Here is a 53322-nt window from a genome sequence, read left to right as displayed (position 1 = left end):
GTCAAAGCCCTGACCGATATCGATGCGATAGATCATCACCAAACCCAGCCCGTTGAGCAGGGTGGCGATCGGCAAGAGGAGCGGGTCGGCATACTTGGCGACGTGCCTGATGACCAGGTGCAGCCCCAGCGAAATGATGAGCAGGCCACTGCCTTGCACGACGATGCCGGCTGGGATGCTGCCGGTGGTGGCCAGGCCGACGTTGGCGTAAGCGACCAACACGATGGCGATGGCAAACAGCAGCAGCAACAACTCTGTGAAGCGGCCGGTCGGTGGGCGAACGTCGGTCACAGTGCTCACGGGGCGCAACCTTCGGGGAAGGTGTAAGACTCGGGGACCTGCTCGGCCTCAACAGAGTCGGGCAAAGGCAAGAAGAGGTCGTCCTCAGTGTTGGGATAGACCGGCACCGGTGTGCAGTCCACGGAGATCAGTGCGCGCAACTCGGCGACCCTCATCTGGGCATCTGCGCGGTCATCGGCTGAGAGCGTGCCCTCGACCTGCGATTGGTAGTAGGTCGGCAGGTCAGACACGGCAAGGTCGGTGACTTCGTCGGTCTTGGAAAGGGAAATCGGCCCTAAATCCTGCGAGATGCCATTGAAAATCGCGACATTGCCATCTTCGACTCCGACGAAGTACTGCTGCTGCGTCCACACGTAGGAGCCATAAGCACCCGCGGCAACCACGGCGGCGATAGCAATGGTGACGAGGCTGCGACGGAGAAAGGTAAAGAAGCCGTGGGGGCTGTTTTCTTCGGCCAGTGCTGGGGCTTCGGGCTCATCCTGGGTATGCCGGGTGAGCGCGGCGGCCTTTTCGGCGGGAGTTTGGGTGTGGGTTGCCGCCACCGGGGCCGTGCCCAGCTCGCTGACAGCCCCAACTACCTGCGGTTGAGTGGTGCCGTCGCCAGCCTCAACGACGTCAACTACAACGACGGTGATGTTGTCGCGAGTGGAAGCGCGGAGACCGATCGCGACCAGTTGGTCGGCAATGTCTCCGGCCTTGCCCTCGCTGCACAGAATCTCGGTGATCGTTGACTCGGCAACATAATCCGAGAGGCCATCGGAGCAGATCAGGATGCGGTCCCCGGCGCGGACCTCGCGCATCGACAGGTCAGGGTGGTCCTCGGTGCGACCGGTCAGGACCCGGGTGACCAAGGATCGTTGCGGGTGGTGCAGGGCTTCTTCAGGCGAAATGCGGCCCTCGTCGAGCAACTGCTGGACGAAAGAGTGGTCGCGAGTGATTTGGGTGACCCGGCTGCCGCGGCGCAGATAGGCACGGGAGTCGCCGACGTTTGCGACGGCCAACTTGTTGCCCGAGCGCAGCATGGCGATGCAGGTTGTGCCCATGCCGCCGGTCTCAGCGCTCTCGTGGCCGACCTCAGCGAGGCGGTCATTGGCATCCATGACGGCGGTCTCAAGAATGTCGAGCATGTCGTCGGCGCCGTGCGACTCACCATCAAGGTGGACTAACTCCCCGACCACCAGTGAACTAGCGACGTCCCCGGCGGCGTGCCCACCCATACCGTCACAGAGCACCAATAACTCGGGCCCGGCATAGGCCGAATCCTCATTGCGTGACTTGCTGCCGAGGCCGATGTGAGATCGGGCGGCGTAGGTAAGGGCGACTGACACTGTTATCGCCGCAACTCGATGACGGTCTGACCGATCCGAATCTGAGAGCCCAAGACGAGACGAGCCCCCGTGTCAATGCGTTGCTGATTAACGAATGTGCCGTTGGTCGACTCCAGATCGTCGGCAAACCAAGCATCCTGACCTGGATAAACACGCAGATGTCGGCCCGAGGCAAAGTCATCGGTGAGCACGAGCGTGCACTCAGGGTTGCGGCCGATCAGGATGCCCTTTTCGCTCAACGGCACAGTGGTGCCGCGCAGCGAACCGGCGATCACGGCCAAATGCGTCGGGCCATTTTGGCGCTGTGCGCGCGACTGCTTGGGGGCCTTGGCGGCAGCGCGGGGCTCGGGTCGACGGTTGCTGCCTCGTGTTAACACCCGAGTGCCGTAGAGGTCGGCGCGCAGGGCACCGACAATTGAGAAGACAAAGGCCCAGAGCAAAGCCAGCAGGCCCAGGCGGATGACGTTGAGGGTGAGCTCGCTCATCGTGCCTGCTCCAGGTGGAAGGTCATGGTGGTCCGGCCCAGGGTGATGCGGTCACCTTCTTGCAACTCTTCGGTGCCGATCTGGTCACCATTGAGATAGGTGCCGTTCGTGGACCCAGCATCGCGGATCAGGACGAGCAGGTTGGGGCCGTCGTGGGTGATGCGGATCTCGGCGTGCCGGCGGCTGATGCCCGGTCGTCGACCATGACCATGGCGGATTCGTCACGGCCAATCGTGGTGACGGCTGTGCCCAAAGGCTGCTTCTTGCCGTCGATATCAAGGTATGCGCGGGTGCCGCGGGTCTGGGCCGCTGACTTGCGAGGGGCCGCGGTTGCCGCGGAAAGGCGCGAGTGGCGCCGTCGTCATCGCCGGGCGCCGGGGGCGGTGCCTGACTGCTAGCGGGGCGGGCCTGACCGCTCGCGTCTTGGCTAGGCTGCCGAGCGCTGGTTTGGCGACCCGGCTGGTTGCGGCCGTCCTTGAGGCAGGGAGGACACGGAAGATGCCGGTCTCTAGCTGCTCCGACTTCACCAGGCGGACTTCGAATTGACCGGGAGCGGTGTAACGCTGCGCGTCGGCGTGGTCTTCGGCGGCCGCGATCAACTCATCAGTGAGGGCCTTGTCGTAAGAGGCCAGACGCTCAAAGTCATCGCTGGCTAACTCGATCGTGAAGACATTCGGCACCATTGTGCGGCCTGGCCCGAGCACGGCTGCCCGATCGTCCATCGACCCACGGATGTGCGAAGCAATCTCAACTGGTTGTACTTCGGCCTTGAACACCTTAGCGAAGGGCCCCTTGACGGCCTTTTCTAGGCCGCGCTCCAGATTGTCGAACAATCCCACGTCGCCACTCCTCTCGGTCTCAGGCTCTTTCGTCTCTCCCAAACCCCGCTTGTTGCCGGGTTCGAGGGCGGCGATGGCGCCACCACTGCCCACTTGATCCTACTGTCCGAAGGCAATCTACTCCGCATTCAGGGCCGTCAATAGTGGGATCGTGATGCTGTCACGCGTGCCTGGGGATATCGACTTTTTGGCTGAAGGCTAGATGTGAGTTTGCCGATGGTGAGTCCCCCCTTTGTGCGTGATATTGTCCTCTAGCACTCGCGCGAGTGGCGGAACGGCAGACGCGCTGGCTTCAGGTGCCAGTGTCCGAAAGGGCGTGGGGGTTCAAATCCCCCTCGCGCACGTATACCTGAAGAGTCCCGATCAGCTTTCTGGTCGGGACTTCTTCGTTGTCTGGAGGTTTCTGCCCGCTGGCACTCATGCCCCAGCCGCACTGCGTCCACTCCTCAGTGATGAGGCCTTTTGAGACACATGTGCATGTTTTGCAGGGCTCATGTGTCCCATTTCGCCTCATCGCTGCGCACACCGGCTAAATGAGCTGGCATTGGGCCTAGCTTCACGGCCGGCCGTTGGGTAGCTTCCAAGAGTGAGCATCATCGAGGGGCAACTTCGGCAGGCAGCCATGGCCTACCTCAACACCAGGCCCACCCCGCATGTCGACTACCACTGGTTGCGCGAGTTCATGTTCAACGGCGAGCAGATTCCACTGATGGACATGCAGAGGGGGATTCGCAAGCCAGCGAAACTCAGTGGTGCGCTGTCGATTCGCACCACCTACACCAAGCCGGGCGCTGCCCCTCCATATATGGACAACACTGGTTCTGACGGTTTCCAGCGTTATAAATACCGTGGAACCGACCCAAGTCACCCCGAGAACAAGGCGCTCCGCAGGGCTTTTGAAGATGCCTTGCCCATCATCTGGTTTGTCGGCGTCGCGCCGGGGCGCTATGAACCGATCTACCCCGTGTATGTCGTGGGCGATGACCCCAGCCAGCTCGAGTTCACGTTGGCCCTGGACGAAACGCAGCGACTGTTAATGGCCCCTGGGTTCGTGATGGATGAGGCGCAGCGGGCCTATGCCATGCGAGAGACAAAGCAGCGCCTCCATCAAAGAGTTTTCCGGAGCCAGGTCTTATTGGCGTATACGACGAAATGCGCCATCTGTCGGCTCAAGCACCCTGAGTTGTTGGACGCAGCGCACATACTTCCCGACTCGCATCCGAACGGGTTGCCAATCGTCCCGAACGGGTTGACGCTCTGCAAGATCCACCACGCGGCTTTCGACAACAAGATCATTGGCGTTCGCCCCGACTACTCATTGCACGTCCGCCCCGACGTCCTAGAGGAAGTGGATGGCTGGATGCTGAAAGGTGGAATTCAGGGGGTCCACAACACTTCACTTGCGGTCATCCCAACAGTGCGCAAGGCCCGCCCAAGTGTTGATCGGCTCGAAGAGCGTTATGCGGAGTTCCTCGCCTACTAAGGAAGCTCCAGCAGCTGGCGGTCTCCCCAAACGAGACTGGCTAGTTCGGCGATGGGGCCTTTTGAGACACATGTGCATGTTTTGCAGGGCTCATGTGCCCCATTTCGACTCATCGCGAAGCGGATAGGAGCCCTGAGTGGTGAAGCCGTGGCGTGAGCAGGTACAACAGAGGTGTGTTGTATCTCCTCTCGCCCGCCAAGTCCCTTGACTACGACTCGCCCCTGGCGACCAAAAGCACACGCAACCTCGGATGCTTGAAGAGGCCAGTGACTTGGTCGAGGTCATGCTGAGAAAACTCCTGCCGACCTCTCGGAGATGATGTCGATCAGCGAGGACCTGGCGTTGACCAACGTGCAGCGCTTTCAGGACTTCACGACTCCATTCACGCGCAAAAATGCCCGCCCAGCGGTGTTGGCCTTCGCGGGAGACACCTACATCGGGATGCAACCCAAGGAGTTCGGCGAGCGCGATTTCACCGAAGCCCAAAAGACGGTGCGGATCCTCAGCGGCCTCTATGGAGTGCTGCGGCCGCTTGACCTGATGATGCCGTACCGGCTCGAGATGAGCTCCAGCGTCACTACTGAGCGGGGTTCCAGCCTCTATGACTATTGGGGCGACCAAATCACCAATCAGTTGCGATCAGATCTGGCGGAGTCACCGGGTCCTGATGCGGTCATCAACCTTGCCTCCAATGAGTACTTCAAGTCCGTCCGACCAGGTCAACTCGATACCCAACTGATCACTCCGCGCTTCATGGACTACTCAAGCGGCGAATACAAGGTCATCAGCTTCTTCGCCAAGCGAGCCCGAGGCGCCATGGCTGCGTGGGGTGTGCGCAATCGGGTGCGTTCGGTGCGGGGGCTGCGTGACTTCGGTGGACTCGGCTACCGCTATGACCCAGCCCGATCGACGACAGCCGAGCCCACGTTTATCCGCGAGTCCAGCGCGTAGTTTGGTTTTGTGATGCGGCCTTTTGGGACACATGTGCATGTTTTGCGGGCCTCATGTGGCTCATTTCGCCTCATCGCCAGCAGTCGCTGGCCTCGATCCAGGGTCACAGCGGAAGCCATACAGTGAGCACGTGAGTTTTCTTGAGCCGTCCACGCTGACGGGCGACATCGTCACCCTTGAGCCGTTGTCGCACGACCATCACGACGGGCTGGTCGAAGCAGTGAAAGACGGCGACCTCTGGGACCTTTGGTACACCTCGATCCCCAGGCCAGAGGGCATGCGAGCCGAGATTGACCGGCGCCTTGGCCTCCAAACGGCGGGCAACATGCTGCCCTATACCGCGCGGCTGACGCAGACAGGTCAGATCATCGGGATGACGACATTCATGAATGCCGACCCGGACAACCTGCGGGTGGAGATCGGCTCAACCTGGAACGCGGCCTCGGCTCAGCGCACCGGCGCTAACGCCGAAAGCAAACTCCTGTTGTTAACTTTGGCCTTTGAGCAGTGGGGTTGCATCGCTGTCGAGTTTCGGACGGCCTGGATGAACCAGCAGTCCCGAACAGCGATCAGCCGTCTCGGCGCCAAGCAAGACGGCATCCTGCGCAATCACCAGCGCTTGGCTGACGGGTCACTGCGCGACACCGTGGTGTTTTCCATCCTCGACTCCGAGTGGCCCACGGTGCGCAACGAGTTGCAACGCCGCATTGGTCTAGCCGTGAAGCGGACCCACCCCTAGGCTCAAGTCATGCCGCACGAGCAGATGTTCGACGATGACGATCCGGTCTACCTGCGCGTCCGTGAGATTGCGCTCAAGCTCCCCGGGGCCGATCAAAGGTGAGTCATGGCCGGCCGGCCTTCTTCACCAAGAACATCTTCACGATGTATGGCGCCTCCCAAAAGATCGACGGTGAATGGATCCAGCACCCCCAATCGGTGATCATCAAACCCGACCCTCAAGAGCGCCTTGCTCTAGAGGGCGACGATCGGTTTTGGGTGCCGGCCTATTGGGGGCCTTATGGCTGGCTCGCGCTCGACATCAGCGACGCCACGGACTGGCAAGAGATCGCTGAACTCCTCGAAGACTCCTATCGGCAGACTGCCCCAAAAGGGCTGGTGACAAAGTTGGAGGGCTCGTAGACCTGTTACGCAGGTGCACCTCTAAAGTGTTGCCATGACTAGCCGCGTTGATCAGCCAGGATGGCGCCGCGCCTTCGATTGGCTCTTCCGCTCACGCGAAACCGGCAATCTCACCATCGCTCAGTTCCCCAACTGGCCGATCCTGGTCTGGGCGGGTGGAACCGTCTTGACGCGATTCATTGATGGAATGCCCGGGGTGATCTTTCAGAGCATCGCCACAGCAGCGCTGATCTATTGGGCCTTGCTTGAGCTTTTCCGTGGTGAAGCGCCCTTCCGTCGGGCCCTTGGAGCCGGTGCGTTGATCTGGGTCGTGACCGGCCTGATCAGTATGAGGTAGGCCAAATCCTCATTTCTTGAAACAATGGGCAGATGACTGACCAGCAGAGGCCCGGCACCCACCCCGCTCTAGAGTGGCTAGAGAGCCACCTGTCCGAGCGTTCCGAGCGCTGGACTGCTCTGGGTTTGAAGGTCGACCGCGAAGAAACCACCGAAGGTGACACCACTGGCGTCATCATCGACCTGGAGCGCTCCGGCAAAGAGGCAGCCATTACGGTCTGGTCTAACGGTGAAGCCGAGACCGTCGCTGGCGATGTTTCCGGTGCGATGGAGCAGCGCCGGCTCGATCTCAGCGCCGAGCAGGAGGTGGGCGTCGCGCTAGACCAGCTAGAGGCATACCTGATCTCTGCGGTCTGATCTCAGACCCGAGTATGGGGTGAGCCAGCTGGTGCCCATATCGTCGCGCAGCCACAATCACCAGCACTAACAGGACTTGCACCCCACCGAGCCCAGCCCCGAGCAACATCATCGGCTCGATGTAGTCGACACCCATGAGGCCTGCGGAGTGATCCATCCCGGCCATCGTGCCGCCCGGCGCCCCGACCGATCCGCTGCCGCCCATCTGCAGGTGCACCACCACCATCGTGGTCCCCACGGCGGCCATCATGGCCAAACCCATCCGCGATTGCTGGCCGCGTAAAAAATGCCATCCGCAACTAGAGCAGATCAGCGCTAGCGCAAGCATGGGCAGCGACATCGCAAACATCGCGCTGCCACCCATCGGCACGAGCGCCACATGCAGCCCAGCGCAGATCAGACTGGCCATCCCCGCTGCTCCGCCAGCAAGCATTGCCAGATCGCCGGGGCTCAGCACGAACCGGGCAACAGTCGTTGTTGCCGAGGGGCTAACCATGAGCGCAGATTATCCCGACCCTGGTGCCGGGTGCTAGAGCCTGGCCATACTGGAGGGCAAGACCCACCCCTCTCGCGAGGAGTAGTTATGTCCAACTTGGTGACGCACTTCGAAATTCACGCTGGCAACCCGACCGAGGTGATGGCGTTCTACGAAAAAGTGCTCGGCTGGACCTTCACGCAGGTGGGCGACATGGAGTACTGGTTGATCGATACCGGAGACGGCGCTGCCACTGACGATCAACCTGGCCAGGGAATCAACGGCGCGCTGCTGAAGCGAATGGGCGAATCGCCCGCGGTTGGCGGCCCGGTGACTGGCTGCAACTTTGTGGTGGGCACAGATGAGGTCGATGAGGTCTTCGCCCGCGGCTTGAAGCACGGCGGGGTCGAGGCATTACCACTCGAGGACATGCCAGGTGTGGGGCGCTTTGGTTACCTGTTGGACCCGGACAACAACATCTTTGGCGTGCTGAGCCCGATCCTGTCCGACGGCACGAATGCGATGGAAGGCTAAAGGCTTGGGCCCTGCTCGACCGTGAGGATAAAGTCCGCTCGCTCGCGCCCCCGCTCAACGATGGCGGCATTGGCCTCATCGACCTGATGTACCCAATCCAGGGTGGAGGCGCGATCGTGGCCGTGCGCGAGTCGGCGATCGATTAACCGCTGGACTCGGATATCGGTCGGGGTGTCGAGGAACCACACCTCATCAAGCCGACTCTGCACGGACCCCCACCCGTATGCGTCGTGCAGCAAATAGTTGCCCTCAGTCATCACCAGGTCGAGTTCAGTCAAGACCGGCGTTGCCCCCGCGACAGCAGCTTCAAGCGAGCGGTCAAACCGCGGCGCATAGACAACCTGGCGGCGCTCGCGGATGCGGTCAAGCATGGCGGCATATCCCGCCACATCAAAGGTGTCAGGTGCCCCTTTGCGATCCCTGGACCCCTGCTGGTCGAGCACTTCGTTGGCTAGGTGGAACCCATCCATACCGACAATCACGGTGTCGTTCCCCAGCGCGGCAACGATCTGATCGCAGACGGTTGACTTGCCGCTTCCTGGAGCACCGACGATGCCGAGCACAGAGCGGCCTGGCCGAGCGAGGAGTTTGTGGGCGCGAGCAAAGCGGCATCCATGCCATGAAGAGCCGGTAGCCCTTCGTTCGCTGCGGACAGATCCACTGACGCTCCTCTTTTTGCGGGCTCGCTTTTAGACAAAGGCTAAGGCCAAGGCGGGCGGGACGCGGACAGCGCATCAGCCTAGACAAAACATAGACATGCCTGACATCGTTGTCAATAAGTGCCATGACACCGATGACATAAACCCAGAAATGTGCCACTATCCACTGAACAAGGTTGCTACTCGCCAGTCTGGACGGGTGGGCACTCACTGCATTCGAGGAGCGAAAAATGCACGGTCTAGAGGGCAAAAAGGTGCTGGTCACGGGAGCATCGGGGGGTATTGGTGCGGCCATCGTGCGGGATCTTGTTGCCGCGGGCGCGGATGTCGTAGCCCACGGTCGGACGGCTGAGTCGCTGCAGGCTTTGGTGGACGAGACAGGTGCGACCCCAGTGCATTTTGATGTGTCGGTCGAAGACGAAGTGAAGGGTGCTCTCCAGGGACTGGATGTCTGGGGTGTCGTCAACTGTGCTGGCTTCGGTGGCGAGATTGCCTCGCCCATGGACACCGATATGGCGATCTTCGATCAGGTGATGGCCGTCAACGCTCGCGGCACCATGCTGGTCACGAAGTATGCATCCCAATCAATGGTTCGTCTGGGCCAAGGTGGCTCGATCGTCAACGTCTCCAGCCAGGCTTCTCTGGTCGCGCTGCCCAGCCACATCTCCTACGGCGCGTCCAAGCGGCCGTCGACTCCATCACTCGCGTGAGCGCACTCGAGTTAGGGCCGCACGGCATTCGAGTGAATAGCGTGCACCCCACCGTCGTGATGACCGAGATGTCCGCCTTCTACTGGGGCCGACCCGAGATTGCTGGTCCGTTCCTGGACCAGATGCCCCTTGGTCGGTGGGCCACACAAGAGGAAGTCTCGGCTCCCGTCATCTTCCTGCTCGGCGCTGGCGCATCGATGATCACCGGCGCTCACCTGCCCATTGATGGTGGTTATACCTGCCGGTAGACCTTCCATGGGAGGCGCTGCCTCGCATGTAATGTGGTCGCTATGGCGGCCAGTATGAGTGACATTGCGCGTGCCGCAGGCGTCTCAGTCAAGACAGTCTCGCGGGTGCACAACGGTGAAGAGAATGTGTCGCCGGAGACTCGAGACCGGGTAATGCAAGCCATCGCGGAGTTGGGGTATGTCCGCAACGACCTGGCGCGAGCCTTCCGGATGGGTGACTCCTCAGTCCTTGGCATCGTGGTGCCGGACATCGAGGATCCGTTCTTTGCCTCCATCGTGTGTCAAGTCGACCAAAGCGCAGCCGAGCATGGCATGCTGACCTTTGTCGCCGGCACGGGTGATGATCCTGAGCAAGAGCGCCGCCGCGTAGAGGCACTCATGGGGCGCCAACTCAGCGGATTGCTCCTCGCTTCCGTCTCCCATGACCACGGGTATCTCCAGCGCTGGGCCAACTCGACTCCCATCGTGTTTATCGACCGCCGACCAGAGGGCATTGAGGGTGATTCGCTGGCCAGTGATGACGCTGCCGGTGCCATCACCGTGACCCAACACCTACTTGACCACGGGCACCACAAAATCGCTTTTCTGGGTGATTCGCTGGAAGTGTCGACAACGGCCGCACGGCTGGCCAGCTATCGCGAAGTGCTTGGTGCTGCCGGGATCGAGGCCAATCCGGAGTATGCGGTGATGTCCGGTTTCACTCCCGGAGGCGTCACCCGGGCGATCGATTCACTACGTGCTTTGCCGGACCAGCCGACCGCGTTGATCAGTTCTAACGGACGAGCAAACCAGATCATCGCGGCGCAGGTGTCGGACCTTCAGTTGGCGCTCGTGGCATTCAGCGATTTTCCCCTGGCCGATGCGCTGAGCCCCACCATCACCGCACTCGATCAGCAGCCGCGCCTGCTTGCCCAGCAAGCCGTCGCTCGACTGCTCGAACGTCAGCGGCATACCGGCGGCACCACCTCTGCCCTTTGAGGCTCAGACCGTGCCGTCGGTGTTGGTTGAACGCCAGTCGTGTCAGCGGCCGATCGTGGATCAGCCGCTGACACGTCACTGAGCTATCCAGTCGCGTAGGTCAACGGGCTCAGCGCCCGAGGACAGCCTCACGCAACTCAGCCAAGCGCGGCTGAGACTTGCCGGTCAGACCAGCCTCGCGGCCTTCGTTAGTCATCGCCAGGCTGTCCTTCCAGAGCGACCGGCCGGCCATGGCACCGGCTGCACCATTGGCCACTGCGATGCGCACCTGCTCGATGAATGTCGAGTGGTCAACGCCAGCCGACAACACAGCCCACGGCACACCAGCGGCTGCCTTCGTGACTGCTGCGCACCCTCGGCGCTGCCCGGGTAAGGCAGCTTCAAGACCTTGCGCCGAGTTCGACGGCCATCGCGGCAGAGTCAGCAATTAACTGCGGGAACTTTGCGGCGTACTCCTCGGCTGTTTCACTCTCAAGTTGATAGGTCAAGATCTCGACGATGAGCAGCAGACCTTCGTCGGTGCAGGCCTGGACCAGTTCGCGGATCTCATCGGCCAGCCGTGAGTTGATGTCTTGTTGGTCGGGGCGTGCATACCAAAGCATTTTGGCGACGGAACCGCCCAGGTCGCGGACCGTGCGAGGGTGACGCCGGGCACGAACTTGGTGAAGCGCAAGCCGTCGACGACATCAAACCCGGAGGAGTCCATGCCGACCACCAGCGCGGTGTCGCGGCCCAGGATGCCCTCATCGACAATGTGGGGCAACGGCACCTCGGGGTCAAGCAAGATGGCGGGAGCGAAGTTGCCCAAGTGCCGGACCATGTCGCGCTTGGCTTCGCGAAGCTGCTCGATCGAGATGCTGGAGGGGCCATCCGGCGCATTCATGACAGCCTTCATGCCGTTTCGCTGATCGGCGGCAACGATCAACATCTGCCCCTCTGGGGTGCAGATCGAGGTCATACCTCGGCGCTCGGGTGCGGTGAGCTGGTTCATTTTTGTCTCCTCCGGTTGGGCCGGTGTTTGGGGGGTGGTTGTGGGGAGCAAGCGGGCAGCGAACATGGCTGCGCCTTGCGCGGTGTCTTGGCTGCGTGAGGAGACGCGCATGCCCGGGAGGGCTTGGCGGCGTGCAGCGCAAACCGAAGACATGCCGGTCCAGCCGCCGGTGAGCAGGCTGGCAGTGGCAGGGGGATGTCGGCGTCGAGGATGTCGATAAGCCGCAAGATCTCGTCGTTTCCGTGCTGCAGTGCGGCCCGGAAGACGTGCTCCGGGCGCACGCCGTCCCCTCGGATAGTGAGGGCAAGCACTCCGTCGTCATTGCGCGCGCCGGAGACTTCAACGCTGCCGGGCGTGAGGTCCAGATCGGCACCCAACGCGGTCGTGGCAACGTCGAGCGCGTCGCGGGCGGCTGCGTCATTGATCCCAAAGAGCGACAGGCAGCGGCGCATGATGAGACCCGTTTGACGCCAGCCACCAACACGAATTGACCCGGTATGACGTGGGGCACGCAGTTGATGAGCGCCTCTCCTAGCCGTTGGCGCACCTCAAAGGTCAAAGGCTTGTCGATGACCGGAGCAACACCTCGGCGGTGCCGAGCGACACGTGGTAGCCATCGCCCGAGGTCAAACTCCCGGAAACAGCTGAGACCAGGTGGTCGTGGCCGGCGACGCACACCGTTGCAGCCTGGAAGCCCCAAGGCAGTCCAACCTCCGCGGTGGTGCCTAGTGGCGTGCCTGCGGCGACGATCTCGGGGACGAACGATTCGTCGACGCCGAGGTGGTCCAGCATGGCGGGCCAAGGGCGGCCGGTGTCTTGATCGATCAGCCCGGTGCGGGCACTGAGCGAGACATCGCTGACCAGGCGCCCGGTGAGGGCGAAAGCAAGATACTCCGGCAGGCTCGCCCACCGAGTGCCCTGCAACTCCAGACCACGGTTGGCTAAAAAGAGCAGTTTGGCGGCAGTGACCTGGACGCCCCAGGGGACTCCGGTACGACCGGCGAACTCTGCACGGATAGCTTCGGGGAGGGCTGCGACTTCGGCGGCTCCACGAGGATCGAACCAGGCGATGCCTTGGAGGAGAGGGTCTCCGGCTGAGTCGAGGACGAATCCTGTCTCGCCCATCCCAGAGATAGCGATGCTGAGGACGCGCTTGCCTGCATACTCAGAAAGAGTTGAGAGGTGATCGGTGATCTCGGTAAAGAGTTGGATCACCGTCGACACCAGATCGGTGGCGTTGAGTTCGGTGGCTCCCGATTGGCCGTTGAGCCAGGAGTGGGTTTTGGCGGACTACGATCTCGGCGCCGTGTTCGTCGGCGACCAGCACCTTGATTCCGGTGCTGCCCAGGTCGATACCCGCGACTAGATTAGTCACGTGGGTCTCCTCACAAGACCTGCAGCGCAGAGTGGGGGCCATGTCTAGTCATGGCCGGCGAGGCATGACCCCCACTCGTATGCGATTAGCAGCTAGACGCGTACAGAGCTGCTTGGCCCTCATCCGTGGCGAGGTCGTCAACGGTCAGGATCGAGAAGCCGGTCTGGATCTTGGCCTCCGTCGCTTCCCCGTTGATGGCCGCCAATGCCTGTTCGACACCCTGGTAGCCGATGTCGTAGGGCTGCTGGGCGATGATGGCCTGCACCGTGCCGTCTTCGAGAGCTTCAACCTGGGCCGGGCCAGCGTCGAAGCCCACAACCTGCACTTCGCCGGTGGCGCCAGCCTGCTCGATGCCGGTGGCGGCACCCTCAGCGCTGAAGATGTTGGTGGCAAAGATCGCGGCTAGGTCGGGGTCACGCTGCAGCGTGGAGGTCACAATCTCAGCGGCTGTGGCTGGAGCGTTCTGGGCATACTCAACGCCGACATACTCAAAGTTGGAGTCCTCGGCGACGGCCTCTTCGAAGCCCTTCACCCGGTCATCGGAAGTCGAGATGCCTGGCTGGTTGTCGATAACCAAGACCTTGCCGCCCTCGGGGGCCAACTCTTGGATGGCCTCAAAGGCAGCGGCGCCGCCACCGACATTGTCAGAGGCAATCTCAGACGCTGCGATGGAGGGGTCTTCAACAGTAGTGTCGACCAGGACGATTTCGCTGTCGCTGGCGGCCTCTTCCAACGGACGCTGCAAGGCGCTGACGTCGTTGGGGGCGATCAGGATGGCATCGGGGTTGGTGGCAACAACCGAGGAAACGATGGGCTGCTGCAGGGCCGGGTCCCATTTCTGGGGGCCTTGGACGCTGACCTCAACGCCGTTCTCTTCGGCTGCGGCGCGGACGCCACACTCCATCGAGATGTAGAAGTTGTCACCGATGACGCCTTGGATGAATGCCAAGTTGACGTCGCTTGAGCCGCCGCTAGCGGATGCGGTCTCGGTGTCGTCGCTGCTGCCACAACCCGCCATCGTGACGAGGAGTGCGGCTGCTGCAGTGGGCGCAATTACCTTCAGGGGACGCATCTATGAGTCCTTTCTCTTGGAGTTAAACAAACGGTGGAACAGGTTGGGTCTGCCTCCGCCACCACGGCTGCTAGAGGCTCGGCGCAGCTGGTCGCTGTAAACAGCGGCGACCAAGAACGCACCCACAACGACCTGCTGCCAGTAGGGCTGGACGCCCAGGATGACGAAGCCGTTGCGCAGAGTGGCCGGGATCAGCAGGCCGATGACCGTGCCAAATACCGTGCCGATGCCTCCGAAGAGGCTGGTCCCGCCAATGACGACGCCAGCGATGACGTCCAAGTTGGTGAGGCTGTGTCCCGCGATCGTGGTGGAGCGGAAGAAAGTGAGGTTGAGCAGTCCGGCGAGTCCGGCGAGACCACCGGCGAGGGCATAAACCTTGATCAATTGCCGGTCGACGTTGATGCCGACTCGGCGGCAAGCCTCAGCATTGGAGCCGACGGCTGCCGTGTGCAGGCCAAAGCGCGAGCGCTTGAGCAGGATGATGCCGGCGATGACGATGAGGCTGGCGACGATCACCAAGGTTGGGATGCCGAAGACATCACCGAAGCCAACGGTGTCGACCAACACGTCGGGCACGTCGCGCCGGTCGATGCCGCCGGTGAGCACTTGGCCAAACCCAGGGCTGCGCCGAAGGTTCCTAGGGTCACGATCATGGCGGGCACTTTGGCCTTGGCGACCAAGAAGCCATTGAGTGTTCCCCAGGCAAGACCCGAGGTCAGCGCGACGATGATTCCGACTAGGGCCGATAGCCAGCCTTGGCCTTCACCGACGTTGCCCATCGCCATCGAGGACACGACGCCGCTAAAGACGAGCACGGAGCCCATCGAGAGGTCGATGCCGCCGGTGATGATGATGAAGGTGGTGCCAACACCCAGCACCGCCAAGATGGAGACGCTGATGGCGATGTTACGGAAGTTGTTGGGGTCAAAGAAGGCATCCGGGCTGAGCACGGCAAAGATGGCGATGATGGCCAGCCAGACCAACACGATCTGCATGGCCTGGGCGCCCAGAGCGCTGCCGACTCGGGCCATCATGTTGGGCCGCGGGGCCGTCTCTGCCGGGGCGGTCGGCTTTGTGGGAGTGTCGACACTCATGCTGCTTCCTTCCCATCAAGTGCACCGGTCATGGCACCAACAAGCTCTTCAACGCTGGTGTCCTTGGAGTTGAGGACGGCGACACGCTTGCCTTGGCGCATCACATGCACGCGGTCTGAGACCTCGAGAACGTGCGGCATGGAGTGGCTGATTAGCACCACGGCGATGCCCTTGTCTTTGATCCGACGAATGAGGTCGAGCACGCCCTTGGTTTGGACGACTCCCAGAGCCGCGGTCGGCTCATCAAGAAAGATCACGTTCTTGGCCCAGGCGGCTGCTCGGGCGACGGCGATTGCCTGACGTTGACCACCTGACATACCGCCAACCGGGCCGGTGAAGTTGCGGACGGTGGCACCCAGGTCGTTGAAGGCAACTCGGCCGACTTCGCGCATTTCGCTCGTCTGCATGAAGCCCATTCGGCCTAGTAGGCCTGGCTTCATCAACTCGCGTCCGAGGTACATGTTCTGGATGGGGTCGAGGTGGTTGGCCAGCGCCAGGTCCTGGAACACCGTCTCGATGCCACGGCTGCGGGCATCGGTGGGGTTGCCGAGGCTGATGGGCTGCCCTTGGAAGAACAGCTCGCCACTGTTGGGTTGGTCGGCTCCGGCAAGGATCCGCACCAAAGTCGACTTGCCTGCTCCGTTGTCTCCGATAAGCGCAGAGACCTCACCTGGGCGGACGTCGAAGTTGGCGCCTTGAAGAGCCTGGACAGAGCCGAAGTTGCGCACGATGTTGCGGGCTTCATAGATCGGTTCGATGCTCACGAGACGTCACCCCGCAGTGGGGTGTGCGCGAGCGCTCCAACGGAGTGCTGTGTGGTGGTCGACATACTTTCTCCTGGGTCCTCTTCGTTGAGTCCGTGACTTGCAAGGAGCCCATAAGGACCTCCCTGAACCTCTGGGTATGAGTTGTGCTGGCACCGTGATAAGGGTTTCCTGAGGCGCTGCGCCGGACTGGCTCAATTGGCGCAGCAGCGTGGTGGACGCCTCTTCGCCGAGTGCCTCAGGCGAGTGGTCGATAACGGTGACGCCCGGGGACAGGCTGGCTGCCATGTCGAAGTCACCGATCGAGATGAGTCCGACGTCGGTGCGCCGGTATTGGTGCAGTGCGGGGACAACGCCGAGCGAAAGTCGGGTGTTGGTGGAGATCAGCGCGGTCGGTGGTTGGTCGAGGTGCAACAGGTAGTTGATCGCCCGCAAGACCTCGCCGCGCTCTTCGCAGTTTGTTTGCATGTGGCGTTCGTCGATAGGTAAGTTCCCGGCGGTCATGGCTGCGCGGAAGCCATCCTGGCGCAGGCGGGTCGTTGCCAATGACGGAGTGTCGCTGATCAGGGCAATGCGTCGGTGGCCGTGTCGGATCAAGTGTTCGGCGGCTCGCCACCCGAAGCCGTAGTCGTCGGACACGACGGAGGAGTCTGCGGCAGGTCGCCGATTCGGTCGACAAAGACGATGGGGGTGTCGCGCAGGCCTAACCCATGCAGGGATGCCGGCGTGATCGGCGCGACGATGATGCCGGCGCAACGGCGCTGCACGAAGGCCTGAACAACATCGCGCTCGGCTTGTTCGTTGCGGTTGCTGGACGCAATCAGCGCGAGGTATCCAGCGGCGTTGAGCACTGACTCAATGCGGGCCACCATTCGCGAAAAGAAGACGTCGCCGACGCTATCGATGACAACGCCGACCATCCGGTCTTTGCCCGCTCGCAGTGACCGTGCTGCCGGGTCTGGCTGGTAGTCGAGGGCTTCCATCGCCCGGACGACAGCGGCTCGAGTGGGCTCAGCGACGGCTGGGTCGTCGTTGAGCACGCGCGAGGCGGTCTTGATGCTCACGGAAGCCAACTCTGCGACGTCTCGAAGGACCGCGCGGCGACGATTTGTCGTCATGTCAGCCTCCTATGTCATCGTTGTCATTGAGCGATAAGTCAACTATGAAGGCGCAATGACAAGGTTGTCAACCCTTGATGCAAACTGAATTTTGAAGCGTTTCTGCGCTCAGTGCAGTTGGATTAACTCCTGTGCAAGGTCTTTGACCTGCTGTTTTATCGTGCTGTGGGCGTCGACTTCGACGAATGGCCCGACCGGCGGCGCCAAATCGAGACCTGCCAAGTAGTTCTGGAGATTTTCGAGTTTGTTAGCGTCTCTTGTCGCCCCCCGCCGTGAGAGCCTGCGGGACAACTCATCCGCGTCAATGCGGATCCAGGCCATGGCAGGTTTCCCCCCGGCTTGACTGATTCGGGTGGCCAGTTGTTGCCAGGTGTCGAGGTGGCGACGCTCTTGTGTGAAGGGGCAATCAGCACCGAGTTGGTCCCCGACCGGACGCAGTCCAAGGCGGCTGAGAAGACGCATTCGTAGCGTGCCTCGCGAACTAGCGCCGAGAGCGCCGGATCGTCATAAGACGTCGCGCCAATTGATCGCGCGACGACGTCGACGAGGGGTTCGTCATTGAGTCTTGATCGAGAAGCGCGGCGCCCAGGTGCCTGGCCAGCGCCGCCCCCACACTGGACTTGCCGGAGCCGGGCGGGCCGGTGACAAGAATGACCCACGGCACTGGCTGCATACCTCGATCTTAGGGGCATTCGACTCTCGTTTCAGGGCGAACGAACCGGCGCGCGACTCATTGACCCTTCGGGAGTGGCTGGGTAGCGTCGCTGCATGAGCCACGCGAAGTCGACTGTCTGCCGGGGGTTTTCGGCTGTCGTGGCGAGCGTGTTACTGGCAGGCTGCGCGGCTGAGACGGATGCGGTTGAAGGCGAGGAACTTCGCCAAGGTCTGCGCGAGTATGACGCCAACTTCAGCGGGGGCGAGGACGTCTGGCCCGCACTGCCGGAAGGGTCGCTCGTGAGCGGCGCCAACATCCTGGATGGAGAATTCGGTTACATGGTGATCTTGACGATGAACACGGGCGTCGGGTCTTTTGGCCAATGGCAGCAGCTCTGTGTTGGTGAATCGGAGCGGGCCGCCCAACGTGCGTGCGGCTATGACTTCGACGCCGCTGCCACCTATCTCGACGCGGGCCCACCGCCTGAGGCGGTCGAGCTAGACGGGCTATGGGTGTGGACTGCGGATGGGCGCCCAATCGCGGATGCAGCCTTTGAAGCGACCTCGTTTGAGGAGTTTTCCTCAGCAGCCGAGTTCGGTGGGCCAGCGCTAACGGTGGTGCCCAGTGAGTGACCGCGCCCGCGAAAAGATCATCCTGGATTGCGACCCTGGCCATGATGATGCCGTCGCGATTTTGCTAGCTCATGGCAGCCCGCAGATCGAATTGCTGGCGGTGACGACGGTCGTGGGAAATCAAACGCTTGCCAAGGTCACCCGCAATGCCCTCTCGATCGCGCGGGTGGCCGGTATCACCGATGTGCCGTTTGCTGCGGGTGCTGATCGGCCGCTGGTGCGGGAGGTCGAGATTGCGCCCAGCATCCACGGCGAAACCGGCCTCGATGGCCCTGACCTGCCTGAACCGGTGATCGCGCTGGATGCCCGGCACGCAGTTGACCTGATCATCGACACGCTGATGGCGCATGAGAGCGGCACGGTGACGTTGGTGCCGACCGGTGGGCTGACCAACATCGCGCTCGCAGCCCGCAAAGAACCCCGCATTATTGAGCGAGTCAAGAAAGTTGTCCTGATGGGTGGCGGCGTGCACGAGGGCAACTGGAGCCCAGTCGCCGAGTTCAACATCGTGATCGACCCCGAGGCGGCGCACATTGTCTTCACCGCTGGCTGGCCAGTGGTGATGGTCGGCCTTGATGCCACCCACCAGGCACCTGCGACCCCTGATGTGGCGCGGGCGATCGCAGAGATCGACACGGCCCCGGCCCGCTTTGTCGGCGAACTGCTGGTGTTCTTTGGCCAGACTTATCGCGATGCGCAGGGTTTCGACTCCTCCCGTGCATGACCCTGTGCGGTGGCCCATGTCATCGACCCCAGCGTCGTGCCCGCGACGCCGATGCCGATTCAGATCGAAACCAGCGGCACGCATACCTTGGGTATGACCGTGGCTGACCTGCGCACACCCGCACCGGCGGACTGCCTCACCTCTGCTGCCCTCAGTATCGAGAAGGATAGATTCTGGGCGTTGATCTATGACGCTTTGGAGCGGATTGGGATTGGTGATCCTGAACGTTGAGTGTGAATAGTTGCGAGCGGGAATGTCTGAACCCGTTGGCCCGACATGACATTGGTCCCCACGCAGCAAGTGCCCGCACTCGACCTGCCCCTCAACGGCGGCGGTAGCACCACCGACCTGAACCTCGGGACCGGTGCCGATGGCCGCTTCACGATGGTCGTGTTCTACCGCGGACTGCACTGCCCGGTATGCCGCAAGCAGCTTGGCGAGATCAACCGTCGCCTCGATGACTTGGCTGAGGCTGGCGTTGGCCGGGTCGTCGCTATCAGCATGGAAGACGAAGCCCGAAGCGCGTCGGTCAGCGAAGAGTGGAAGCTCGACAAGCTCTCGGTGGCCCATGGTCTGACCGAGGCTGACGCTCGCGAATGGGGGCTGTTTATCTCGCACTCGATCAAGGACGGCGAGCCCGAGGTGTTCTCCGAGCCTGGCATGTTCATCCTAGACAGCGACGGTTCGCTGTTCTGGAGCGCCGTCGCAACCATGCCGTTCGGCCGCCCGCCGCTCGATGAGGTCATCGCTGGTCTGCAGTTCGCCCAGTCGGATGGTTACCCGGCCCGCGGCAACCACCGAGCTAGCGCAACACTAATGAGGGGCCGAGAAGGTTTGGGCACCTCATTGCTGCCTGGCCGCTCCTCAGCGGAGTAGCGTCGATGGCGTAGGTACAGCCTGGCGCCACAGAGGAGAGCAATGTTCGACGGCTTCTTTATTTGACACCCGCAGCAATGTCGAGCGCATTGATGATGCCCGCGAGTTCATCGCTAACGAGATGGGCCCAGAGATGTTCACCAAGAGGCGCGACGTTGAGGCCATCCGGCTGCTGCGGGAGAACGTGCCAGGGCTTTCGTTGGTGGACGCTGCCACGCTGATTCGCCGCAAGCAGGCCGAGACCGGCGAGGTTTAGACCCGCCAGCCCGTCTCGATGAGGCAAAATCCGGCCCGTGAGCTCTGGAAAACAGGCTCACGCGCAGGGAACGCCTCATCAGCGAAGGCGACGAGCGCGGACGATGACGTCGTCGACGTGATGGTGCTTGCCGGTGTGAATGTGGCCGCTCGGCCGGGGCGCAACTCGTTGACCAGCACTTCCCAGTCGTCTGAGGTTGCCAAGATCTCAGCCACGTCGGCCGGCTGAACGTAGGCGCGATGGTCAAAGGGACGAGCCTCACCCGGGGCAGCATCCATCATCGGGGTCAGATCGTGCCCTACTAGCAGCACGGTGCCGCCGACCTTCACCGCGCTCAACACGTTGGTCAGACCCCGGCCGTCCGGCGTTTTCGGGAACGAGGCGTAGGCCAGGCTGACCAGGTCAAAGGTTCGACCGTCGATGGGGTCGGCGTCGTTGATGTCGGCTCGCAAAGGGATCAGGGTCAACCCTCGACGGTTGGCCTCGGCCATGGCTCGATCAAGCTCACCTGCGAGATGTCGTTGGTCGTGACGCTCCAGCCGCGCTCGGCCAGCCAGATGGAGTCAGCACCTTCGCCGGCGCCGATCTCGAGTGCCGTGCCTGGAGCGAGGCCTTGAGTTTCGGCGACAACGCTGCCGTTGGGGTTGCCACTCCAAACCCGCTCTTGGCTGCTGTAGCGGTTGTCCCAATCGGACGCATTGCCTGAGACGTTGGACGCCTGCTCAATGTCCTCATCGACCAAGGTGAAACTGACGTAGGCACCGACCTGGCTGCCATGCGCGGCTGAGGGCAGCACCTGGAAGCCTGGGTTCGTCAGGCTGCCAGCGGCAAAGAGCCCGGGATTGGCGTTTCGCCGGTCATCTCCACCGGGATGAAGGTGCCCAGGCCGCATGGGTGCTCGCTCGCTTCCAACCCGAGGTCGACAAACGGCGCGACGTTCGCTGAGACCGTCGGTCCAATGACGACGGTCTGGGCCGGCAGCTGCTGCCCATTGTCGAGATCGACCGAGGTCACGGCATCGCTAACATCGCTGTTCACCGAGGTCATTTTGGCGTCAATCACGCTGACACCGGCTGCCCGAAGCCGATCTAAACCGGGCTCATCCGCGCTAACTTCGGCATGCAGCACCAAGGTCAACTTGTTGGTCAGCGCAGTGAATAGGCTGGCTGCGTTCAGAACCATCGGGCTAGTGATGAGCACAACAATGTCCTGGTCGCGAGCCTCATAGCCGTGACAGAACGGGCAGTGAATGACGCCGCGCCCCCTGCTCCCGCATACCCGGTATGTCGGGGAGGTGGTCGGCCAGACCGGTGGCAGCGATCACTCGGCGGGCTACGACGGAGTTGCCCCCGGAGAGGTGCACAACAAACTTGCCGTCATCACCCTTGGTGACGGTCTCAACGTGGCCGGTCAGGATCTCGCCGCCATAACTGCGCACTTCATCGCGCCCGACGGCCAGCAAGTCGCCGGGGGCCTTGCCCTCGTAGCCAAGGAAGCTGCGCAGGTGCTCGGCCGGTTCGTTGCGCGGCTCGCCACTATCGATGACGATGACCGACCTGCGCAGACGGCCGAGCTGGAGGGCTGCGGCAAGTCCGGCAGCCGAGCCGCCAATGATGGCGACGTCGCAGTGGCGTTCGATGGTGGAGTGGCTCGCGTGGCTCATATCTCTAAGTTACGTTTCACCCGAGGCGCTGGCCGAGGTCTTCCCGGACGCGACGTGTCGCCAAAGACACAAGTGCGATTCGCGCTTTGTTGCTCTGAGCGCGCGTTAGAACATGCGACCAGAGCGCAAACATGCGATTCGCGTTTTTGTGAGGGGGCCGTGGGCAGGGGCGGGGCGGCTAGACCGCAGCAGCCTGCGTTGGCCTCTCAGCGCCGATCAACTCTGGGTGCCAATACATGCCAATCTTGCGACCGGCCACATCGACGACCTGCATGTCGAGGCCGAAAATCTCGCGCAGCGGTTCACGCTGGACGATCTGCTCGGGCGTGCCTTGAGCGACAACGCTGCCATCCCGCATACCTACCAAATAGTCGGTCCACGCGGAAGCAAAGTTGATGTCGTGCAGCACGACGACGATGGTGCGGCCCAGGTCATCGGCGGCCTGGCGCAACAACTGCATCATGGCTACCCCGTGCCGCATGTCGAGGTTGTTGAGCGGCTCATCGAGCAGGATGTATTCGGTGTCTTGCGCCAACACCATCGCAATCAGCGCACGCTGACGCTGCCCGCCGGAGAGCTGATCCAAGAAGCGATCGCGGAATTCCTGCAGGTCGACATAGTCCATCGCCTGCTCGACGATGCGGTGATCTTCGGCCTGTAGGTGCCCCTGACAGTGCGGGAATCGGCCAAAGCGCACCAGGTCGATCACCGTCAGCCGGGCGCTGAGCTGGTTGAGTTGCTTGAGCACCCCCATTTTTGGCCATCTGAGCGGGCTTAGCGCTCAGCACGTCGAGGTCGCCGACCATCACCTGACCGGTGTCCGGCTTGAGCAGCCGCGCCATTGCCGACAGCAACGTCGACTTGCCAGCGCCATTTGGCCCCACCAGGGCAGTTAATTTGCCCCGCGGGATGCTCAGATCGACCCCATCGAGGACCGTCGTGGCCCCATAGGCGTGCGAGACGGCATGTAGGAAAATCACAGTCGATCAGTCCTCAAGAGAAGAACAATGAAATAGAGTCCGCCAACGAGGTTGATGACCACGCTGATCGGGGTTTGCAGGTCAAAGACGTGCGTGACGAGGAATTGGCCACCGACCGTGAAGAGCAGGCCGATGAGTGCGCTGGCCACAACCAACGAGGTATGCCGGTGCGTCGGGAGTGCTTGCCGGGCCAGGTTGGCCACGATGAGTCCCAGGAAGATCATCGGCCCGACGAGAGCCGTCGAGGCTGCCACCAGCAGCGTCACGATGACCAACGTGGTGCGAACCGTGCGGTGGTAGTCGACACCGAGAGCAACACAGCCGTCGTGGCCCAAATCGACAACATCCAGTTTGCGCAGTTGCGGCCACAGCGCCAGCAGCCCAAACGCAGTGGCCGCCCCGGTCACCCCAGTAGCACCGGGTCAACCGTCGTGAAGCTGGCGAAGAGCACCGTCTGCAATGTCAAGAAGTCATCGGGGCTGAGGAGTCGAGAGGTCAGTGTGCTGAGAGAGGCAAAAAGCGAGCCGAGCACGATGCCGACCAGCACCACCACAAAGAGGTTGCGGCTGTTGGAGCGAAAGAAAAACGAAACAGCAGCAAACCAAAGATCATCAGCGCAAACGTGTTGAGCGCAAACCGCTCCATCACGCCCAACAACTGCAACGTGCTCGCCCCAAAGAGGCTAACGATCATCGTCTGGATCAGCACATAAACCGCATCAAAACCCATCACGCCAGGGGTCAGGATGCGGCTGCCGGCGATGGTTTGAAACACCAGGCTGGAGGCCCCAATGGCGATGCCCACCACGATCAGTGACCCGACCTGGCGCGAGCGCAGGCTGAGCGCATACGACCAACTGCCCTGCACGCCATACGTGAGGTATGCGGTGATGGCCAGCAATCCGAGCACGGCGAGCCCAATGAGGATGGCCAGGACGCGACGGTCTTTAGCCTTCTCTGCCGGAGATGCCCCGTTGGCCGAGATGGTGTGGCCAGTGGTGGCGTGGTCTTGAACGGCGGTCATGCCGAAGCCCCTTGCCGTGTCGAACGATGAGCCAGACAAAGAAGCCAGCGCCAACGACGCCAGCAATCGTTGCCACTGGGATCTCATAAGGCGCGATGATCCAGCGGCCGATGATGTCACAAATCAGGACAAACCCTGCTCCGGCCACTGCGGTGACCGGCAGCACGCGACGGACGTGGTCCCCCATCATCAGCGCGACCACGTTGGGCACGATGAGGCCTAAGAAGGGGATCGCTCCAACGACAACCACGACCGAGGCAGACATGATCGAGATGACGATCAGCCCGGTGTAAAGCACGAACGTGTAGTTGACGCCAAGGCTGGTTGACACATCGCGGCCCATCCCCACCACGGTGAAGCGATCGGCAAAAAGAAGCCCGCGATCAGGGCAAACAGCACGATATACAGCGGCTCGTATTGGCCGGACATTATGGAGGCGAACGAGCCCGTCGTCCAGATATCGAGCAGCTGCACCAGGTCCAGCCGATAGCCGACCGCGACGGTGATGGCGCTGATCACGCTGCCGTACATGATGCCGAGCAGGGCCACCACGAGTGGGTCGCGGTGCCGCATCTGCTGCAGGATCTGCAAAAAGATAACGGAGCCGATGATCGATGTGACGATGGCGATCATCATTTTGGTGGTCAGCGAGGGCCCGGGGACAAACAAGGTGGCCAGCAAGATGCCAAAGATCGCAGCCTCGGTGGTGCCTGAAGTCGACGGTGAAACGAAGCGGTTCTGCGTGATGCGCTGCATGATCAAGCCAGCGACCGCCATCGACGAGCCAGCCAGCAAGATCGCTGCCGTCCGCGGCAGTCGAGAGCGAGAGATGATCTCCCACTGATCTTCATCAGGGGAAAACATGGCTGACAGCGGGATGTGCACGACGCCGACCCCGAGCGAGAGATACGCGCCCAGGCCAAGGGCAAGGACGGCCAAGAGCAGGCCCCAGCGGTAGAAACTGGAACCTGCTCGTGGTTGCGCGGACTGCTCAGGCGCGCGAGTCAACGTCATAGATGCTTAGCCCTGACTGGCGACGACGTCGTCGATCATCGCCTGCAGCGAGCTTGGTGCGTTGGCGGCGAGGTACCAAGAGAAGCCGTCCACCTCAACCATGCGGTCGTCCTGCGCGGCGTTGGTGCTGTCGGCCAGGCCGTCGGTCAAGATGTCGAGCGCGGGAGTCTGGTCTTCACCGACGGTCTTGGCACGGTCAAGCACCAGGAGGGCATCGGGGTTGTACTCAACGAAGAACTCCTGGCTGATCTCCTGACCGTGGCTGCCCTCGTCATCGACGGGTGCATCGGTCGGCTCGTAGCCGAAGACCGAGTAGACCAGGCCGAAGCGTGAGCCGGGGCCGTAGGCGCCAACGGAGCCGTCGGAAACCTGGACGAACATGGCGTTGTCGCCGCTCTCGGTGATCTCGGCGTTGAGCGCCTCAATCTGGTCTTCAACGCCGGTCATCAGTTCGTCGGCTTCGGCCTTAAGGCCAAAGATCTCACCAAACTGCTCAACACGCTCACGGGTGTCGGGCACAAACTCAGCCGGGTCCTCGGTGCGAACCGACATGTCGATCACGGCCGGAGCGAAGCGCTCAAACTCGGCGACGACCTCGGGGGTGCCACTGCGCGAGCCGACGACAACGAGGTCGGGCTCCATCGCGGCGATTGCCTCGTAGTCAGGCTCGAAGACATCGCCGACGGTTGGGATATTGCCATCCTCGTAAACGGCGAGGTCATCCGGCAGCCCAGCAATGGAGGCTGGTGTGGCATCGACCTCAACGCCCAAGTCGTTCAGCGTGCGGATTGCTGTCCAGTCCGTAGCGACAACAACTTCGGGGTTGGTGGGGATCTCGACATCGCGTCCCTGCGAGTCGGTAATCGTGACGGTTGCGGCGCCTGCATCGGCGCTGCTGTCGGCGGCTTCCCCAGAGTCGCTCGAGTCGTCAGAGCCGCAAGCGGCGAGGAACATCAGTGAGGCGACGGCGGCGGTAGCCATCGATGCGCGTCCACGGTTCTGCAAGGCCATGAATGGCTCCATCCTTTAGTAGGTAAGGGGAGCCTATCCATAGCTTCGGCGATTAAAGAAACTCGGTTGTGGCGTAAATGGCCTGGCTTGCATCACGTATGCGGGGGTGAGGCGGACCCGATGGCCCCATGTGGATGGCTGCTCCAGCCCTCCAACCTGCGGAAAGAAGCCGCACTGTCGGTTGGCGCAAATCGCCCTCTGTGCACGACAAAATTAAGTCCATCGAGCACCTCGCTGAGCGGCCAATCTGACGCACTTTCGCTGGCTTGAGGCGCGTCATGAACTCAGGCGCTCGCTCTTCCCCGGCGCACTTGAGGAAGAACAGCGCCTGGCGCCACGCATACCCGGCATTGCGCAGTGTGGTTTGCGGATTGGGCGATCTTGGGACGCGAAGCAGCAGTTCAGCCGTGGTCTGCCCGGCAGATAGCGCCAGTTCAAACCAGGGGGTCTGCGGGTGCACGCCAGCGTCGAGCAGGATGGCGAGATTGTGCGTGGTGAACTGCTGGCTGACTTCGATGACGCGCCGACTGTCATGGACCGAGTCGACCGATTTCAGCCCGGCGCGACTCAGGCAAAGTTGGCCGAAAATCGCTCCTGCGGTCGCCGGCTTTCGCCCGAGCAAGGTGGCTCTCGGGGTCTCCCACGGAGTAAGCAAACGGCCGCGTAGTCGAGGTCGAAGTATCGTTCGTACAGCGTCCCGTTCAGCAAGGTCTCCGCGCTTTGAGCAGCGGCCACGAAGCGCTCACCGAAACTTCCTCGAAGTCATGCGGGGAGGGCTCTTCGACCAGGGGCAGTCGCCAACCGCCAGCCTGAAAGAGCGCGGACAGATCGTGCACGATGAGGTTTGGCAACGGGCTGCCCGGGAACGAATCGATCGCCAGCGCGCTCACTCGTCGAGCCAGGCCCAAGGCGTCATCCTGGCGGTCAGCCTTTTCTCGCGAAGCCACGGCGACGACACCACGCCCTGAGCGACCAGATCGGCTATTGAACCAGCTTGAGCACGGTGGATCAGACGGGTGATCTTGCTACTGAGCGGACTTCCAGCGGAGAGGTGGAGTTGCTCGGCCTCGGCCTCACTGACCGGATGTGTGAGCTGCTCAGGATGGAGCAAGCCTTCATCGGCCCGATGCTGCGATAGGCGATGTTGTGCAACAGCGGCGAGTAGGGCGGCGAGGGCATGGCAGCAACTCGGGCTTGCTGGAGGCGCAGCGTGGTGTGGGCCTTATCGCCAGGACGCCCTGACTTCTTGATCAGGTCACGCGCTGCCACCGGGCCCAGCCGAAACTGCTGGGATCGAGTTGATTCAGTAGGCGTTTGCGGGTGGCATCAACCAAGAGACGCAGGTTGCTGCCCTCGTGATGCGGCTTGTTGCACCGTGGGTGCTGACGCAACGCAGCGTCATACCGGCGCAGGACACGGTGTGCTTCTTCAACCTGCTCGGCGCTCCATGACAGGGTCTTGCTGGTGGCTTCGCTACTGGTGAGGTCATCGCCGGTGGCGGTCCGCAGGCTGAGCCACAGGGCCAGGAACTCGTCTCTCAGCGGCAGCCAGACGCACAGGGCTTCGCGTTGGGTTTCGATGCGCTCGCTGGTGCCGATGCCGTCAAGAAACGCGATGATGTCGCCCGTTGTGTGCCGGGCCACAACCCCTGGTGGCAAATAGCGCGCTGGCGACGCGAGGCATAAACCGAAGGCGAGCCGCATACGGGGTGATCTGCTCCAGGATGTCCAAGGCATTGGTGCGATCCTTCTCGCGCAATAACCAAGCAATGACGAGAAGTGCTGCTTCTTCGGGCCGATGCACCCGGTAGGAGCCTTGATCGAGTAGTTCGTAGAGTTCTCGAAGGCCTGTGCCGGTGAGGTATGAGGCAAAGACCTCAGCACGATTGGGCCTGATGCCCAAGGCCAGTGCCCGTTCGATTTCGTCGGCTTCCAATGGGCCACCAGCGATGGTCTTGCCGGTTTGCTGCGTTGTAGTCCAGAGCTCAGTCTTGGGCCGTTCAATGTCCAAGGTGACCCACCCAGGCAACGCTTTGATGCTGGTGAGGGAGCCGCGAGCGACTTCACCGTGGGTCATTCCTTGAGCAAGCGCGCCCAGGACTGGGCCCGGCGATCCGCCCCCCGACGGGTCTTGCGGTCTTCGTGCACCGACGCTGCCATCAGGGCCTGGCTCCACAGTGGAGGTCGGGCTGGGTCATCTGCAGCGTCTCCTCACGGGAAAGTCTGGCGGGTGGAGCCCAACAGGGCCGGCTCCACCCGCCAGACTAAGTGCTGCAGTAGGTAATTCAGCCCATGCCCTGGTAGTCGTCTTCAAGGTCCATAACCCGACCACGACGGCGTGACTGCTCCCAGGTCTTGACCTTGTGCATGCCGTAGGCGAAAGTCGTCCCCTGGCTCAGGGTGATGACGTTCTTCACCCGGCGGGCGATCATGAGGCTTCCTTGCCTTTCCGTCAGCCTCGACGTAGGACGTGATCTTGATGCCATCCGCGCTGGCCGACATCTCCAATTCAGCGCCAACACTGAAGTCCCGCGCCAGCGTCGCGCTCATCGCAATCCAGACAGATGTTGCGATGCGGGCGTCGTTGCCTTCGTTGCTCATGGCAGTGCGAGCCCGCGTGTAGTTCTGGTTGAGAACGCGCTTGACGTCGCCTTCGTCGAGCACAAACTTCACCAACTCAACATCGGCGGAGCGCAGGTCGCTCAGCGAGAATGACGTTTGCCGCGATGCGCTCAGGCTGGAGCCGGCCACATCGAAACCAGCCACGGACGACGAGCCAAGGTCTACTTGCGTTGCCGCCTGCCAGTTCTCCTTAACGGTCGTCACCTTCCGTGCGTAGTTGTCCAGAATGTGGCTCGGCACCTGGCCCTCGACTGAAAGGTAGTTGCGTCCACCGACTGGCGACTTCTTTTCCCCGAAGCTTCCGAGGAGGACGTTCTCCGCTGCGTTGCGGAAGTACTTCTTGTTGTTGTGCTTGTAGTAGTTCGGGCGTACGGGCATGATGCACTCCTTTGTCATCGGCGCTGGTTGCGCCCGGGCTTGTTGTGCAAGTCAGGACTTGTCATGCCTTTGGCTGATACATCCGCTGAGACTAGATTTCGGCTATGACCACAACCACTTTTGCCCGTGATGCAGGCTTTGGCCGTCTCGTCCTGCTTTCCGCGCTGGTGGGAGCGTTCTCTGCCATTGGGGTGTTGGTGTTTCTCGGCGTCGAAAGTTTGATGCACACCTTCATTTGGGGTGAAGAGCAAACCCCACTCGGCTGGTTCAGCGGGTCGCTCACAGCCGTGGCGATCGTGGTGGTCGCCTCGTTCCTGGTCGGCTGGTTGCGCAAGATCTGGCAACTGGAGGGTGTGGACCCGAACTTCGTCGACGAAATGATCGAAGGAGAAGTGCGGCCCCAGCACGCTGCTCGGTTCGCAGCCATCGGAATGGTCAGCATGATCGGGGGTGGCTCCGCCGGTCCGGAGGCTCCGCTAGGCACGCTCGGTGCAGGCATCGGCACTGGGGTATCGGAAAAAGTCGGCGGCGATCAGGAGATGACAAAGGATCTGACGTTTGCCGGAATCTCATCCGTATTTGGTGGTTTGGCGACCACCCTACGCGGGCCCGATCATGGCTCTAGAAGCGCATCACGAGCGTTGGGCCTTTAGCCATAAGCGCCTGATTCCTGGCCTGGTCGCCGCGACAGTCGCTCTGACAGTGCTGTTTCCTTCGCGGGCTCCCCGTTCCTCAATGTCTATGACTTAGCGGAAGCAAGTCTGGAAGTTACGTGGATCCCCATCGCTATTGGCCTTGGTGTTTTAGGCGCGTTCATGGGAATTATCGCGGTCCTCAGCTTGCAATTAGCCGGCGTAGTGCGCGAAAAATTCAAGAATTCAGTGGTGCGGTCCACAGTTGCCGGGTGCGTGATTGCAGCGGTGGATTTGCCCTGCCCGTCACCATGTTCAGCGGTCGGGGCCAACTGGAGCCGATCCTGGCTCAAACGGCCACCGTTGGTCTGGGCTACTTGGCGGTTGTCCTTATGGCGAAAACCCTGGTCTTTGCGCTGTCGATGAAGTGGGGTTTTTTGGCGGCCCGGTCTTTCCGTTGCTCTTTATGGGTGCTATCACTGGCATCGCGGTGAATTCGCTCATCCCCTCAATCCCCCTGGTTGTCGCTGTTCCGACGATCGCGGCCGCTGTTAGTGTCGCGGTCGTCCCGCTGCCGCTGATGATCTTGGTGCTGACGACGATGCTCTTTGGCCTGTCGGCTGAGTTGGCAGTCTTGCCCGCTGTGGGGGCTGTGACCTCGTATGTGGTGGTCAACGGCCTGGGGGCAATTCCATCTATCATCACGGCGATCCGGAAGAGTGATTGACAGACCTCGACAAGCGCACACATTCTGGCCACGATGGAGGTATTAGTCTCTCTCTTGGCGCCATCACGGTCGACGCGGCCCACGCGCAGCCAGCGGCAACTTTTGGGCAAGGGCTTTGAGTTACGAGTTCGCTGCTGAGCCTAAGGCGGGTGAGTTCGTTGCCGTGATCGGGCCCAAGGGCGAGCCAGCCATGATTTTCATACAGGTCCCTGAGGGCAAGGCCGTTAAGAATCGCCTGCACCTGGACCTCTCCGCCGACGACCGTGAGGCCGAGGTTGCGCGATTGGTTGAGTTGGGCGCCAGCGTGCACTCCACCCACGACGAGTGGGGCATCACCTGGACGACGCTGCTGGACCCCGAGCGCAACGAATTTTGCGTCAGCGATAGCCACTGAGGGGTGGTTCGATAGTCAAGTGACCTCAATAAACCTGCCACCCCCAGGTGCTCACGGCGGAGATGGCCCAGCCATCGCGGCTGCGCTGGGGCTTGATCCTCAGTCTGTGCTGGACCTGTCCCAAAACCTCAACCCGTTTCCCCCGCAATTCGATGAACTGGTGAGTCGTCACCTCGACGCCATCGGGCATTATCCAGATGCGCGGCGGGCGGAGCGCATGTTGGCGGAGGTCATCGGGGTGGACGCTGAGCGGCTGATCCTGACCAATGGCGGCAGCGAGGCTATCCACATCGTCGCGACCGAGATTGGCGGCACCGTGGCCCGTGAGCCCGAGTTTGGGCTACACCCGCGTCGCCCAGGCGTGCGCGGACCGATCTGGAGGAGCAACCCTCACAGCCCGACCGGCGTTTTAGCTGGTCCCAGAAACCGCGCAGATGTCTGGGACGAAGCATTCTTTGCGCTGGCCACCGGGGCGTGGAGCGCTGGTCGGCCTGAGATGACGGTGGGCTCGCTGACCAAGACGTTCGCCTGCCCCGGCCTGCGCCTGGGGTATGTCATCGCGCCGGAGGGATTTGACCCGGCCAGACTGCGTCAGCACCAGCCGCATTGGTCGGTCAGCACGTTGGCGCTCGCGGTGTTGCCGGATCTGTTGGAACATGCTGATTTGCCTGGTTTGGCGATGCAGATCGCCATTCTCCGCGGCGAGTTGAGGCGGCTGTTCGTGGATCATGGGCTGACTGTCCGGGCCGGCGATGCCCCGTGGGTATTGGTCAGCGGCACGGACTTGCGGACCGAACTGGCGCCATACGGAATTGTGGTCCGGGATTGCACCAGCTTCGGGATGCCAGGCGTATTCCGGGTCGCGGTGCCCAATTCCGAAGGACTGAGTCGGTTGGCATATGCCTTGGACCAGGTAGGCTGACCGCGCACGGTGAAAGTCGAAGTCCGGTGAGAGTCCGGCACTGTCCCGCAACGGTAAAGCCATCCCAGGATGGATCAGTCCGGTCGAACTTCAGCGTGATCTGAACCGCGAACCCTCGAGGACAAGGGCTGGTTCGATCGACACCAGGATCCCGTCGTTCGAGCAAATCCACCTCGACGACTAGGAGATCTAACGTGAAACTACGCACATGGGCCGCCCGCTGGCGCTCATTGTTGGCCTTTCGGCCTGCGCAAGCATCGAAGAGCAAGACACCATCGACCGCTCCGAGGGCGAAGAGGTTGCTGAAGGCGACGCCGCCGAAGAAACTGGTGAGGCGATGAGTGGCGAATACCCCGTCACTATCGAGTCCGACGCTGGCGAAACCGTCCTTGAAGCCAAGCCGGAGAGCATCGTCTCGATCTCGCCCAGCGCGACCGAGGTGCTTTTCGCCATCGGCGCTGGTGACCAGGTTGTCGCTGTCGACTCCTTCTCAACGACGCCCGAAGAAGCCCCGGTCACCGATTTGTCGGGCTTCGACCCCAACATCGAAGCCATCGTCGCCTACGAGCCTGACCTGGTTGTCGCCTCTGGCGACTCCAACGACCTGGTGGCCAGCTTGGGCGAGCTCGACATCCCCGTCCTGGTTTACGGCGCACCTGCCGACATCGAGGGTGGCTATGCGCAAATGGCCGACCTCGGTGTGGCCACCGACCACGTTGATGAGACGGCAGAGGTCATCTCTGGCCTGCGCGAAGATGTTGACACCGCCCTTGCCGAAGCTCCCGCCGAAGCTTCGCCGCGTGTTTATCACGAGCTGGATGACACCTTCTTCTCCGCTAGCTCGTTCGGCTTCGTTGGCTCGGTGTACGCCGACTTGGGCGCCACCAACATCGCCGATGAGGCTGACACCGATGAGTCTGGCTTCCCCCAGCTCACCGAAGAGTTCATCATCGAAGCGGACCCGCAGGTCATCGTGATCACCGATCAGGTTGGCTACACCGCCGAAGACGTCGCCGCACGTCCGGGCTGGGACGAGATCACTGCCGTGCAAGAGGGCAACATCATCACGGTCAACGCTGACATCGCTTCGCGCTGGGGGCCACGTCTGCCCCAGTTCATTGAGGCAGCAGCGCAGGCTCTGGATGCTGCCGCCGTGCCGGTTGGCTGATCAGCAACTATTAGCACTGACATGACACAGCAACGCGACCTCGATCAGGCGGCGACGAAGGCAACTTCGCCCGTCGGGTCGGGGTCGCTTGCTTGCCTGAGCTCTCCGCGACGGGGTCCTTTAGGCTGCGCAAACGGGTGGTCGCGATCTGCGTCACCGTGCTGATCGCTGTCATCCTGCTGAGCGCCGCGAGTGGGGCTGCCGGCTTGCCGGTGGCCGGAGTCGCTCGCTCCATGCTCAATCTCATCCCAGGTGTCGATTTGGCGACCAGCCTCGACTCTCGGGCCGAGGCCGTGCTCTTCCAGATTCGCCTGCCACGCACGATTTTGGGCGTCCTCGTCGGGGCTGCACTGGGTATGGCGGGGGCATCGTTCCAGGGCGTCTTCCGGAACCCACTGGCGGACCCATACCTGCTTGGCGTTTCCGCGGGTGCCGGTTTTGGCGCTGTTTTAGCTTTGGGTTTTGGCCTGGACATCGGCTGGGGCCCGGTGTCGGCAGTCCCGGCCGCGGCCTTTATCGGTGCCGTCGTCGCGGTGCTGGCCTCCGTCTTGGTGGCACGAGGGTCGTGGACGTCGCCAGCAACTTTGTTGCTCAGCGGTGTCGCGGTAGCCGCTCTGTTTTCCGCCGCGCAAACTTATGCACTGCAAAAACTTGATGAAACCAGGGCACGTGAAGTGCTGTCCTGGCTCTTTGGCCGGCTGGCCACCAGCGGCTGGGAGCAAGTCCTTCTGCTGCTGCCCTATGTCATCGTCTGTGGCGGTTTGCTGATTATGCTGCGCCGTCACCTCGACGTGATGCGGTTGGGCGACGACGAAGCCCGTGCTTTGGGGCTCAACCCGGCCCGATCCCGCTTCCTGATCATCACCGCCGCCACCCTGCTGACAGCGGCGGCTGTTGCGGTCAGCGGCTTGATCGCCTTCGTCGGCCTGGTCGTGCCGCACCTGGTGCGTCTGCTGACCAGCCATAGTTATCGCGTGATTGTGCCCTTGTCGGCGTTGGTCGGTGGCTCGTTTATGGCCCTGGTCGACATTGGCGCCCGCACTGTGGTTGCACCGGCCGAGTTGCCCGTCGGCATTATCACTGCGTTTGTCGGCGCACCGTTCTTTGCCTTCGTGTTGCGACGCTCGCGCCGGGGTGCATGATGAGCGCGAACCCGGTGGTGACCGACACTGTCGCCTTGTCCTGCCGCGACGTCTCCGTTTCTTATGGCGACAAGACGGCTGTTGCTGGCGTTGACCTTGACCTCTATGCCGGTGAGTGGTTGGCCGTGCTCGGACCGAACGGTGCTGGCAAGTCCACGCTGCTGCATACGATCGCGGGTTTGGGGAAGCACACCGGCACGGTGACGATGCCTGATGGCCGCGCCCCGAGCGCCACTGACATCGCGGTGATGCCACAAAACCCTTGCTCCCCGAAGGTATGAGCGTGGTCGAGTATGTGTTGCTCGGGCGCACCGCTCACTGGGCTGGCTAGCGCGAGAGTCTCAGCGCGATCACCGGATTGTCGACAGCGTGTTGCACCGCCTGGGTTTGGCCGACTTTGCCCAACGTGAGGTCGTGGGCCTCTCTGGCGGTGAAGCCCAACGCGTCGTGGTGGCTCGCTCGCTGGCGCAGCAGACCTCGATCCTGGCGCTCGATGAGCCCACCAGCGCTCTCGACCTTGGACATCAGGTGCAGGTGTTGGAGTTGGTCGATGACCTGCGCCGACGCGATGGACTCACTGTCCTGGCAGCGATGCACGACCTGACCACTGCTGCTCGATTTGCCGACCGGTTGCTGTTGATGCGCCACGGCAAAGTGGTGGCCATTGGCTCTCCCGAAGAAGTCCTGCAGCCAGAGATTCTGTCGGATGTCTACGAGACGCCGCTGACCGTCCGAAAACTTGATGGCGAATACGTGGTGCTCCCGGCTCCCCGTTCCGCCCGCCACCCCGAAGACCGACCTGGAGGATTGCCTTGAGCGACGAGATTGCCGACGAAACGACGCAGGACAAGGATCACGACGCACCACGTGAGAAGCGGCCCTACAACAAGCGCGAATTGCGCTCAGCGTCTTCGCTGGTGCTCGTGAACACCGGCCACGGTAAAGGCAAGTCCACGGCTGCGTTTGGCACCGCGATGCGCTCGATCGCTCGCGGTTGGCCCACGGCTGTCGTGCAATTCATCAAGAGCGGCAAGTGGCACACCGGTGAAGAAGCGATGAGTAAGCAACTTGGCATCGACTGGTTTGTCGCCGGCGATGGCTTTTCATGGGAGTCCAACGACATGGACGAGACCAAGGCCAAAGCGCTCGCGGCCTGGGCCTTCAGCAAAGAACTCATTAACTCTGATTCGCACAGGATGATCGTGCTCGATGAGATCAGCTATCCGATGTCCTGGGGCTGGATCGACCCAGTTGAGGTCGCTGAAACGCTCAAGAACCGACCGGAGAACGTGTCGGTCTTTTTGACTGGCCGCGAGATGGCAGCCGAGGTTGTCGAGGTCGCTAACACCGTGACCGAAATGACCAAGATCAAGCACGCGTTTGACGAGAAGATCCGTGCCCGCAAGGGGATTGACTACTAGAGCCCAAGCCGTCGGGCCACAGATTCACCTGCCATGGCGCGGACCACATCTGGGTCACCGACAACCACGAGACGATCGGTTGCGCGCGACAAACCGACATACATCCGTTCTTTGGCGCGTTCGCGACTCTCTGACTCATTCACGCACAGGACTACGGCTCGGCGCTCGAGGCCCTTGCAGCCAAGGACGTGACCATAGAAGACGTCTTCGGCATCCCAGAAGCTTTGCCAATAGCCGAGTTGTCCACGATCTTGCTGCAGTTCGGCTTGTTGCGGGTGACGACGCCCGGTGGTGAGTAAGGCGATGTGGGCTGGATCCCAGCCCTCATCGAGGAGGGCTTCGACCTGATCATCGGCCGTGCCGAGGGCATTTTCGGGATCAGTGGCGATGAACGACACTTCTGGCCCGTCGCCACCCTTCAACCGCATTCGCATTGGTGCGAGCGGATCAAACACCTCCGCAATCTGCTTGGTGTTGCGCAGGTTGTGATCGAGCACGAGCGGGACTAACTCAACTGGCGGTCGGCCAAAACGGTCGAAGATGCGCTGGTTCTCATCGCTGTAGACGAAGAGCCCGCCGGTGTCTTCATCGCGTAACGCCCCAAGCAAGGGCGACCACCAGGTTTCGGCGAAGTCCTGAGCTTCATCGACCACGATGGAGTCGAACTTGTGCCGATCATCCAGCGTCGCTGCCAATTCAGCCATCTGGACCGGCAACCGTTCTTCCCAGAAGTTGCTGTCGTCTCGTGTTCCGTCCTCGGCGCCCCACTGCATACCCAACTCATGAAAAGTGCCGACAAAGGCTGGGCGGTGTTTTCGGGGCATCTGCTCGACCTGGCGCTTGAGGTAGGTCGCCAGTCCGATGGAGTAGCACAGCAGGGCAACGCGCTCAGTGGGGCGGTCATTGGCACCGCGGGCCAGATCCTTGACCTGCGTCAAAGCCAGCACCGTCTTCCCGCTGCCTGCGCCACCACGAACTTCAACTCGGCGCAGCAGGCGCGTCACTTTCAGTAGCAGTGCTTGCTCTTGGGTCAGCCGATCGGAGACGGCTTCGCGTTCGTCTGCCTCGGCAGCCACGTTGGGCGTGGGCAAATACCGACCCTTGAGGATCTCGGCGATGAGTTCGATGTCATCAATGTCGGGCACTCGCTGACCGCCCTCTTGCCGCAGTGCACAGTCGCGAATGCGTGGGGTCAGGGTGTCCATATCGGTCCGCCCGTGGATCGCCCAGCGGGGGCAATCCGGCGTGGAGAAATCGTCGGCAATATCCGTGTATGGCGTCACAACGCAATGCGCCCAGCGCACCCGGGTGCGAGAGGAGTCTCGCCAGCGAGGGTCGTTCTCGATGTAGTGCCGGACCGCATATTTGGAGTCGCGAGCCTGGTCAACGGGGTAGATCTCGTGGCGGCTGGACCCGCCACTTTGCCACCACCGGCCATCGTCAACGGAGATGGAGCCACCCTTAACCTCCACCACAACGATGCCCACGTCTGGCATCAGGACGAGCAAGTCGACCTCGTGATCCTTGGTCTCGTCAGTAAGACGGACGTTGGCCAAGATGACATCGTCGGAGTCCACGGCCTGGACGACTTTGCGCCAGACTTTGCGCTCAGTGTCATTGGTGAAGATGGGGTCGTTGTCACTCTGCGGGTGCATGTGGATGAGGCTAAATGCCACCAGCGGTCCACGCTCGCTGAAACTGTGCGCTTGATATCAGCGACAATGAAGTGTGACTGAAACGGGCGCTCCCACCGGAGCCATCATGGTCGTCGGCGCCACCAGCGGCGCTGGCAAGTCGACCGTGGCCGCCGCCCTGTGCCGATCGTTTGCCCGTAAGGGTCTGCGGGTGGCGCCCTTCAAGGCCCAAAATATGTCGAACCACAGCGCAGTCACGGCCGATGGTGGCGAGGTGGGGCGATCACAAGCGGTCCAGGCCCACGCGGCCCGGGTGGAGTTAGACCGGCGGATGAACCCGATCCTGCTCAAGCCCACCCGCAATGCCAGTCACGTCGTGGTTCTCGGGGACGAGGTCTCGACGACGAATGCCGCAGACTACGGCGAGGTCGCCAAGCTACTTCGCTCGACAGTGCTGAGCGCTCTTGACAGCTTGCGCGGTGACTACCCGATTGTGGTTGCTGAGGGTGCTGGCGGAGCTGCCGAGATCAACCTGCTGGACCGGGATTTGGTGAACCTGCCCTGGCCGCCGCGGCCGGCATACCGGCGATTTTGGTGGTGGATATTGATCGAGGTGGAGCGTTCGCGGCTGCCCACGGCACGCTCGACCTACTCCCCGACCACCTGCGCCAACAGGTGGTCGGCATCGTGTTGAACTCCTTCCGCGGCGATGCCTCATTGCTCGAGGACGGCATCGCTGACCTGGAGTTACGTGATGGTGTGCCGGTGCTTGGGGTGTTGCCGCACCTGGGTGATGAGCCAATGCTTGGGGTTGAGGACTCTCTCGACATGCACGTCGGGCGTATGCGGGGAGCGGGGCCCGCACCGGCAAACCACTGCGCGTGGCTGCGGTTCGCTACCCTTCGCTGTCCAACCCTCTGACCTAGACCCCTTGCTGATCGAGCCTGATGTTGAGCTGAGTTGGGTGGAGCGACCTGATGACCTTGCCCGTGCCGATCTCATCGTCTTGCCCGGCAGCCGCGCCACCGTCAACGACTTGGCCTGGTTGCGGACTTCAGGGTTTGCCGACGCGCTGAGCAGCACCGATGCCTGGATTCTCGGCATTTGCGGCGGTTACCAGATGTTGGGCGAACGCATCGAGGACGACCTTGAGTCAGGCGAAGGCATCGTCCCGGGTCTCGCGCTGTTGCCAACCCACACCGTGTTTACCGCACCTAAAACCGTGAGTCGCAGCGCTGGGCATACCCACGACACGGGCGCTGGTGTCAGCGGCTATCAGATCCGGTGGGGCCGCCCGCAGGTTTCAGGGAGCAGTTGGTTGCAGATTGATGGTGAAGAGGAAGGTGCAGCCGTGACGCGGCCGACCCCGACCTATGGCACCAGCCTGCACGGGCTCTTTGACTCTGACGGGTTCCGGCAGGACTTCCTGACTCAAGTCGCGCTGGACCGCAAGCGTGACTTCACTCCTTCACCCACGACTTATGCAGCGGCACCTGATGGTCAAGCTGATCGCCTTGCCGACTGGATCGAAGCCGAAGTCGACATGTGGCACCTGCTCAATGTGACTGCCTCGGCGACTCCGCCCGGCGCCGGGCCAGGCTGGCGTTAGGCGTTTACTCGCTCGACAGACTCGCTTGTATGTCAGCGCTCGCCTCCGCGAGGTAGGCATCAAGGGCATCAGCGGCTCGACCGCGCTCCCCTTGGGCGGCAATGGAGGTGATTTCTTCGTTGCGAGCCAGATATTTGGCGTGAAAATCCACATCATTGTCCATTTGCGCAAACACCAGGCGCATTTCTGCCAACAAGCCCGACATGGTGTGGTCCAAGCGCTGGCTTCCAGCTATACCCACAGCGTGCCGGTGCCACTCTTGGTTGGCCGAGGCAACGCCATGCCGATCTTCTGCCTGCTGGGCTCTATATCCCTCGCTGACGGCAGCCTCGAGCAGGTCGACACTGTGCTCACCAAACTCCGGACCTGACCGCAGCGCCGAGGGTTCGACGATGCGGCGCATACGGTAAAGATCGGCGATGTCGGGCAGCGAAAGCTGGCGGACGAATACCCCGCGGTGTGGCTCGCGTGCGACCAGCCGTTCGGCGGTGAGCAGGGTGAAGGCCTCTCGCACGGTGTTGCGAGCCACCGATAGCGTGCCACTGATCGACTCTTCGGTGAGTTGAGTTCCACTCCCCAGGCGCCCCTGAACGATCTCTTCGCGCAGGAAGTCAGCGACCCGTTCGGGCGCAGAGCGGGGCTGAGCAAAGCGGTTCGACGCGGTGGAAAGTTGATCCACCAGGCTTGTCGCTTCGGCCGAGGCGGAGTGCTCACTCATAGGTACAACATACATATCGATCTATTGTGCAACTGTTCAACAATCGCTAGGTTCGTTCTATTCGCAATGGTGCGGCTCCGTCGGCGGCACTATCTGACCGCACGATCTGAGCGCTACGGAGACCCAAATGGCTAGCGAGCCGGCAAAGACCACCAAGGAAAGCCGAAAGCCCAAAGGGGCAAGCCAAAGGAAAGCGCAGTGCGCTGATCGGCGCGATGTTCCTGATGGCGACCTCGGCCGTCGGGCCGGGCTTCATCACCCAGACCACCAACTTCACTATCGAGATCGGCGCGGCTTTCGCCTTCGCGATCGGTGTTTCGATCTTGGTCGACATTGCCGTCCAGATGAACGTCTGGCGGGTCATCGGCGTCTCTGGTCTGCGCGGCAACGAACTCGCCAACAAGATCGCGCCGGGGCTGGGATGGGTGCTGGCTTTCCTGATCGTTTCGGGTGGTTTGGCGTTCAACATCGGCAACATCGCTGGCACCGGCCTCGGTCTCGACGCCATGCTCGGCCTAGACCCCACGATCGGCGCTGTGATTTCGGCAATCCTGGCGATCGGTGTCTTCCTCAGCAAGCGGGCCGGGATGGCGCTTGACCGAATCGTGGTCGTCCTCGGTGGGCTGATGATCCTGATCACGACCATCATCGCGCTCACGACCGACCCACCAGTGGCCGAGGCCGTGAAGCAGACCTTCGCGCCAGACACGATTGACTTCCTGATCATCACCACCTTGATCGGTGGCACCGTCGGTGGCTACATCACGTATGCCGGTGCGCACCGCCTCATTGACGCGGGCGAGAGTGGGCCGAGCAACGTGCGCTCCATCGCCACCGGTTCGGTGGTGGGCATCCTGGTCACCGGCGTCATGCGCGCCATCTTCTTCCTGGCGATCCTTGGTGTTGTCAGCCAGGGCGCGAACCTTGACCCCAGCAACCCGGCCGCCAGTGCATTCGAGTTTGCGGCAGGCGAGTTTGGGCTTCGGGCCTTTGGTGTCATCTTCTGGGCGGCCGCCTTGACCTCCGTGATTGGCGCTTCCTACACCAGTGCCTCGTTCCTGACGACGAGCAAGACCTCTGAGCGGGCACGCAGCATGATCACCGTGGTCTTCATCATCGTGTGTGCCTTCTTGTTTGTGGTCCTTGGCCAGGCGCCCGTCACGCTGCTGCTCTTTGTCGGAGCTCTGAACGGCGTGATCCTGCCCCTCGGATTCACCGTGATCTTGTATGCAGCATGGCGCCGCCGCGATCTGCTGCAGGGTTACGTCTACCCCAGGTGGTTGCTCATCATCGGTGTCCTTGCCTGGCTGCTGACGCTCTTCTTGGGCTTCCAGTCGCTGTCGAGCCTTGGGACACTGTGGACATGAGTCACGCGCAGACTGATCTAGTCGTTGACCTCAATGCTGACCTTGGCGAGTCGTTCGGCACCTGGAAACTCGGCGATGACGAAGCCATGCTCGAGATCGTCACCAGCGCCAACGTCGCCTGCGGGTTTCACGCCGGTGACCCGCTGACCCTGCGACGCACGGTGGCTCAGGCTGCCGAGCGCGGCGTGGCCGTCGGAGCCCAGGTCGGCTATCGCGACCTGGCCGGGTTTGGCCGACGGTTTATCGATATAGACCCGGCTGAGTTAGCCGCTGACGTGCTTTATCAACTGGGCGCGCTTGAGGCGATGTGTCGTGCCGCCGGCACTCGCGTCGTCTATGTGAAGCCGCACGGAGCGCTTTATCACGCAGTGATCGACAACGAAGGCCAAGCCAAAGCTGTTGTTGAAGCCATCACCGCATACGACTCGTCCCTTCCTGTTCTGGGTCTGCCCGGTGCGGCATCGCTGCGCATCGGTGCAGATCAGGGGCTTCGCGTGGTGACGGAGGCGTTTGCTGATCGTGGCTACACGCCCCAGGGCCGGCTGGTCCCTCGCAGCGAACCGGGAGCCTTGCTGCATGACCCGGAGGAGGTCGCGCACCGGATGGTCACGCTCGTCACGCAAGGCTTCATCACCGCGAATGATGGCTCGCAGGTCGAGGTGTCGGCACAGTCACTATGCACTCACGGTGACTCACCGGGCGCTGTCGAGATGGCAGAGAAGGTTCGTTCCGAACTCACCGCTGCGGGCGTCACGATTACGAAGTTTGTGAGCTGACATGGATGTGACGATCAGGCCGCTCGGCGAGCGAGCGCTGCTCTGCGAAGTCAGCTCATTGCAACAGGTCGCCGCGCTCCACGCTCTGATGGAACAGGCCGACCTGCCGGGCGTGACGGAGTTAGTGCCTGCGGCTCGCACCCTGATGCTGCGGGTCGAGAAGCGAGCCGTGCTGGAAGGTCTGGGCGTGCACATCACCAACTTGGCTTCCCGCCTCGACGAGACTGCCGAGCTGGGGCAAAACGCAGGTGAAGAGGTCGAGATCAAAGTCCGCTATGACGGTGAAGATCTCGATGACGTGGCCAAACACACCGGCCTATCGACGCGTGAAGTGATTGCGGCGCATACCGAGACTTCGTGGACCGTGGGCTTCTTTGGCTTCGCTCCGGGTTTTGCGTATCTGGTTGGTGGCGACTCACGGTTGGTTGTCCCTCGTCGCGATGAGCCACGCACCAAGGTGCCGCCGGGTGCTGTGGCGCTCGCCGGAGAGTTCAGCGCCGTCTATCCCCGCACGTCACCGGGAGGTTGGCAGTTGATCGGCAGCACGGCCGATCAGATGTGGGACACCGACCGAGAGCCGCCGGCACTGCTGTCGCCCGGGGCCACGGTGCGATTCGTGAAGGCCCGCCGATGAGTGCCATCGAGGTCATCGCGCCCGGTCCGCTGGCTCTGTTTCAAGACGGCGGACGACCTGGGTATGCGGCAGTCGGCGTCGGGCTCTCGGGAGCCGTTGATCGCGGGGCCTATGAACTGGGCGCTCGGATGGTCGCGCATGGCGAGGGCTTGCAGCTATCGAGATCACCTTTGGCGGGTTTGCTGCCACAATCCACGGAGCGCAGATCGTGGCCCTGACCGGCGCTGATGCCGAGATCTCTGTGAATGGTCACCGCCGACCCCACAACGCCGTCTTGCAGTTGAACGATGGCGACGTCATCAGGGTTGGCCAACCTGCCCGTGGGCTGCGGACATACCTGACGGTGCGCGGTGGCTTTGACGTGCCGGCTGTGTTGGGATCGCGTTCGACCGACACCCTGGCCGGTCTGGGGCCGGAACAAGTCCGAGCGGGTGATGTGGTTCCGATTGGTGAGTTTGAGGGCACGTTCCCCAATGTGGACGCTGTCGCTAGCGCCGTCCCCGCAACGGGCACCGTTGAGTTAAAACTGCTGCCAGGGCCGCGGTCAGACTGGTTTAGTGATCACGCCGCGATCACCGCGCAAGTGTGGTCCGTGAGCAGTCGTAGCAACCGGGTTGGTGTCCGGCTGGAGGGCAACGGGCTCACTCGCGACACCGCATACCAAGATCAGGAGTTGCCGAGCGAAGCGATGGTGCGCGGTTGCGTGCAAGTGCCGCCCAGCGGCGAGCCGATCATCTTCCTTAACGACCACCCGGTGACTGGCGGCTATCCGGTGATTGGCGTGCTGACCGAGGCCGACGTCGACCTTGCGGCCCAGTTGCAGCCTGGGCAAGCGGTGCGTTTCCGCTGGAGTAACTAGCGCCGATGTCACCTGGCGGAGCGATATGAGCGAGATCTGCCCGGTTTCGCTCATATCGCTCCGCTAGAAGCACACGCACGCTTAGCCACGTATGACAACCCTCAACTACGTGATGTAGTTTCTACTACGTAACGTAGTTATTACGCCCTGGGGAGTTCACGTGGATGCTGTTGACCTGGCTAGGTGGCAATTCGCCATCACGACTGTTTATCACTTCTTGTTTGTGCCGGTCACGATTGGCCTGTCCGCCATCGTCGCGGGATTCCACACCCAATGGTGTGCGCACGCACAAGCCCGAATACCTGCGCCTGACCAAGTTTTTCGGCAAGCTGTTCATGATCAACTTCGCCCTTGGTCTGGTCACTGGCCTAGTCCAAGAGTTTCAGTTTGGGATGAACTGGTCGGACTACTCACGCTTTGTCGGTGACATCTTCGGTGCGCCCTTGGCCTTTGAGGCGCTGCTGGCGTTCTTCCTCGAGTCGACCTTCCTCGGTGTCTGGATCTTCGGCTGGGGTCGCGTCCCCGAAAGGCTCCACGCCGCCTCCATGTGGCTGGTCCACATCGGCACGCTGCTGTCGGCCTACTTCATCCTGGCCGCCAACTCCTTCATGCAAAACCCCGTGGGTTACCGGTTTAACCCCGAGACCGGCCGCGCCGAAATGACCGACTTCGTGGCGATCCTGACCAACAAAGTGCAACTCGTGACCTTCCCGCACGTCGCGGCCTCCGCTTACATGGTGGGTGGTGCCGTGGTCATGGGCGTCGCGTTTTGGCTGATGCGACGCACCACCGACGCTGAAGATGACCGGCTGTATCGCAAGGCTGTGCGGGTGGGTGCTGTCGTCGCTCTGGTTTCGGGTCTGGCGGTCACGATCACCGGGGACATCCAAGGCAAGATCATGACCGAAGTGCAGCCCATGAAGATGGCCGCGGCCGAAGCTCTCTACGAAACGACCGACAATGCGCCATTCTCGGTGCTGTCGATCGGGCCGCTCGATGGCAGCGAAGCCACTCGCATCATTGAAATCCCCGGGCTGCTGTCCTTCCTGGGCACCGGTGACTGGAATGCCGAAGTCGAAGGCATCAATGACTTGCAGATCAGTGAGGCAGCGATGGCAGCCCAAGTCGGGGAGCAATACGGCCCAGAGGTGGCGGCGCTCGTCACTGCCGATGATTACGCGCCGGTGATCCCGCTGACCTACTGGTCTTTCCGCCTGATGATGGGCCTTGGTTTTGCCACGATGGGCATCGCCGCCCTGATGCTGTGGGTGACTCGCGGCAATCGCACGCCGAGCGCCAAGTGGTGGACAACGGTTGCCCTTGTAACGCCGTTATTGCCGATTTTTGCCAACTCCTTCGGCTGGATCTTCACCGAGGCGGGCCGTCAGCCGTGGGTTGTTTATGGCCTGATGACAACTAACTCGGCCGTCTCACCGTCCGTCAGCACCACCGAGATCTGGGTCTCCATGAGTGTCTATACAGCCCTCTATGCGGCGCTCGCAGTCATCGAAGTGAAGCTCTTTTTGACCTACGTCGCCCGGGGGCCGAGCCTTTCGTTGACCCGGCAGAGCTGGAGACCGATGACGAAGACGCTCCGCTGCAGTTCGCCTACTGATCCCGAAAGGACATCGCCATGGACCTCCCACTAATCTGGTTCTGCCTTATCGGCCTGCTCTGGGCCGGCTATCTCGTGCTCGAAGGCTTTGACTTCGGGGTCGGCGCGCTGCTGCCCGTGCTCGGTCGTCACGACACGCCAGGCCTGGGCGAAAAGCGTCGCCGAGTCATGCTCGCCACCATTGGCCCGCACTGGGATGGCAACGAAGTGTGGCTCATCACCGCAGGTGGGGCCATGTTTGCGGCGTTCCCGCACTGGTACGCCACGATGTTCTCGGCGTTCTACTTGCCGTTTCTTTTCTGCTGGTCGCCCTCATCCTGCGCAATATGGGCTTGAGTATCGGTCCAAGCGCGACGACGTGCAGTGGCGCAAACGCTGGGACGCGACCATCATCGGTGGCTCCATTGCAGCCCCTTCTTGTTGGTGTTGCCCTGACTAACCTGGTCCGAGGCCTCCCGATTGACGCGGACTTTGAGTTCACCGGCAACCTGCTGACCCTGCTCAACCCGGTCAGCCTGCTGGGTGGAGCCGTCATCGTGGGCCTCAGCCTGACCAACGGGGCATTCTTCTTGGCACTCAAGACGCGTGGCCCGATCCGCGACGACGCTCAAGCACTCGGCTGGCGGCTCGGCGCACCAACGGCCCTAGGCGCGGTCGTCTTGCTCAGTTGGCTCGGCTTCACCCAGGGCACCGCGTGGACCTGGATGCTGTCGGTGCTCGCAGCGGTGGCCCTGGTCGCGGCCTTGGCGTTCAACCACCAAGGACGTGAGGGTATGGCGTTCGTCGGCGTGGTCATCACCGTCGCCGCCACAACGGCAACCTACTTTGTGGCCCTCTACCCCGCGGTGATGCCGACGACCTTGGCCGACGGGACTTCGCTCACCGTGACCAACGCCTCGAGCAGCGACTTGACCTTGCAGATCATGACAGGTGCTGCGCTGGTCTTCACCCCGATCATGTTGCTCTACACGACGTGGACCTACTGGACTTTCCGCAAGCGGCTTTCCGTGGCGAACATCCCGGATCCGGTTTCGGTGGGATGAGCAAGTCAGGCGGCCCGTTTGATAAACGGTTGGTGACACTGGTGCCCAGCGCTCGCAAGCCGCTGGTGCTGCTGGCCGCGCTGGGCGTGATCCAGGGGCTTAGCAATCGGAGTCGCCGCCGCCGTGACCAACCTCGTGGTGCAGGTCATCGCGCAGGGCCGGCTCGTCATACCTATCGCGTCGCTGGTGGCGGTGATGGCGGCCCGTGCCGTGGCCAGTTGGCTAGCCGAAACGGTCAGCGCCCGGCTGGCAGCCTTGGTTTCGCGCGAACTGCGCCGCAGCCTCACCACTCGTTGGTTGAGCGCTCCTTCGAGCAGGCCATCGAACCGGCCACCCGCGCGGCATTGGCCTCGCAGGGCGTCACCGCCATCGAGCCGTATGTCACCAATATCTTCCGGCGCTCATCGCTGGCGTGGTTACTCCGGTGCTGGCACTCCTGGCGCTGCTCTGGGTCGACCCCATCAGCGCCCTCATCGTGCTGTTGACCTTGCCGCTGTTGCCCTTCTTTGCGGCGCTGATTGGCATGGCCACCGAGCGGGAAACCCAGCGCCGGTGGCAGCGATTGGCGGACCTCTCGGGTCATTTCAGCGACGTGATGAAAGGGCTGCCGACGCTGGTGAACTATGGTCGCGCCGAGCGCCAGACCGAGGTGATTGCCCAGGTCAACGGTGCACACCGACGAGCCACCATGCGCACGTTGCGGTTGGCCTTCATGAGCTCGGCAGCCCTAGAGCTGCTGGCCTCGCTCTCGGTTGCCATCGTGGCGGTCACGGTCGGCCTGCGCCTGACCTATGGATCGATGGAGTTGTTTGCCGGGTTGCTCGCGATCTTGCTCGCACCAGAGGCATATTGGCCAATCCGTAAGGTCGGGGCCGAGTTCCACGCGGCGGCCGATGGGGTGCAGGCCCTCGATGATGTGGCCAATGAGTTAGTGAGCGACGACGTGGACCCCAAGGCCGAGGATGCTCAGAGTTCTCAAAGCGCACACCTGATCGACCCCGGCGGTGCTGCTGTCTCGATGCAAGGCGTGACCTATCGATACCCAGCGGCGGCCAATGAAGTCATCGGTGGGTTTGCCGCGAGTTGGGACCGTGGGCTGCACACCGTCACCGGCATCAGCGGGGCTGGCAAGACGACGTTGCTCGAGATCATCGCCGGTCTGCGCACTGCAAACACCGGTGTTGTGATCAGCGGTGACGTGCACTTCGTCACCGGTCGGCCCTACCTGCCTGCCGGGACGCTGCGCAACGCTCTGACCTTGGGCAATGAGGCCAGCGATGCCGCCATCTGGGAGGCGCTGCAAGACGTCGACCTGGAGCGCTGGGCGCATGGTTTGCCCAGTGAACTCGACACCGCCTTCGGCGAAGACGGGTTTGGTATGTCGGCAGGCCAGCGAGCCCGCATCGTCCTGGCCCGTGCGGCCCTGTCTGATACGTCGGTGATCTTGTTGGATGAGCCGACTGCCCACCTTGACCCGACAGCGACGGCCCAGGTGCACGAGGCGCTCCTTCGCTTGGCCAGCAGCCGGTGCGTGATCGCGGTGACGCATCAGAGCGCCTTGATGGCCATCGCAGACACCCAACGCGAATTGTTGGCGGCGACATGAATCGAGACATGCGGCAGATCGCCATCGCCTGCTTCTATGGCACGATCGCTAGCTCGGCTGGCATTGCGCTAACGGCTACTTCTGGCTGGCTCATTGTCCGTGCCAGCGAGCAGCCGATCATGTTGACGCTGCTGACTGCGATCGTTGCAGTGCGCGCCTTTGGGATGGCCCGGCCCTTCTTTCGCTATTTAGAGCGCTTGGCCTCCCACAACGCAGCACTGAGTGACCTCGCGAACCGCCGCACCGACGCCTATCGCTCGCTGATCCCGCTAACTCCGGCGCGACTTGGGCGCTCGGCCCGCAGTGATGTTTTGGCTGGCGTTGTTGATGACCTCACCGAGGTGGCCGAAGCCCCGCGCGGGCTTGGGTCCCCGCCCTTTCTGGCGCGCTATCTGCCATCGGGGCGGCCGTGCTGGCTGCGCTCTTCTTACCGGCGGCCGGTCTACTCATGCTCGGATATGTCACAGCGGTGGCTGCGTTGACCTGGTGGGCCCTGCGTGGCGAGCGGGTGATTGAGCCCGCCTGCGCTGAGGCGCAGCGACGGGTCGCCGAAGTCACCGACCAAGTTGCTTGGCAGGCTGTCGAGGTTTCCGCCATCGGAGCGTCGAAGGCGTTGGCGGCTGAGTTGGCGACTGCCCACACCAACCTTGACGAAGCAACGCGGCGGCAAGCGCGAGTGAGGGCTCGGCTGGTTGCTGGCCTCGTCGCGAATACTGCAGGTGGCACGGCAGGGATGGCCTGGCTGGTGCTCACGCAAGGTCTGGCGACTGGCCTGCTCAGCGCGCCGATTGCGGCCCTGTTGGTTTTGCTGCCAGTCGCGGTTGGCGAAGCAATCAGCGGGCTGCCCGACACGGTGCGGGCTTTCGCACGGGCAGAAGCCGCCGAACAGCGGATGTCACGCCTGCTCAGCCAAGACCCTGCCGTGGACAGTACTGGGGAGGCACAAGTCCCGGCTGACGCCGATGCCCCCTCCATCCAACTCAGCGACGCGCAGGCTTCCTGGACTAGCGCCTCGGCCAGCAACACCGACCCTGCCACCCCGAGCCTTCAGTTGCCTGCCTTCCGTCTCACCCACGGCACCCACCTCGCTGTGCGCGGCCCGAACGGGTGCGGCAAATCAACGCTGATGGCAGTGCTAGCCCGTCACCTGGACCGATCCGCCGGTGACCACACGATCAACGGCCGCGATGTGGGCGAGCTCAGCATGGCGCATACCCGCGAGTTGTTTGCCATTTCTGGGGATGAGCCACATGTCTTCAATGCCTCCCTAGCCGAAAACCTGCGGGTGGCCGCACCCGAGGCCAGCGACGAGCAAATGATTGACGCCCTTGTTGTCGTGGGATTGAAGCCGCTTCTGGACACATTGCCCGAAGGCCTAGAGACACGCCTGGGCCTGGGTGGGCACACGCCATCAGCGGGTGAGCGGGCTCGGCTGGCTTTGGCCCGAGCCGTCATCTCGCGCCGTCACGTGTTGCTCCTCGATGAACCGACCGCCCACCTCGATCGCGGCACCGCAGCCGAAGTGATGGAGCGCCTGCGTGCCGTCGCTAAGGGCAAATCCCTTGTGCTGGTGACACACCGGCGCGAAGACCTAGAACACTTCGCCGATATCCTGGAGTTAGACGCACCCAGAGCAACGCCCACCCGAAGGAGTGACCATGCCAAACGGCCCATCATCGCCGACGCGGCTTGGTGACCTTGAGCGTGTGGTGATGGAGACGCTGTGGGCTCACGAGCGGGGCACACTCACGGTGCGGGCGGTGCATAACGAGTTAGCCGCTGACCGCGATATCGCCTACACAACCGTGCTGACGGTCCTGGATCGACTGGCCAAGAAGGGCATGGTCCTGCGCGAGCGCGCGGGGCGGTCGTGGGAGTACCGCGCTGCCGCGAGTCGCGCCGAGCTGACCGCCGCGTCAATGCGGCACACGATGGAAGACGTCGATTCTGGTGACCGGCGTGCCGCGCTCATGCACTTCCTCGACGGCGCCTCGACTGGCGAAGTGGCTGACCTGCGGGCCGCGCTGGCCGAAGTGGAACGCCGCGCCAATCCCGACGCCTGACCTGACATGATCGCCGCCATGCCGCCATTGGCCTTGGTGGTCCTAGCGTTGTTGATGGGTGGGGTCTGGCCGCGACTAATGGCTCGGCAAACCCGGTTTCGCTATACACCGCAGGCAGCATTGCTCGCCTGGCAAGCGGTTTCGTTGGGCGCGATCATCTCGGCGCTCGCGGCTGCCCCGGCGGCGATTCCGTCCTTCAGCGGTGGGCGCGGTTTGGGCGATCAGTGGGTCCTGCTTGCCCTGGTGTGCCTGGTGTCGGGTGCTGTGTTGATCTCGCTCTTGGTCTCGGGCCACCGAGTGGGGACCCGATTGCGCGCATTGCGGGACGACCACCTGGCTCTGGTCGACCTGATTGGCGCGGATGGGCAGGGCCGAGACCGGTCCGTGCGAGTGCTTGAGCACCCGCTGCCAACGGCCTACTGCATCCCAGGTCGGCGCTCGCGGGTGGTGTTGAGCCAAGGCACGCTTGAGCAGTTGAGCACGGCGGAATTAGACGCAGTGTTGGCCCACGAGCGAGCCCACTTGCAAGCCAGACATGACTTGTTGCTGGAGTTCTTCACCGTGGTGCATGAGGCAGTGCCGGCGCCGCTCCGGGTGCCGGTCGCGCTCGACGAGGTGCGGCTCCTGATTGAAGTCTTAGCCGACCGGGTCGCCATCCGAGAGGCCGGCGCCGTGCATACCGCGAGAGCGTTGTTTGCCGTGGCGGCAGGCCGAGCCCTGACGAAGTGATGAGCGGTGGGTCGGCGGCCGGACCACGATTGCAGTTGATGGCTGGAGCGCACTCGACCCCCTGGTTGACCCTATTGGCCTATGCCTTCGCGCTGGCCAGTGTGCTCGCGCCAGTGGCCTTGGCCGTATGGCCCTTCACCATGTAACGGCGTCGCAAGCACAATCGAAACATGCGGCGCAGGAGTCCCTAGAGTGGTGGTGTGCTGATCACCCCCACGCTTCACCCGCCAGCGACCGGACATCGCGGACTGCTTTCGTGGGTATGGCCGCAGCCAGTCACCGTGCTGAGCTCGGCAGCCGTGGGTGGCGGGCTCCGCGAGGCGACGTCGATGATCAACTTCGGCGTGCCATTGGACTATGCCCGGATGGACCTCGACGTCCATGCCAGCGAAATCGCCAAATCGCTGGGCATGGCGGATGACCCAGTCGCTCTCCTCACCGCGGCTGACGTGAGCCGCTATCAAAACGCAGAGTTTGAGGGTGTGCTGGTGACTTCAACCGTTGGTGTCACCAAGCCGACGTGGGCCGCCGATCGGGCGGGCGGGTGGATGGACTACCACCCCGGGACGATCAACATCGTTGTGCAACTGCCCGTAGTGCTGTCTGAGTCAGCCCTGGTCAACGCGGTGATGACGTTGACCGAGGCCAAAACGCAAGCGCTCGTGGAGTTTGGCGTCCCTGGCACCGGGACTGCGAGTGATGCCGTTGCGATCGTCTGCCCGACCGCCCGCGCAGGGCATGACGTTGAAGTCTTCGCTGGCCCCAGGTCCCTGTGGGGAAGCCGCCTCGCCATCGCGGTCTACGACTCGGTGCTCAAAGTGCTGCGGAGCTATTCATGATTGCGCTGATCTTGGGCGGCACTCGCTCCGGCAAGTCTGCTGTCGCCGAATCGCTCATCACTAAGTGGGCTGTTGGTGCACCAGTGACCTATCTCGCGACTGCCCTGGTTGATGCCCGCGATGCTGACCACGCCGCCCGAGTGCAGACTCACCAAGACCGCCGTGGATCCGGTTGGATCACAAGAGAGCTCGCTGAAGATGAAGACCTGACTCAGGTGCTAGCGGCGACATCGGGCCCAGTGCTCCTTGACTCGCTCGGCACCTGGCTGACCAGGCACTTCGATGAAGCCACGGAGTCGTTCAGCGTCGATGTCGAGCCGGTCCTCGCGGCACTCGCACGCCGTGATGGCGACACCGTGATCGTCAGCGAAGAGGTCGGTCTCGCGGTGCATCCCCCAACCCGACTAGGCCGTCGGTATGTCGACGCGATAGGCCACCTCAATCAGCAGGTTTCCGCCGTGGCCGACCACCGCGCGCTTGTTGTTGCAGGTCAGGTGCTGTCCCTTGGTCGGGCGGACGCTTGGTCGGATGGCTTGCAGTGAGTTTTGCTCGCAATGCTCGTGGCGTGGCCGGTGGCTTGATCTGGGATCGGGTGCTGGGCGAGCCGCCCAACGGCATACACCCGGTGGCGTTGTTTGGCCGGGCAATGGGGTGGCTTGAGCGGCGCGTTTGGGCAGACTCACGACTCAACGGCCTCGGGTATGCGGTGGCTGGCGTTGCCCTCGGCGCGACCGCTGGAGCGGCGACCAGGTCGACCACGGTGGCGGTCGGCGTCAGTGTTGCCGGCCGGGAGTTGCGGCGGGTCGCGAAGACGATCGAGGATGCGTTGATTGCTGGCGACCTCAATGAAGCCCGACGGCTGCTGCCTTCGCTGGTGGGCCGTGATCCCAGTGGGCTTGATGAGTCGCAGATTGCCGCCGCGGTGATTGAGTCGTTGGCAGAGAACATGGTTGATGCCGTGGTGGCTCCCGTGTGGTGGGGGTTGCTGCTGGGGGCACCTGGTGCTGCTGGCTATCGGGCGATCAACACGATGGATGCGATGGTCGGGCATCGCAGTGAGCGCTACGAGAACTTTGGCCGGGCGGCGGCTCGGCTGGACGATGTGGCCAATCTGGCTCCGGCTCGGCTGTTTGCCCTGGTAGTGGCTTTGGTGTCACCCCGCCAAGCCGGTGCGATTGCGCGGATTGTCCGCCGGGACGCTGCCGCGCATCCTTCGCCCAACGCCGGTGTTGCCGAATCAGCCGTGGCAGCTGCCCTGGGCCGCCAACTGGGTGGACAGTTGCGTTACGGCAGCCGCGTTGAGGATCGACCGCTGTTGGGCGATGGCCCTCGGCCTGGTCCGGCCGATGTGGCGAGGGCTCGAGAGTTAACCGAGCGAGTTGAGGTGGCCCTGCTGATCGGCCTCATCGCGATGTTCCCGACGAGGAGCCACTGCGGCCCGGCCGCTTGACGAGCAGCAGCACCCCAGTGCCGATCTGCCAGAGCGTGATCGCACCCACGGCCCCGCGCTCCCAAACCCCGTCAGGCAAAAGATCGATGCTGGTTGAGCCCGAATCGACGAGCAACATCACCAAAGAGACCAGGCCAGTGACGCCGAGGGCGACCGAGCCCACGGCATACCAACGGGGGCTTTGAGCGCCCGAGAGGCCAAGCCAGCGCTGATGATCAGCAGGTTCCCGGCGACGATCGACATGCCAGCGCCAGTGACGTGCAGTTGCAGCGTTAATTCGCTGCTGAGCTCACCCGCTGGGAACAGCGCCACCAGCGTGATGCCCACAGCGTGCACCCCAGCCAAACCCACCAGTCCGGCACCAACACCGCGCGATGTCAACAGTCGGACAGCCACCAGCGTCCCAGCCAACATCAACGCGCCCTCGGCAATGAAGCCAAAGTTCATCACGCCAGCCAACTGCGAATCCTGCACCCGGCCCTCATAGACACCGGGGTAGGGCACGCCAAGATCGCTGATGTAGTTCCTCGCATAGCTATAGCCCGGATAGGCCGGGCCGCGATGGCCTCACACCCGGCATACACAGCACCCGCGGCCAACCACAACAATCCGGCGGTGCTCAGCCGCGAGCGCCTGGCCATCAGGCCGTGACCTGCGGCATCACGGTTTGCGCCACAAACTCGGTGTGGTCGACGTCGGCGATGTCCAGCATCTGCAAATAGGCCCGGCCGATCCCGGTCGCCTCCTGCCACTGACCCAAGCGCTCGACAACCTCATCGGGTGTCCCAGCCAGTCCGTTTTCCTTCAACTCATCGACATCGCGGCCAATCGCCGCGGCCCGCCGAGCAACTTCAGCATCATCGCGCCCGACACACGCCACGAGAGCGACCGACCAATCCAATGA

77 protein-coding genes, 1 tRNA gene, 6 pseudogenes and 1 riboswitch (2 of these 85 cut by a window edge) are annotated in these 53322 nt (G+C 62.5%); of the genes and pseudogenes, 46 read left to right on the top strand and 38 right to left on the bottom strand.

Annotated elements, in window-relative coordinates; genetic code table 11:
- From L0A91_RS12445 to L0A91_RS12425, 5 genes are all read right to left on the bottom strand, one after another.
- Positions 1–300 carry the 5' portion of an FtsW/RodA/SpoVE family cell cycle protein gene (locus L0A91_RS12445; RefSeq protein WP_235244725.1) on the bottom strand. It extends 1224 nt beyond the left edge of the window, so the window shows 300 of its 1524 coding nt (coding positions 1–300); its start codon is at positions 298–300; its stop codon lies off the left edge, out of view.
- Positions 297–1628 carry a PP2C family serine/threonine-protein phosphatase gene (locus L0A91_RS12440; protein WP_235244724.1) on the bottom strand — a complete coding sequence of 444 codons (1332 nt, stop codon included), beginning with the start codon at positions 1626–1628 and terminating at the stop codon, positions 297–299. The genes L0A91_RS12445 and L0A91_RS12440 overlap by 4 nt, the downstream gene beginning before the upstream one ends.
- Before the next feature lie 2 nt (positions 1629–1630).
- Positions 1631–2113: an FHA domain-containing protein gene (locus L0A91_RS12435; protein WP_220122200.1), complete on the bottom strand. Its 483-nt coding sequence runs from the start codon at positions 2111–2113 to the stop codon at positions 1631–1633.
- Entirely contained in the window at positions 2110–2301 is a 192-nt protein-coding gene (locus tag L0A91_RS12430) for an FHA domain-containing protein (protein WP_260115334.1), read from the bottom strand. The genes L0A91_RS12435 and L0A91_RS12430 overlap by 4 nt, the downstream gene beginning before the upstream one ends.
- 87 nt (positions 2302–2388) lie before the next feature.
- A complete protein-coding gene (locus L0A91_RS12425) occupies positions 2389–2952 on the bottom strand; it encodes a DUF3662 domain-containing protein (RefSeq protein WP_235244723.1) in 564 nt (187 codons plus the stop codon).
- Positions 2953–3212: 260 nt separating this feature from the next.
- Between L0A91_RS12425 and L0A91_RS12420 the strand changes: the two genes are divergently transcribed.
- The 7 genes from L0A91_RS12420 (at position 3213) to L0A91_RS12390 (ending at position 7219) form a co-directional block, all read left to right on the top strand.
- A tRNA-Leu gene (locus L0A91_RS12420) sits at positions 3213–3294 on the top strand.
- 244 nt (positions 3295–3538) lie between these two features.
- Positions 3539–4435, top strand: coding sequence for an HNH endonuclease (locus tag L0A91_RS12415; RefSeq protein ID WP_235244722.1), 897 nt, complete (start codon positions 3539–3541; stop codon positions 4433–4435).
- Between the two features lie 315 nt (positions 4436–4750).
- Complete coding sequence (locus L0A91_RS12410; RefSeq protein ID WP_235244721.1) at positions 4751–5386, top strand: YaaA family protein; 636 nt, start codon at positions 4751–4753, stop codon at positions 5384–5386.
- Positions 5387–5516: 130 nt separating this feature from the next.
- Positions 5517–6125 carry a GNAT family N-acetyltransferase gene (locus L0A91_RS12405; RefSeq protein ID WP_235244720.1) on the top strand — a complete coding sequence of 203 codons (609 nt, stop codon included), beginning with the start codon at positions 5517–5519 and terminating at the stop codon, positions 6123–6125.
- A gap of 98 nt (positions 6126–6223) precedes the next feature.
- A complete protein-coding gene (locus L0A91_RS12400; RefSeq protein WP_311197817.1) occupies positions 6224–6526 on the top strand; it encodes an MmcQ/YjbR family DNA-binding protein in 303 nt (100 codons plus the stop codon).
- A 34-nt stretch (positions 6527–6560) separates the two neighbouring features.
- Positions 6561–6863, top strand: a complete 303-nt coding sequence (locus L0A91_RS12395; protein WP_235244718.1) for a hypothetical protein — start codon at positions 6561–6563, stop codon at positions 6861–6863.
- A 32-nt stretch (positions 6864–6895) separates the two neighbouring features.
- Positions 6896–7219 (top strand): hypothetical protein, encoded by a 324-nt coding sequence (locus tag L0A91_RS12390; RefSeq protein ID WP_235244717.1) that lies wholly within the window; start codon positions 6896–6898, stop codon positions 7217–7219.
- Here L0A91_RS12390 and L0A91_RS12385 read toward each other — a convergent pair.
- Positions 7152–7715, bottom strand: a complete 564-nt coding sequence (locus L0A91_RS12385) for a hypothetical protein (protein ID WP_235244716.1) — start codon at positions 7713–7715, stop codon at positions 7152–7154. The genes L0A91_RS12390 and L0A91_RS12385 overlap by 68 nt on opposite strands.
- 87 nt (positions 7716–7802) lie before the next feature.
- On the opposite strand from L0A91_RS12385, the gene L0A91_RS12380 reads away from it, so the two are divergent.
- Entirely contained in the window at positions 7803–8228 is a 426-nt protein-coding gene (locus tag L0A91_RS12380; protein WP_235244715.1) for a VOC family protein, read from the top strand.
- On the opposite strand, the gene L0A91_RS12375 is transcribed toward L0A91_RS12380, so the two are convergent.
- Positions 8225–8791 carry a nucleoside/nucleotide kinase family protein gene (locus tag L0A91_RS12375; RefSeq protein WP_235244714.1) on the bottom strand — a complete coding sequence of 189 codons (567 nt, stop codon included), beginning with the start codon at positions 8789–8791 and terminating at the stop codon, positions 8225–8227. The two genes, L0A91_RS12380 and L0A91_RS12375, sit on opposite strands and share 4 nt — an antisense overlap.
- Positions 8792–9117: 326 nt before the next feature.
- Here L0A91_RS12375 and L0A91_RS12370 point away from each other — a divergent pair.
- Both L0A91_RS12370 and L0A91_RS12360 read left to right on the top strand, forming a co-directional pair.
- Positions 9118–9845, top strand: a pseudogene (locus tag L0A91_RS12370) (SDR family oxidoreductase).
- Positions 9846–9899: 54 nt separating this feature from the next.
- Entirely contained in the window at positions 9900–10823 is a 924-nt protein-coding gene (locus tag L0A91_RS12360) for a LacI family DNA-binding transcriptional regulator (RefSeq protein WP_235244710.1), read from the top strand.
- Between the two features lie 109 nt (positions 10824–10932).
- Here the strand turns inward: L0A91_RS12360 and L0A91_RS12355 are convergent, their stop codons facing one another.
- From L0A91_RS12355 to L0A91_RS12340, 4 genes are all read right to left on the bottom strand, one after another.
- Positions 10933–11145 (bottom strand): hypothetical protein, encoded by a 213-nt coding sequence (locus tag L0A91_RS12355; RefSeq protein ID WP_235244708.1) that lies wholly within the window; start codon positions 11143–11145, stop codon positions 10933–10935.
- A gap of 162 nt (positions 11146–11307) precedes the next feature.
- Positions 11308–11814: a hypothetical protein gene (locus L0A91_RS12350; RefSeq protein ID WP_235244707.1), complete on the bottom strand. Its 507-nt coding sequence runs from the start codon at positions 11812–11814 to the stop codon at positions 11308–11310.
- Positions 11811–12266 carry a hypothetical protein gene (locus tag L0A91_RS12345; RefSeq protein ID WP_235244706.1) on the bottom strand — a complete coding sequence of 152 codons (456 nt, stop codon included), beginning with the start codon at positions 12264–12266 and terminating at the stop codon, positions 11811–11813. The genes L0A91_RS12350 and L0A91_RS12345 overlap by 4 nt, the downstream gene beginning before the upstream one ends.
- 103 nt (positions 12267–12369) lie before the next feature.
- Positions 12370–13038 (bottom strand): FGGY family carbohydrate kinase, encoded by a 669-nt coding sequence (locus L0A91_RS12340; RefSeq protein ID WP_235244705.1) that lies wholly within the window; start codon positions 13036–13038, stop codon positions 12370–12372.
- A gap of 7 nt (positions 13039–13045) precedes the next feature.
- Between L0A91_RS12340 and L0A91_RS17630 the strand changes: the two genes are divergently transcribed.
- The gene (locus L0A91_RS17630) at positions 13046–13180 is read left to right on the top strand and encodes a hypothetical protein (RefSeq protein ID WP_260115216.1); all 135 of its coding nucleotides are present in this window, start codon (positions 13046–13048) and stop codon (positions 13178–13180) included.
- Positions 13181–13274: 94 nt separating this feature from the next.
- On the opposite strand, the gene L0A91_RS12335 is transcribed toward L0A91_RS17630, so the two are convergent.
- From L0A91_RS12335 to L0A91_RS12315, 6 genes are read right to left on the bottom strand one after another with little or no spacing between them, the layout of a single operon-like run.
- Complete coding sequence (locus L0A91_RS12335; protein ID WP_220122189.1) at positions 13275–14261, bottom strand: ABC transporter substrate-binding protein; 987 nt, start codon at positions 14259–14261, stop codon at positions 13275–13277.
- Entirely contained in the window at positions 14262–14867 is a 606-nt protein-coding gene (locus L0A91_RS17625) for an ABC transporter permease (RefSeq protein WP_260115215.1), read from the bottom strand.
- On the bottom strand, positions 14774–15355 hold the full coding sequence (locus L0A91_RS17620; protein ID WP_260115214.1) for an ABC transporter permease: 582 nt from the start codon (positions 15353–15355) through the stop codon (positions 14774–14776). Before L0A91_RS17620 ends, L0A91_RS17625 begins: the two co-directional genes overlap by 94 nt.
- A complete protein-coding gene (locus L0A91_RS12325) occupies positions 15352–16119 on the bottom strand; it encodes an ATP-binding cassette domain-containing protein (protein ID WP_235244704.1) in 768 nt (255 codons plus the stop codon). Before L0A91_RS12325 ends, L0A91_RS17620 begins: the two co-directional genes overlap by 4 nt.
- A 6-nt stretch (positions 16120–16125) precedes the next feature.
- Complete coding sequence (locus L0A91_RS12320; RefSeq protein WP_235244703.1) at positions 16126–16758, bottom strand: substrate-binding domain-containing protein; 633 nt, start codon at positions 16756–16758, stop codon at positions 16126–16128.
- On the bottom strand, positions 16713–17237 hold the full coding sequence (locus L0A91_RS12315; protein ID WP_235244702.1) for a LacI family DNA-binding transcriptional regulator: 525 nt from the start codon (positions 17235–17237) through the stop codon (positions 16713–16715). Before L0A91_RS12315 ends, L0A91_RS12320 begins: the two co-directional genes overlap by 46 nt.
- Positions 17238–17576: 339 nt before the next feature.
- Between L0A91_RS12315 and L0A91_RS17615 the strand changes: the two genes are divergently transcribed.
- Positions 17577–17705, top strand: a complete 129-nt coding sequence (locus tag L0A91_RS17615) for a hypothetical protein (RefSeq protein WP_260115213.1) — start codon at positions 17577–17579, stop codon at positions 17703–17705.
- Positions 17706–17718: 13 nt separating this feature from the next.
- Here the strand turns inward: L0A91_RS17615 and L0A91_RS12310 are convergent, their stop codons facing one another.
- Positions 17719–17910 (bottom strand): AAA family ATPase, encoded by a 192-nt coding sequence (locus L0A91_RS12310; protein ID WP_235244700.1) that lies wholly within the window; start codon positions 17908–17910, stop codon positions 17719–17721.
- 95 nt (positions 17911–18005) lie between these two features.
- Between L0A91_RS12310 and L0A91_RS12305 the strand changes: the two genes are divergently transcribed.
- The 4 genes and pseudogenes from L0A91_RS12305 to L0A91_RS17610 all read left to right on the top strand — a co-directional run bounded on the left by L0A91_RS12305 (position 18006) and on the right by L0A91_RS17610 (position 20380).
- Positions 18006–18524 (top strand): hypothetical protein, encoded by a 519-nt coding sequence (locus tag L0A91_RS12305; RefSeq protein ID WP_235244699.1) that lies wholly within the window; start codon positions 18006–18008, stop codon positions 18522–18524.
- A pseudogene (locus tag L0A91_RS12300) lies at positions 18517–19479 on the top strand (nucleoside hydrolase). Before L0A91_RS12305 ends, L0A91_RS12300 begins: the two are co-directional and overlap by 8 nt.
- 45 nt (positions 19480–19524) lie before the next feature.
- Positions 19525–20124, top strand: coding sequence for a redoxin domain-containing protein (locus L0A91_RS12295; RefSeq protein WP_235244698.1), 600 nt, complete (start codon positions 19525–19527; stop codon positions 20122–20124).
- Positions 20125–20245: 121 nt separating this feature from the next.
- A complete protein-coding gene (locus tag L0A91_RS17610) occupies positions 20246–20380 on the top strand; it encodes a hypothetical protein (RefSeq protein WP_260115212.1) in 135 nt (44 codons plus the stop codon).
- Here the strand turns inward: L0A91_RS17610 and L0A91_RS12290 are convergent.
- The 16 genes and pseudogenes from L0A91_RS12290 to L0A91_RS12220 all read right to left on the bottom strand — a co-directional run bounded on the left by L0A91_RS12290 (position 20377) and on the right by L0A91_RS12220 (position 29070).
- Positions 20377–20871, bottom strand: coding sequence for a hypothetical protein (locus tag L0A91_RS12290; protein WP_235244697.1), 495 nt, complete (start codon positions 20869–20871; stop codon positions 20377–20379). The two genes, L0A91_RS17610 and L0A91_RS12290, sit on opposite strands and share 4 nt — an antisense overlap.
- Positions 20844–21176, bottom strand: coding sequence for a hypothetical protein (locus L0A91_RS12285; protein ID WP_235244696.1), 333 nt, complete (start codon positions 21174–21176; stop codon positions 20844–20846). Before L0A91_RS12285 ends, L0A91_RS12290 begins: the two co-directional genes overlap by 28 nt.
- Before the next feature lie 17 nt (positions 21177–21193).
- On the bottom strand, positions 21194–21580 hold the full coding sequence (locus L0A91_RS12280) for a hypothetical protein (RefSeq protein ID WP_235244695.1): 387 nt from the start codon (positions 21578–21580) through the stop codon (positions 21194–21196).
- Between the two features lie 22 nt (positions 21581–21602).
- Positions 21603–22043: an FAD-dependent oxidoreductase gene (locus L0A91_RS12275; protein ID WP_235244694.1), complete on the bottom strand. Its 441-nt coding sequence runs from the start codon at positions 22041–22043 to the stop codon at positions 21603–21605.
- A gap of 178 nt (positions 22044–22221) precedes the next feature.
- Positions 22222–22797, bottom strand: a complete 576-nt coding sequence (locus L0A91_RS12270; RefSeq protein WP_311197816.1) for an ATP-binding cassette domain-containing protein — start codon at positions 22795–22797, stop codon at positions 22222–22224.
- 85 nt (positions 22798–22882) lie between these two features.
- A pseudogene (locus tag L0A91_RS19130) lies at positions 22883–22927 on the bottom strand (hypothetical protein); the annotation flags it as partial.
- A gap of 92 nt (positions 22928–23019) precedes the next feature.
- Positions 23020–23430 (bottom strand): iron chelate uptake ABC transporter family permease subunit, encoded by a 411-nt coding sequence (locus L0A91_RS12265; RefSeq protein ID WP_235244692.1) that lies wholly within the window; start codon positions 23428–23430, stop codon positions 23020–23022.
- Positions 23431–23518: 88 nt separating this feature from the next.
- A complete protein-coding gene (locus tag L0A91_RS12260) occupies positions 23519–24046 on the bottom strand; it encodes a hypothetical protein (RefSeq protein ID WP_235244691.1) in 528 nt (175 codons plus the stop codon).
- Positions 23970–24910: pseudogene (locus L0A91_RS12255) on the bottom strand (ABC transporter permease). The gene L0A91_RS12260 and the pseudogene L0A91_RS12255 overlap by 77 nt, the downstream one beginning before the upstream one ends.
- A gap of 156 nt (positions 24911–25066) precedes the next feature.
- On the bottom strand, positions 25067–26071 hold the full coding sequence (locus L0A91_RS12250) for a siderophore ABC transporter substrate-binding protein (RefSeq protein WP_235244690.1): 1005 nt from the start codon (positions 26069–26071) through the stop codon (positions 25067–25069).
- Positions 26072–26123: 52 nt separating this feature from the next.
- Positions 26124–26693, bottom strand: coding sequence for a hypothetical protein (locus L0A91_RS12245; RefSeq protein ID WP_235244689.1), 570 nt, complete (start codon positions 26691–26693; stop codon positions 26124–26126).
- 79 nt (positions 26694–26772) lie between these two features.
- The gene (locus L0A91_RS12240; protein WP_235244688.1) at positions 26773–27018 is read right to left on the bottom strand and encodes a hypothetical protein; all 246 of its coding nucleotides are present in this window, start codon (positions 27016–27018) and stop codon (positions 26773–26775) included.
- Positions 27019–27079: 61 nt separating this feature from the next.
- Entirely contained in the window at positions 27080–27340 is a 261-nt protein-coding gene (locus L0A91_RS12235) for a hypothetical protein (protein WP_235244687.1), read from the bottom strand.
- Positions 27322–27714, bottom strand: a complete 393-nt coding sequence (locus tag L0A91_RS12230; RefSeq protein ID WP_235244686.1) for a hypothetical protein — start codon at positions 27712–27714, stop codon at positions 27322–27324. The genes L0A91_RS12235 and L0A91_RS12230 overlap by 19 nt, the downstream gene beginning before the upstream one ends.
- Positions 27674–28147: a hypothetical protein gene (locus L0A91_RS12225; RefSeq protein WP_235244685.1), complete on the bottom strand. Its 474-nt coding sequence runs from the start codon at positions 28145–28147 to the stop codon at positions 27674–27676. The genes L0A91_RS12230 and L0A91_RS12225 overlap by 41 nt, the downstream gene beginning before the upstream one ends.
- 233 nt (positions 28148–28380) lie before the next feature.
- Positions 28381–29070: a hypothetical protein gene (locus tag L0A91_RS12220; RefSeq protein ID WP_235244684.1), complete on the bottom strand. Its 690-nt coding sequence runs from the start codon at positions 29068–29070 to the stop codon at positions 28381–28383.
- 104 nt (positions 29071–29174) lie between these two features.
- Between L0A91_RS12220 and L0A91_RS12215 the strand changes: the two genes are divergently transcribed.
- The 10 genes from L0A91_RS12215 to cobO all read left to right on the top strand — a co-directional run bounded on the left by L0A91_RS12215 (position 29175) and on the right by cobO (position 35476).
- Entirely contained in the window at positions 29175–29723 is a 549-nt protein-coding gene (locus L0A91_RS12215; RefSeq protein ID WP_235244683.1) for a hypothetical protein, read from the top strand.
- Between the two features lie 251 nt (positions 29724–29974).
- Positions 29975–30196 carry a hypothetical protein gene (locus L0A91_RS12210; protein ID WP_235244682.1) on the top strand — a complete coding sequence of 74 codons (222 nt, stop codon included), beginning with the start codon at positions 29975–29977 and terminating at the stop codon, positions 30194–30196.
- A complete protein-coding gene (locus tag L0A91_RS12205; protein ID WP_235244681.1) occupies positions 30160–30429 on the top strand; it encodes a hypothetical protein in 270 nt (89 codons plus the stop codon). The genes L0A91_RS12210 and L0A91_RS12205 overlap by 37 nt, the downstream gene beginning before the upstream one ends.
- Positions 30430–30544: 115 nt before the next feature.
- Positions 30545–30823: a VOC family protein gene (locus tag L0A91_RS12200; protein WP_235244680.1), complete on the top strand. Its 279-nt coding sequence runs from the start codon at positions 30545–30547 to the stop codon at positions 30821–30823.
- 19 nt (positions 30824–30842) lie between these two features.
- A complete protein-coding gene (locus L0A91_RS12195; RefSeq protein WP_235244679.1) occupies positions 30843–31745 on the top strand; it encodes an aminotransferase class I/II-fold pyridoxal phosphate-dependent enzyme in 903 nt (300 codons plus the stop codon).
- Positions 31740–31883, top strand: a riboswitch (adenosylcobalamin (AdoCbl) riboswitch). It overlaps the preceding gene by 6 nt.
- 70 nt (positions 31884–31953) lie before the next feature.
- Positions 31954–32913: an ABC transporter substrate-binding protein gene (locus L0A91_RS12190; RefSeq protein ID WP_235244678.1), complete on the top strand. Its 960-nt coding sequence runs from the start codon at positions 31954–31956 to the stop codon at positions 32911–32913.
- 92 nt (positions 32914–33005) lie between these two features.
- Positions 33006–34055 (top strand): iron ABC transporter permease, encoded by a 1050-nt coding sequence (locus tag L0A91_RS12185; protein WP_235244676.1) that lies wholly within the window; start codon positions 33006–33008, stop codon positions 34053–34055.
- 17 nt (positions 34056–34072) lie between these two features.
- On the top strand, positions 34073–34336 hold the full coding sequence (locus L0A91_RS17605; RefSeq protein ID WP_260115211.1) for an ATP-binding cassette domain-containing protein: 264 nt from the start codon (positions 34073–34075) through the stop codon (positions 34334–34336).
- Positions 34337–34424: 88 nt separating this feature from the next.
- On the top strand, positions 34425–34871 hold the full coding sequence (locus L0A91_RS17600) for an ABC transporter ATP-binding protein (protein ID WP_260115210.1): 447 nt from the start codon (positions 34425–34427) through the stop codon (positions 34869–34871).
- Positions 34868–35476, top strand: a complete 609-nt coding sequence (cobO, locus tag L0A91_RS12175; protein WP_235244674.1) for a cob(I)yrinic acid a,c-diamide adenosyltransferase — start codon at positions 34868–34870, stop codon at positions 35474–35476. The genes L0A91_RS17600 and cobO overlap by 4 nt, the downstream gene beginning before the upstream one ends.
- Here cobO and L0A91_RS12170 read toward each other — a convergent pair.
- Complete coding sequence (locus L0A91_RS12170) at positions 35473–37152, bottom strand: nuclease-related domain-containing DEAD/DEAH box helicase (protein ID WP_235244672.1); 1680 nt, start codon at positions 37150–37152, stop codon at positions 35473–35475. The genes cobO and L0A91_RS12170 overlap by 4 nt on opposite strands.
- A gap of 52 nt (positions 37153–37204) precedes the next feature.
- Between L0A91_RS12170 and L0A91_RS12165 the strand changes: the two genes are divergently transcribed.
- From L0A91_RS12165 to L0A91_RS12155, 3 genes are read left to right on the top strand one after another with little or no spacing between them, the layout of a single operon-like run.
- Positions 37205–37804 carry a hypothetical protein gene (locus L0A91_RS12165; protein ID WP_235244671.1) on the top strand — a complete coding sequence of 200 codons (600 nt, stop codon included), beginning with the start codon at positions 37205–37207 and terminating at the stop codon, positions 37802–37804.
- Positions 37798–38031: a hypothetical protein gene (locus L0A91_RS12160; RefSeq protein ID WP_397333724.1), complete on the top strand. Its 234-nt coding sequence runs from the start codon at positions 37798–37800 to the stop codon at positions 38029–38031. Before L0A91_RS12165 ends, L0A91_RS12160 begins: the two co-directional genes overlap by 7 nt.
- A gap of 10 nt (positions 38032–38041) precedes the next feature.
- Complete coding sequence (locus tag L0A91_RS12155) at positions 38042–38719, top strand: hypothetical protein (RefSeq protein ID WP_235244668.1); 678 nt, start codon at positions 38042–38044, stop codon at positions 38717–38719.
- 4 nt (positions 38720–38723) lie between these two features.
- On the opposite strand, the gene L0A91_RS12150 is transcribed toward L0A91_RS12155, so the two are convergent.
- Positions 38724–39437, bottom strand: a complete 714-nt coding sequence (locus L0A91_RS12150; RefSeq protein ID WP_235244667.1) for a GntR family transcriptional regulator — start codon at positions 39435–39437, stop codon at positions 38724–38726.
- Between the two features lie 215 nt (positions 39438–39652).
- Between L0A91_RS12150 and L0A91_RS12145 the strand changes: the two genes are divergently transcribed.
- From L0A91_RS12145 to cbiB, 17 genes and pseudogenes are all read left to right on the top strand, one after another.
- Positions 39653–40804, top strand: a complete 1152-nt coding sequence (locus tag L0A91_RS12145) for an NRAMP family divalent metal transporter (protein WP_397333723.1) — start codon at positions 39653–39655, stop codon at positions 40802–40804.
- A complete protein-coding gene (locus tag L0A91_RS12140; protein WP_235244666.1) occupies positions 40801–41580 on the top strand; it encodes a LamB/YcsF family protein in 780 nt (259 codons plus the stop codon). Before L0A91_RS12145 ends, L0A91_RS12140 begins: the two co-directional genes overlap by 4 nt.
- Position 41581: 1 nt before the next feature.
- Positions 41582–42214, top strand: coding sequence for an allophanate hydrolase subunit 1 (locus tag L0A91_RS12135; protein WP_235244665.1), 633 nt, complete (start codon positions 41582–41584; stop codon positions 42212–42214).
- Complete coding sequence (locus L0A91_RS19125) at positions 42211–42432, top strand: hypothetical protein (protein WP_311197813.1); 222 nt, start codon at positions 42211–42213, stop codon at positions 42430–42432. The genes L0A91_RS12135 and L0A91_RS19125 overlap by 4 nt, the downstream gene beginning before the upstream one ends.
- The gene (locus tag L0A91_RS12130) at positions 42423–43073 is read left to right on the top strand and encodes a biotin-dependent carboxyltransferase family protein (protein ID WP_397333722.1); all 651 of its coding nucleotides are present in this window, start codon (positions 42423–42425) and stop codon (positions 43071–43073) included. The genes L0A91_RS19125 and L0A91_RS12130 overlap by 10 nt, the downstream gene beginning before the upstream one ends.
- A gap of 160 nt (positions 43074–43233) precedes the next feature.
- Positions 43234–44688, top strand: a pseudogene (locus L0A91_RS12125) (cytochrome ubiquinol oxidase subunit I).
- Positions 44689–44706: 18 nt separating this feature from the next.
- A pseudogene (gene cydB / locus L0A91_RS12115) lies at positions 44707–45731 on the top strand (cytochrome d ubiquinol oxidase subunit II).
- Positions 45728–46216: a hypothetical protein gene (locus tag L0A91_RS12110; RefSeq protein ID WP_235244661.1), complete on the top strand. Its 489-nt coding sequence runs from the start codon at positions 45728–45730 to the stop codon at positions 46214–46216. The pseudogene cydB and the gene L0A91_RS12110 overlap by 4 nt, the downstream one beginning before the upstream one ends.
- Positions 46156–47337 carry an ATP-binding cassette domain-containing protein gene (locus L0A91_RS12105; RefSeq protein WP_235244660.1) on the top strand — a complete coding sequence of 394 codons (1182 nt, stop codon included), beginning with the start codon at positions 46156–46158 and terminating at the stop codon, positions 47335–47337. Before L0A91_RS12110 ends, L0A91_RS12105 begins: the two co-directional genes overlap by 61 nt.
- Complete coding sequence (locus L0A91_RS12100) at positions 47334–47819, top strand: hypothetical protein (RefSeq protein ID WP_235244659.1); 486 nt, start codon at positions 47334–47336, stop codon at positions 47817–47819. The genes L0A91_RS12105 and L0A91_RS12100 overlap by 4 nt, the downstream gene beginning before the upstream one ends.
- Entirely contained in the window at positions 47807–49033 is a 1227-nt protein-coding gene (locus L0A91_RS12095; RefSeq protein ID WP_235244658.1) for an ATP-binding cassette domain-containing protein, read from the top strand. The genes L0A91_RS12100 and L0A91_RS12095 overlap by 13 nt, the downstream gene beginning before the upstream one ends.
- On the top strand, positions 48996–49400 hold the full coding sequence (locus L0A91_RS12090; protein WP_235244657.1) for a BlaI/MecI/CopY family transcriptional regulator: 405 nt from the start codon (positions 48996–48998) through the stop codon (positions 49398–49400). The genes L0A91_RS12095 and L0A91_RS12090 overlap by 38 nt, the downstream gene beginning before the upstream one ends.
- Positions 49401–49406: 6 nt before the next feature.
- Entirely contained in the window at positions 49407–50129 is a 723-nt protein-coding gene (locus L0A91_RS12085; RefSeq protein ID WP_235244656.1) for a M56 family metallopeptidase, read from the top strand.
- Entirely contained in the window at positions 50129–50275 is a 147-nt protein-coding gene (locus L0A91_RS12080) for a hypothetical protein (protein ID WP_235244655.1), read from the top strand. Before L0A91_RS12085 ends, L0A91_RS12080 begins: the two co-directional genes overlap by 1 nt.
- 54 nt (positions 50276–50329) lie before the next feature.
- Positions 50330–50968 carry an adenosylcobinamide amidohydrolase gene (locus L0A91_RS12075; RefSeq protein WP_235244654.1) on the top strand — a complete coding sequence of 213 codons (639 nt, stop codon included), beginning with the start codon at positions 50330–50332 and terminating at the stop codon, positions 50966–50968.
- Positions 50965–51510 carry a bifunctional adenosylcobinamide kinase/adenosylcobinamide-phosphate guanylyltransferase gene (locus tag L0A91_RS12070; RefSeq protein ID WP_220122148.1) on the top strand — a complete coding sequence of 182 codons (546 nt, stop codon included), beginning with the start codon at positions 50965–50967 and terminating at the stop codon, positions 51508–51510. Before L0A91_RS12075 ends, L0A91_RS12070 begins: the two co-directional genes overlap by 4 nt.
- Positions 51507–52418 (top strand): adenosylcobinamide-phosphate synthase CbiB, encoded by a 912-nt coding sequence (gene cbiB, locus L0A91_RS12065; RefSeq protein ID WP_235244653.1) that lies wholly within the window; start codon positions 51507–51509, stop codon positions 52416–52418. Before L0A91_RS12070 ends, cbiB begins: the two co-directional genes overlap by 4 nt.
- 117 nt (positions 52419–52535) lie before the next feature.
- On the opposite strand, the gene L0A91_RS12060 is transcribed toward cbiB, so the two are convergent.
- Together L0A91_RS12060 and L0A91_RS12055 are read right to left on the bottom strand one after the other, a co-directional pair.
- A complete protein-coding gene (locus tag L0A91_RS12060; protein ID WP_235244652.1) occupies positions 52536–52922 on the bottom strand; it encodes a hypothetical protein in 387 nt (128 codons plus the stop codon).
- Between the two features lie 136 nt (positions 52923–53058).
- Positions 53059–53322, bottom strand: partial view of an LLM class F420-dependent oxidoreductase gene (locus L0A91_RS12055; protein ID WP_235244651.1) — the 3' end only. 669 nt of this gene lie beyond the right edge of the window; the window shows 264 of its 933 coding nt (coding positions 670–933); its start codon lies beyond the right edge, outside the window — the gene reads right to left on this strand; it ends in the stop codon at positions 53059–53061.

The organism is Ornithinimicrobium sp. INDO-MA30-4, from assembly GCF_021535045.1.
Classification (GTDB): domain Bacteria; phylum Actinomycetota; class Actinomycetes; order Actinomycetales; family Dermatophilaceae; genus Ornithinicoccus.
Note: the sequence above shows the minus strand (reverse complement) of the source record. Positions and strands in the feature narration are given on the sequence as shown.

Coding starts and splice junctions, on each gene's coding strand:
- L0A91_RS12435 (WP_220122200.1), bottom strand. CDS start 2,113: ATGAGCGAGCTCACCCTCAACGTCATCCGCCTGGGCCTGCTGGCTTTG.
- L0A91_RS12410 (WP_235244721.1), top strand. CDS start 4,751: ATGATGTCGATCAGCGAGGACCTGGCGTTGACCAACGTGCAGCGCTTT.
- L0A91_RS12395 (WP_235244718.1), top strand. CDS start 6,561: ATGACTAGCCGCGTTGATCAGCCAGGATGGCGCCGCGCCTTCGATTGG.
- L0A91_RS12390 (WP_235244717.1), top strand. CDS start 6,896: ATGACTGACCAGCAGAGGCCCGGCACCCACCCCGCTCTAGAGTGGCTA.
- L0A91_RS12385 (WP_235244716.1), bottom strand. CDS start 7,715: ATGGTTAGCCCCTCGGCAACAACGACTGTTGCCCGGTTCGTGCTGAGC.
- L0A91_RS12380 (WP_235244715.1), top strand. CDS start 7,803: ATGTCCAACTTGGTGACGCACTTCGAAATTCACGCTGGCAACCCGACC.
- L0A91_RS12360 (WP_235244710.1), top strand. CDS start 9,900: ATGAGTGACATTGCGCGTGCCGCAGGCGTCTCAGTCAAGACAGTCTCG.
- L0A91_RS12350 (WP_235244707.1), bottom strand. CDS start 11,814: ATGAACCAGCTCACCGCACCCGAGCGCCGAGGTATGACCTCGATCTGC.
- L0A91_RS12345 (WP_235244706.1), bottom strand. CDS start 12,266: ATGCGCCGCTGCCTGTCGCTCTTTGGGATCAATGACGCAGCCGCCCGC.
- L0A91_RS12335 (WP_220122189.1), bottom strand. CDS start 14,261: ATGCGTCCCCTGAAGGTAATTGCGCCCACTGCAGCAGCCGCACTCCTC.
- L0A91_RS17620 (WP_260115214.1), bottom strand. CDS start 15,355: ATGAGTGTCGACACTCCCACAAAGCCGACCGCCCCGGCAGAGACGGCC.
- L0A91_RS12315 (WP_235244702.1), bottom strand. CDS start 17,237: ATGACGACAAATCGTCGCCGCGCGGTCCTTCGAGACGTCGCAGAGTTG.
- L0A91_RS12310 (WP_235244700.1), bottom strand. CDS start 17,910: ATGCAGCCAGTGCCGTGGGTCATTCTTGTCACCGGCCCGCCCGGCTCC.
- L0A91_RS12305 (WP_235244699.1), top strand. CDS start 18,006: ATGAGCCACGCGAAGTCGACTGTCTGCCGGGGGTTTTCGGCTGTCGTG.
- L0A91_RS12295 (WP_235244698.1), top strand. CDS start 19,525: ATGACATTGGTCCCCACGCAGCAAGTGCCCGCACTCGACCTGCCCCTC.
- L0A91_RS17610 (WP_260115212.1), top strand. CDS start 20,246: ATGGGCCCAGAGATGTTCACCAAGAGGCGCGACGTTGAGGCCATCCGG.
- L0A91_RS12290 (WP_235244697.1), bottom strand. CDS start 20,871: ATGGCCGAGGCCAACCGTCGAGGGTTGACCCTGATCCCTTTGCGAGCC.
- L0A91_RS12275 (WP_235244694.1), bottom strand. CDS start 22,043: ATGAGCCACGCGAGCCACTCCACCATCGAACGCCACTGCGACGTCGCC.
- L0A91_RS12270 (WP_311197816.1), bottom strand. CDS start 22,797: ATGGGGGTGCTCAAGCAACTCAACCAGCTCAGCGCCCGGCTGACGGTG.
- L0A91_RS12260 (WP_235244691.1), bottom strand. CDS start 24,046: ATGACCGCCGTTCAAGACCACGCCACCACTGGCCACACCATCTCGGCC.
- L0A91_RS12250 (WP_235244690.1), bottom strand. CDS start 26,071: ATGGCCTTGCAGAACCGTGGACGCGCATCGATGGCTACCGCCGCCGTC.
- L0A91_RS12225 (WP_235244685.1), bottom strand. CDS start 28,147: ATGACCCACGGTGAAGTCGCTCGCGGCTCCCTCACCAGCATCAAAGCG.
- L0A91_RS12220 (WP_235244684.1), bottom strand. CDS start 29,070: ATGCCCGTACGCCCGAACTACTACAAGCACAACAACAAGAAGTACTTC.
- L0A91_RS12215 (WP_235244683.1), top strand. CDS start 29,175: ATGACCACAACCACTTTTGCCCGTGATGCAGGCTTTGGCCGTCTCGTC.
- L0A91_RS12190 (WP_235244678.1), top strand. CDS start 31,954: ATGGGCCGCCCGCTGGCGCTCATTGTTGGCCTTTCGGCCTGCGCAAGC.
- L0A91_RS12150 (WP_235244667.1), bottom strand. CDS start 39,437: ATGAGTGAGCACTCCGCCTCGGCCGAAGCGACAAGCCTGGTGGATCAA.
- L0A91_RS12145 (WP_397333723.1), top strand. CDS start 39,653: ATGTTCCTGATGGCGACCTCGGCCGTCGGGCCGGGCTTCATCACCCAG.
- L0A91_RS12140 (WP_235244666.1), top strand. CDS start 40,801: ATGAGTCACGCGCAGACTGATCTAGTCGTTGACCTCAATGCTGACCTT.
- L0A91_RS12135 (WP_235244665.1), top strand. CDS start 41,582: ATGGATGTGACGATCAGGCCGCTCGGCGAGCGAGCGCTGCTCTGCGAA.
- L0A91_RS19125 (WP_311197813.1), top strand. CDS start 42,211: ATGAGTGCCATCGAGGTCATCGCGCCCGGTCCGCTGGCTCTGTTTCAA.
- L0A91_RS12110 (WP_235244661.1), top strand. CDS start 45,728: ATGAGCAAGTCAGGCGGCCCGTTTGATAAACGGTTGGTGACACTGGTG.
- L0A91_RS12100 (WP_235244659.1), top strand. CDS start 47,334: ATGAATCGAGACATGCGGCAGATCGCCATCGCCTGCTTCTATGGCACG.
- L0A91_RS12090 (WP_235244657.1), top strand. CDS start 48,996: ATGCCAAACGGCCCATCATCGCCGACGCGGCTTGGTGACCTTGAGCGT.
- L0A91_RS12085 (WP_235244656.1), top strand. CDS start 49,407: ATGATCGCCGCCATGCCGCCATTGGCCTTGGTGGTCCTAGCGTTGTTG.
- L0A91_RS12080 (WP_235244655.1), top strand. CDS start 50,129: ATGAGCGGTGGGTCGGCGGCCGGACCACGATTGCAGTTGATGGCTGGA.
- L0A91_RS12070 (WP_220122148.1), top strand. CDS start 50,965: ATGATTGCGCTGATCTTGGGCGGCACTCGCTCCGGCAAGTCTGCTGTC.